The sequence below is a fragment of the Paenibacillus phytohabitans genome (assembly GCF_013141775.1).
Lineage (GTDB): Bacteria > Bacillota > Bacilli > Paenibacillales > Paenibacillaceae > Paenibacillus_AQ > Paenibacillus_AQ phytohabitans.
Window position 1 is genome coordinate 1 of record NZ_WHOB01000040.1, and the last position, 48,960, is coordinate 48,960.

General features: G+C 52.7%; 38 protein-coding genes. 9 read left to right on the forward strand and 29 right to left on the reverse strand.

The window, feature by feature from the left end; all coding sequences use genetic code 11:
* The first annotated feature begins 148 nt into the window (after nt 1-148).
* Nucleotides 149-274: a DUF4023 family protein gene (locus tag GC101_RS14835; protein ID WP_076161612.1), complete on the forward strand. Its 126-nt coding sequence runs from the start codon at nt 149-151 to the stop codon at nt 272-274.
* Between the two features lie 156 nt (nt 275-430).
* Here GC101_RS14835 and GC101_RS14840 read toward each other — a convergent pair whose 3' ends face one another.
* The 3 genes from GC101_RS14840 to GC101_RS14850 all read right to left on the reverse strand — a co-directional run bounded on the left by GC101_RS14840 (nt 431) and on the right by GC101_RS14850 (nt 2,828).
* Nucleotides 431-1,147 carry a stalk domain-containing protein gene (locus GC101_RS14840; RefSeq protein ID WP_171717868.1) on the reverse strand — a complete coding sequence of 239 codons (717 nt, stop codon included), beginning with the start codon at nt 1,145-1,147 and terminating at the stop codon, nt 431-433.
* A 125-nt stretch (nt 1,148-1,272) separates the two neighbouring features.
* A complete protein-coding gene (locus GC101_RS14845) occupies nt 1,273-1,812 on the reverse strand; it encodes a GNAT family N-acetyltransferase (protein WP_171717869.1) in 540 nt (179 codons plus the stop codon).
* 188 nt (nt 1,813-2,000) lie between these two features.
* A complete protein-coding gene (locus GC101_RS14850) occupies nt 2,001-2,828 on the reverse strand; it encodes a methyl-accepting chemotaxis protein (RefSeq protein ID WP_171717870.1) in 828 nt (275 codons plus the stop codon).
* A 295-nt stretch (nt 2,829-3,123) separates the two neighbouring features.
* On the opposite strand from GC101_RS14850, the gene GC101_RS14855 reads away from it, so the two are divergent.
* Complete coding sequence (locus GC101_RS14855) at nt 3,124-4,659, forward strand: acetate--CoA ligase (protein ID WP_171717892.1); 1,536 nt, start codon at nt 3,124-3,126, stop codon at nt 4,657-4,659.
* Between the two features lie 158 nt (nt 4,660-4,817).
* Here GC101_RS14855 and GC101_RS14860 read toward each other — a convergent pair whose 3' ends face one another.
* The 5 genes from GC101_RS14860 to GC101_RS14880 all read right to left on the reverse strand — a co-directional run bounded on the left by GC101_RS14860 (nt 4,818) and on the right by GC101_RS14880 (nt 9,275).
* Nucleotides 4,818-5,708, reverse strand: a complete 891-nt coding sequence (locus GC101_RS14860; RefSeq protein WP_171717871.1) for a CPBP family intramembrane glutamic endopeptidase — start codon at nt 5,706-5,708, stop codon at nt 4,818-4,820.
* A 108-nt stretch (nt 5,709-5,816) separates the two neighbouring features.
* On the reverse strand, nt 5,817-6,389 hold the full coding sequence (locus tag GC101_RS14865; RefSeq protein WP_076247999.1) for a hypothetical protein: 573 nt from the start codon (nt 6,387-6,389) through the stop codon (nt 5,817-5,819).
* A 20-nt stretch (nt 6,390-6,409) separates the two neighbouring features.
* Nucleotides 6,410-7,369, reverse strand: a complete 960-nt coding sequence (locus GC101_RS14870) for a DUF561 domain-containing protein (protein ID WP_171717872.1) — start codon at nt 7,367-7,369, stop codon at nt 6,410-6,412.
* A gap of 76 nt (nt 7,370-7,445) precedes the next feature.
* Entirely contained in the window at nt 7,446-7,886 is a 441-nt protein-coding gene (locus GC101_RS14875; protein ID WP_042133669.1) for a HEAT repeat domain-containing protein, read from the reverse strand.
* Between the two features lie 135 nt (nt 7,887-8,021).
* Nucleotides 8,022-9,275 (reverse strand): MFS transporter, encoded by a 1,254-nt coding sequence (locus tag GC101_RS14880; protein ID WP_171717873.1) that lies wholly within the window; start codon nt 9,273-9,275, stop codon nt 8,022-8,024.
* A 245-nt stretch (nt 9,276-9,520) separates the two neighbouring features.
* On the opposite strand from GC101_RS14880, the gene GC101_RS14885 reads away from it, so the two are divergent.
* A complete protein-coding gene (locus tag GC101_RS14885) occupies nt 9,521-10,462 on the forward strand; it encodes an NADP-dependent oxidoreductase (protein ID WP_171717874.1) in 942 nt (313 codons plus the stop codon).
* Between the two features lie 156 nt (nt 10,463-10,618).
* Here the strand turns inward: GC101_RS14885 and GC101_RS14890 are convergent, their stop codons facing one another.
* On the reverse strand, nt 10,619-11,329 hold the full coding sequence (locus tag GC101_RS14890) for a DUF554 domain-containing protein (RefSeq protein ID WP_171717875.1): 711 nt from the start codon (nt 11,327-11,329) through the stop codon (nt 10,619-10,621).
* Nucleotides 11,330-11,659: 330 nt separating this feature from the next.
* Between GC101_RS14890 and GC101_RS14895 the strand changes: the two genes are divergently transcribed.
* Nucleotides 11,660-12,850: a nucleotidyltransferase domain-containing protein gene (locus GC101_RS14895; protein ID WP_171717876.1), complete on the forward strand. Its 1,191-nt coding sequence runs from the start codon at nt 11,660-11,662 to the stop codon at nt 12,848-12,850.
* Nucleotides 12,851-13,414: 564 nt separating this feature from the next.
* Here GC101_RS14895 and GC101_RS14900 read toward each other — a convergent pair.
* The 10 genes from GC101_RS14900 to GC101_RS14945 all read right to left on the reverse strand — a co-directional run bounded on the left by GC101_RS14900 (nt 13,415) and on the right by GC101_RS14945 (nt 29,350).
* On the reverse strand, nt 13,415-15,214 hold the full coding sequence (locus GC101_RS14900) for an ABC transporter ATP-binding protein (protein ID WP_171717877.1): 1,800 nt from the start codon (nt 15,212-15,214) through the stop codon (nt 13,415-13,417).
* Nucleotides 15,215-15,227: 13 nt separating this feature from the next.
* Nucleotides 15,228-15,686, reverse strand: a complete 459-nt coding sequence (locus GC101_RS14905) for a lasso peptide biosynthesis B2 protein (protein WP_171717878.1) — start codon at nt 15,684-15,686, stop codon at nt 15,228-15,230.
* Entirely contained in the window at nt 15,683-15,982 is a 300-nt protein-coding gene (locus GC101_RS14910; protein WP_042140743.1) for a lasso peptide biosynthesis PqqD family chaperone, read from the reverse strand. Before GC101_RS14910 ends, GC101_RS14905 begins: the two co-directional genes overlap by 4 nt.
* 2 nt (nt 15,983-15,984) lie before the next feature.
* Nucleotides 15,985-16,920 carry a phosphoenolpyruvate carboxykinase (ATP) gene (locus GC101_RS14915; protein WP_042140742.1) on the reverse strand — a complete coding sequence of 312 codons (936 nt, stop codon included), beginning with the start codon at nt 16,918-16,920 and terminating at the stop codon, nt 15,985-15,987.
* A 117-nt stretch (nt 16,921-17,037) separates the two neighbouring features.
* Nucleotides 17,038-17,163, reverse strand: a complete 126-nt coding sequence (locus GC101_RS14920; protein WP_039306512.1) for a paeninodin family lasso peptide — start codon at nt 17,161-17,163, stop codon at nt 17,038-17,040.
* A gap of 29 nt (nt 17,164-17,192) precedes the next feature.
* Entirely contained in the window at nt 17,193-19,118 is a 1,926-nt protein-coding gene (locus GC101_RS14925; protein ID WP_171717879.1) for an asparagine synthase-related protein, read from the reverse strand.
* Between the two features lie 267 nt (nt 19,119-19,385).
* Complete coding sequence (locus tag GC101_RS14930) at nt 19,386-25,562, reverse strand: hemoblobin-interacting domain-containing protein (RefSeq protein WP_171717880.1); 6,177 nt, start codon at nt 25,560-25,562, stop codon at nt 19,386-19,388.
* Between the two features lie 128 nt (nt 25,563-25,690).
* Entirely contained in the window at nt 25,691-27,463 is a 1,773-nt protein-coding gene (locus GC101_RS14935) for an extracellular solute-binding protein (RefSeq protein ID WP_216626619.1), read from the reverse strand.
* A gap of 136 nt (nt 27,464-27,599) precedes the next feature.
* Nucleotides 27,600-28,478: a carbohydrate ABC transporter permease gene (locus GC101_RS14940; RefSeq protein ID WP_042210613.1), complete on the reverse strand. Its 879-nt coding sequence runs from the start codon at nt 28,476-28,478 to the stop codon at nt 27,600-27,602.
* A 14-nt stretch (nt 28,479-28,492) separates the two neighbouring features.
* Entirely contained in the window at nt 28,493-29,350 is an 858-nt protein-coding gene (locus GC101_RS14945; RefSeq protein WP_246354344.1) for an ABC transporter permease, read from the reverse strand.
* Nucleotides 29,351-29,607: 257 nt separating this feature from the next.
* Here GC101_RS14945 and GC101_RS14950 point away from each other — a divergent pair, with 257 nt between their 5' ends.
* Genes GC101_RS14950 through GC101_RS14965 form a run of 4 tightly spaced genes read left to right on the forward strand, consistent with a single transcriptional unit; the run spans nt 29,608 to nt 34,546 of the window.
* Nucleotides 29,608-31,344: a sensor histidine kinase gene (locus tag GC101_RS14950; protein WP_171717882.1), complete on the forward strand. Its 1,737-nt coding sequence runs from the start codon at nt 29,608-29,610 to the stop codon at nt 31,342-31,344.
* 25 nt (nt 31,345-31,369) lie between these two features.
* Complete coding sequence (locus tag GC101_RS14955; RefSeq protein ID WP_171717883.1) at nt 31,370-33,016, forward strand: response regulator transcription factor; 1,647 nt, start codon at nt 31,370-31,372, stop codon at nt 33,014-33,016.
* Between the two features lie 53 nt (nt 33,017-33,069).
* Entirely contained in the window at nt 33,070-33,657 is a 588-nt protein-coding gene (locus tag GC101_RS14960) for a GNAT family N-acetyltransferase (RefSeq protein WP_171717884.1), read from the forward strand.
* A 13-nt stretch (nt 33,658-33,670) separates the two neighbouring features.
* Nucleotides 33,671-34,546 carry a GNAT family N-acetyltransferase gene (locus tag GC101_RS14965; protein WP_171717885.1) on the forward strand — a complete coding sequence of 292 codons (876 nt, stop codon included), beginning with the start codon at nt 33,671-33,673 and terminating at the stop codon, nt 34,544-34,546.
* A gap of 23 nt (nt 34,547-34,569) precedes the next feature.
* Here GC101_RS14965 and GC101_RS14970 read toward each other — a convergent pair whose 3' ends face one another.
* The 3 genes from GC101_RS14970 to GC101_RS14980 form a co-directional block, all read right to left on the reverse strand.
* Nucleotides 34,570-35,223 carry a M48 family metallopeptidase gene (locus GC101_RS14970; protein ID WP_171717894.1) on the reverse strand — a complete coding sequence of 218 codons (654 nt, stop codon included), beginning with the start codon at nt 35,221-35,223 and terminating at the stop codon, nt 34,570-34,572.
* 23 nt (nt 35,224-35,246) lie between these two features.
* A complete protein-coding gene (locus GC101_RS14975) occupies nt 35,247-36,698 on the reverse strand; it encodes a hypothetical protein (protein ID WP_171717886.1) in 1,452 nt (483 codons plus the stop codon).
* 139 nt (nt 36,699-36,837) lie between these two features.
* Nucleotides 36,838-37,590: an SDR family NAD(P)-dependent oxidoreductase gene (locus GC101_RS14980; RefSeq protein WP_171717887.1), complete on the reverse strand. Its 753-nt coding sequence runs from the start codon at nt 37,588-37,590 to the stop codon at nt 36,838-36,840.
* 173 nt (nt 37,591-37,763) lie between these two features.
* On the opposite strand from GC101_RS14980, the gene GC101_RS14985 reads away from it, so the two are divergent.
* Complete coding sequence (locus GC101_RS14985; RefSeq protein WP_171717888.1) at nt 37,764-38,411, forward strand: TetR/AcrR family transcriptional regulator; 648 nt, start codon at nt 37,764-37,766, stop codon at nt 38,409-38,411.
* A gap of 98 nt (nt 38,412-38,509) precedes the next feature.
* Here GC101_RS14985 and GC101_RS14990 read toward each other — a convergent pair whose 3' ends face one another.
* From GC101_RS14990 to GC101_RS15020, 7 genes are all read right to left on the reverse strand, one after another.
* Nucleotides 38,510-39,535 (reverse strand): ABC transporter ATP-binding protein, encoded by a 1,026-nt coding sequence (locus tag GC101_RS14990; protein WP_281365885.1) that lies wholly within the window; start codon nt 39,533-39,535, stop codon nt 38,510-38,512.
* Nucleotides 39,532-40,548, reverse strand: a complete 1,017-nt coding sequence (locus GC101_RS14995; RefSeq protein ID WP_171717889.1) for an ABC transporter ATP-binding protein — start codon at nt 40,546-40,548, stop codon at nt 39,532-39,534. Before GC101_RS14995 ends, GC101_RS14990 begins: the two co-directional genes overlap by 4 nt.
* Nucleotides 40,515-41,474 carry an ABC transporter permease gene (locus GC101_RS15000; protein ID WP_171717896.1) on the reverse strand — a complete coding sequence of 320 codons (960 nt, stop codon included), beginning with the start codon at nt 41,472-41,474 and terminating at the stop codon, nt 40,515-40,517. Before GC101_RS15000 ends, GC101_RS14995 begins: the two co-directional genes overlap by 34 nt.
* A 59-nt stretch (nt 41,475-41,533) precedes the next feature.
* Nucleotides 41,534-42,505, reverse strand: coding sequence for an ABC transporter permease (locus GC101_RS15005; protein ID WP_039306525.1), 972 nt, complete (start codon nt 42,503-42,505; stop codon nt 41,534-41,536).
* Nucleotides 42,506-42,628: 123 nt separating this feature from the next.
* On the reverse strand, nt 42,629-44,371 hold the full coding sequence (locus GC101_RS15010) for a peptide-binding protein (RefSeq protein ID WP_171717890.1): 1,743 nt from the start codon (nt 44,369-44,371) through the stop codon (nt 42,629-42,631).
* A 629-nt stretch (nt 44,372-45,000) separates the two neighbouring features.
* Nucleotides 45,001-47,553, reverse strand: coding sequence for an ABC transporter permease (locus GC101_RS15015; protein WP_171717891.1), 2,553 nt, complete (start codon nt 47,551-47,553; stop codon nt 45,001-45,003).
* Between the two features lie 13 nt (nt 47,554-47,566).
* On the reverse strand, nt 47,567-48,268 hold the full coding sequence (locus GC101_RS15020; protein ID WP_042133636.1) for an ABC transporter ATP-binding protein: 702 nt from the start codon (nt 48,266-48,268) through the stop codon (nt 47,567-47,569).
* Nucleotides 48,269-48,960: the final 692 nt, after the last annotated feature.

Below are 48,960 nucleotides of genomic sequence, written 5' to 3' on the forward strand. Positions count from 1 at the left end.
CTGATTGCAAGCATTATTTCTGAACTCATTCTTAGGCACTTCTCCATCCAATCAGCAAGCGCAATATGTGCGTGCATGAGAATGGGCGGAGATGGATAAAGTAAGTTCAGAGAACACACATGCTATCCAAACTTGTAGGAGGATCTCAATGGACACTCATGAATTCGTGGAGAAATTCCAGGAGAATCAGCGGAAAGCGCTGAAGAACAGAAACCGGGGCAAAGGAACACCTGGAGCCCGCCTGGCGAACAAGCAGCACAGCTCCAATAAATAGGCTACAGCATTCAACAAGAGCTGTATACCAAAAAAGGATGTCTGCAAGAACCAGTTCAGCTGGCTCTGCGGACATCCCTTTTTACTATAAGAACATTCTATAAATATGCTTCTGAAGATTTCTCTGTGTGTTCTATCTCTATAGAAGCAGTAGTGATTATTTATTCAACTTCGCAACGCTTACGGCTACTTTCTCCATTTGTGCTTTGCTGAGCGATTTATCCGGCGAACTGATAGTCACAAAACGGTCTGCCAGCGCAAAGGTCAGCATAGCCGTATCTGAAGGTGTGTACCATTTCGCTTCAGTTCCGTTGGATAGCTTCACGGTAGTTCCGTCATAATCGTAGGAATAATCACGCGGTGATACATTCACCCGCATTTTATTGAACAGGAAGCTTACGCCGTCATCTCCGCCCACAACCTTCTGGAATGCATCCCCGCTGATCATTTGGGCCGGAGCATAAGCTGTTTCAAAGCCCTGGTAGGCGGCGAACGCCTTGGTAATCTCTTCTTTTTGTGCTGCACTGTATTGTACTGCCGCCAAAGTGATAGCTGAACCGTTATCCGGTGTTGGAGTTGTCGTTCCGCTGCCCAGAATGACCTGGTTAGTAGAAGCATTGAATGTTACCGGAACCTTCAGTGCATCCGCCAGCGCCCGGACAGGAAGGTAGGTTGTATCATTATAAGTAATTGGTGACAATGTCTTACCATTGCCGTCTACCGGCGTATAAGCCGCTCCGTTTACTTTGAAGCCGATGCTGTGGTTCAGGTACGCGCTGATCTTCTGCATATTCGTTCCTGCGTATACACCTGCTGAACCTGTAATAGCCATTCCGAATACCATCGTTGCTATGATCATTTTTTTGCTTTTCATTAATATCGTCTCCCTTGTGTGTGTGGTTTGTTTGTGTGTCCCTTGCTATAGATTCATTAAACCATTAACTTGTTTCTAACTTGTATCCGGATTGTAAAGAAGTAATTCCGAATCTGCACCAGGCGTTAACGGCTGTTCGGGACCGTAATCTGGTACACCTCGGTGTAGAGGATATCCCTAAACCGCTGGAATTCCTTCAGGGTAGCTGGCCGGGGATAGGTCATGATGCGCAATGGGAGGTCGGCTTGACCCGCGCGCAGCGGCGGCTGCACATAAGGGTACGGATTCAGATAAAAGCCCAGCCGTTCATAGAATCCGATTCTCCGCTGTTCCATTTCCCCCTCAGGCGGCTCCACCTCCAGCACCACCGGCTTGTCCGATCGGCTAATATAGCGGTTCATCAGCTTCTTGCCGATTCCCCCGCCCCGGATATCCGGGTTAACGGCAATATGCTCAACAAACCGCAATTCAGGAAATTCCCAGACGGCCATGAAAGCGAGCGTCCGGTCCTCTGCATCCTTTTCGGTATACAGGTGATAATTCGGATTCGCCAGCAAGGCCCGCTGCCCGCTATAGGTTCTGATCTCACTTACCGGAAAAGAAGCTTCCATAATTGCGAATATCTCATCAAAGGTTGTTCCGCTGATTGGCGATTGATTGCTCATTTTCTGCTGCCCGCTTTCTGCTGTTTCTGTTGTGTGAAGCGTCTTGTCTTTATTTTACCCGTAATTCCTGTATGAATAACTTCATGGGAAGCAACATTAGACATGTCTGGACCTGCTTATATAAAAAAGATGCCCGGAGGCATCATCTGAGGGTTGTTGCGGCTGCAGTTTATAATATACGTCCGGGCTTAGTCCATATTGGATAAATCATTCGCAGTCCCGGCCACATGCTCAAACGCCCGGCTTAACTCCTGCATCGATTGTCCCTGATGCTGTGAGAATGACATGATGTGCTGGATAGACTGGTCCATCTGCAGAATAGACTGCTTCATCCCTGCCAGCTGGCTGTGGATGTTCTTCACCAGTGCGTGGCTGTCATTAGCCAGCTTGCGGATTTCCGTCGCCACCACGCCGAATCCCCGTCCCTGTTCACCGGCTCTCGCTGCTTCAATTGCTGCATTAAGCCCAAGCATATGTGACTGGTCAGCGATCCGTTTGACGGTGGACAGAATCTCAAAGCTGCTCTCGATATCTTGAACCATAGAATTCGAGCTGCTCACTAACTCGTCCAGTCTTTGGGTAATTCCCATGGAGGAACGGGTCACTTCTTCGGAGGTCGCCGTCATTTCTTCCACCAGGGAGGACAATTCCTGTGCACCCTCCTGAAGCCTTGCCGCCTTGTGATTGGATACCATTGCTGCAATAACACCAATGACTTCACCCTCACGCATGACCGGGACTGCCGTTGAGAGATAGGATATGCCAAAAGCTTCCGGGCCGCGTTCCTCGCGCTGCACTATGCCAGTCTCTAGGGCTGCATACGACACAGTACCTCTGAACTTCTCAATAGGTGCGCCTACCGGAACCTTAAGATCAATCTTCTCACCGGGAAGATAAGCAAGCACCTTGTCCGTATCCGCGAGCACCAGGGCAGCATCCTCGGGATACGTTTTCTGAATCATACTGAGCACATTCTGCAGCTGCCCAAGCTTATCCTCCTGTTTATCCTCCAGCATAACTATCGACCGCCTGTTCCGTAATTTTCAAATATTCAGGTCTGATTATATCACTTAATGAAAAGGGGAATTGAATTTTTCTGAAAATCATGTCGTTCTCCCCTTAAAGAGGAGAACGTTCAAAATAAAAGCTGTCACAGAACATTCTTCTGTACCGTTACGGTGATTTAGCATCTGGTACTAGGAGAACGTGCTATACTATATTTATCAGATTCATCATCATGTTTGCATAGGAGAGGTTCAATTGGATAATCAACGCTGGATCGCACCTGAATTCTACAATCTCACTTCGGAAATGGAGCAGCATCCTGAAGATAAGATTGCCCTTAAATGGTTACAAGAGAACGGGGATTTCGAAGAAATCACCTATGGACGGCTTATGGCTCAGGCTAACCGTCTGGCCGGGGGGCTGTCTGGCCTCGGTCTGAAGCAAGGGGACCGTGTCCTGGTTATGGTACCACGCCGCATTATCGCCTACGTCATCTATCTGGCCTGCCTGAAGCTGGGACTTGCCGTTATTCCATCTTCTGAAATGCTGCGGGCCAAGGATCTGTCCTACCGGCTGCGCCACTCCGAAGCCCGCGCGGTCATTGTCTGGTCGGAGGTTACCGGTGAAGTGAACAAGATCGCCGAAGATCTACCTTCACTGAACTATCGCCTGTCTGTCGGCGAAGCTGAGCTTGGCAACGGCTGGGTAGACCTGGAAGGCCTCATGGACGGACAATCCGACTCCTTCCCTGCGGTTGCCAGCCGCCGGGACGATATCGCCATCCTGGCCTATACTTCTGGTACAACCGGCAACCCGAAGGCCGTAGTCCATACCCACGGCTGGGGATATGCGCATCTGCGGATCACCTCCTCCCTCTGGCTGGATATCCGTGAATCGGATACCGTCTGGGCAACGGCCGCACCGGGCTGGCAGAAGTGGATCTGGAGTCCATTCCTCACTGTACTCGGCAACGGGGCTACCGGCTTCGTCTATAATGGCCCTTTCCATCCGGACCGTTATCTTCAGCTGCTGCAGGATGAGAAGATCGGGGTATTGTGCTGCACACCTACAGAGTACCGTCTGATGGCCAAGACTGAAGGCCTCGCCCAGTACGATCTGTCGAATCTGCGTTGTGCGGTATCCGCCGGTGAGCCGTTGAATCAGGAAGTCATTCACACCTTCCAGCAGCACTTCGATATTACGATCCGCGACGGCTATGGACAAACAGAGAGCACCCTGATCATCGCTGCGCTGAAGGATGAGCCGATCCGTGTCGGCTCCATGGGCAAATCGATTGCTCCCGGTATTGTTGAAGTAATCGACGAGGAAGGACATCCGCTGCCTGCCGGGGTCGTAGGTGATATCGCCGTGCACCTGAGCATGCCTGCCCTGTTCCAGAATTACTACAAAGATCCGGAGCGCAAGGCAAACTGCTCGCACGGGGAGTATTTCGTAACCGGCGACCGGGCGCGCAAGGATGAGGACGGCTACTTCTGGTTCGAAGGCCGCGGGGATGATATCATCATCAGCTCTGGTTATACCATCGGACCGTTTGAAGTAGAAGAAGCATTAATGAAGCATAATCTGGTCAAGGAATGCGCAGTGGTAGCCAGTCCTGACGAGATCCGCGGCTCGGTCGTCAAAGCTTTTGTCGTGCTCAAGGACGGCCATGCCGGCACACCGGAGCTGGCCAAAGAGCTGCAGTCCCATGTCAAGGAACAGACTGCACCTTACAAGTACCCGCGCAAAATCGAATTCATTACGGATCTGCCGAAGACGACCTCCGGCAAAATCCGCAGAATCGAGCTGCGTGAGCAGGAGAAGAAGGCTGCGCAAGAGTAGGCAGCAGCTTGGCCGGCAGCAGCAGGCTGGCGCCTGTTGATTGGAAACGCGCCGATAAGGCCAGTTCCTAATGAACTGGAGAAACAATAAAATCCCCGTTCCTACAGTGACGTAGGAACGGGGATTTTTGTGCTTTTACCTCAAGACAGCCTTAAGCTCTAACGAATACGAATCGAACCTTCCCGTCCCTGTATCCTTGTACCGCGTTTGCCGCTGGACAGAAGCAGTAACGCTGTATACAGAATGACAAGAATAAGTGTGGTGACCAGACTCCCTTCCAGGCCGAACTTGCCCCCGGTCAGCAGCTCATTTCCTTGTAAGGATACCGAATAGATCCCTTTGGGCGTATTCCCGCTCACCGCAACGCCGTATATGTAGCCCTGGAACAGATTCCAGGAAATATGCAGCGCCATCGCAGCGTACAAATTACCTGTCCGGAGAGTCACCCAAGAGAAGATTAAAGCGATAATCACGATATTCAGTCCACTGATCCAGCTATATCCTGGATTCGCCATGTGGGCAAGCGAGAATAAGATGGAGGTCAGGCCCACTGCGGCCGGAATACCGAGCCTTGAGGACAGCAGATGCTGAAGGTATCCTCTGAAGATCACCTCTTCGCAAATTCCGGCCAGCAGTGCCGTAATCACAATATCCGCCGCATCGAGCTGTCCGAACCGGGGCTGTGACCACTCTCCCTGAACCACAGCATTCCCCAGACCCCATAGCACCAGCAGAACGGAGGATAGCAGCAGTGCTCCGCCTGCGAAGCCGGCAGCGAACCGCTTACCGTCAGGCCTGGACAGTCCAATGCTGGACAGCGGACGCTTATGTATTATTCGTACCGTATAACACACGACAATAAACGAATAGATGGCTGTAGATTTGAAGACACGCACCCAGCCGTCCGGATCGAATAGTCCTGTGGAACCCACACGCAGCGATAGACCAAAGGAGACAATTACCGTCAGAAGCGCAATAGCCCCGCCTACCCATAAAATCTCCCAGCCTGCTCTGAGCTGCCCGTTCCGGTTCCTGAATAGAAATTGCATGTGCAGTCACCCTTCCCTTCCTCATCCTCTCATCCGTTAGACGGACCGAAAGGGAAGGGCCCTGCAAAACACTTGAATATATGCAAAATAATCCAGAGCCGCAGCTGCTTACTCCGACCAGTACTTCGCATCCGGATTCAGTGCCGCGCCTACCTCGCCTTCCGTTACCAGATCACAGTCCAGGTAGCCCTCTTCATCCAGGAAATATACCTCCTGCTTATAGAATTCGCACAGGGTCTCCAGGAATTTCTCCGGTGAATCATACATGGTCACCAAATCGCCGTAGTCATGCAGCAGGTCGCATACCCGCTCGACCCCATCCTCAGACCGGTAGTAGCAGATAAAATCACTGCCGTAGTTCGTCAGCAGCGGCAGCACGACCCCGCCGCCGGCATAGCCCTTCTCCTGCAGGATGCCTGACAGTAGCGCCACTTCCTGGCCGTATTCCCCGATATGAATCAGCCGGTAGCCCGGAATGAATTCAACCAGGCTGGGGTCCTCTTCGCTGCTGCCCGTTCCCAGAACCGTGTCATAGATTGCCTGTAAAAGCGGAGGAACCTCGGGGGCATACTCTGAAATAGCGGCACTGCCTCCTGCCGGGGCCTTGCCCAGACTGGCGGTGTAGCCGGGCCGCAATTGCGCGGACAGCTCCAGGAATTCCTGAAATTTATGGGTAAGCATGAAATCATCCTTTTCTTGGATTAATATAGTGCGCCTGTATGAACATCATCGGTCATTTTATATACTTTGCGGCCAACGGTCTTGGCCTCTGCGAACATGGAGGTGATGACCTCCTGCACGGTGGTAATCTCACGTACCAGCCCTGCAATCTGGCCGGCCATTACCGAGCCGTTCTCTGTATCCCCGTCACGGACCGCAAGGCCCAGAGAACCCATTGCCAGTGCCTCCAGCTCCTCTTTACCCGCCCCGCCAGTCTCCAGCCTCATGTACTCCAGCGTCATACGGTTCTTAATGCTGCGCACAGGAATACCAAGCGAACGGCCGGTTACCAGCGTATCGCCGTCTTGAGCGGCAATAACCGCCTGCTTAAACTGCTCATGGGCCGGACATTCGATTGTCGCCAGGAAGCGCGTGCCCACCTGCACTCCTTGCGCTCCCAGTGCAAAAGCCGCCGCCGCTCCCCGGCCATCGGCGATTCCGCCGGCAGCAATGACGGGAATGGCTACAGCATCGGCAACCTGTGGAACAAGCACCATGGTTGTAGTCTCGCCCACATGACCGCCCGCCTCTGTGCCTTCGGCCACAATCGCGTCGACTCCCAGCGCCTCCATTTTCCGCGCAATCTGCACAGAAGGAACTACAGGAATGACTACTATGCCCGCTGTCTTCCACATAGCCACATAATTCTTGGGCGAACCCGCTCCTGTGGTCACGACCTTCACGCCTTCGTCTATCACCAGTTGCGCCAGTTCATCCCGGTTGAGAGCCATCAGCATCAGGTTGACGCCGAAGGGCTTAGCCGTCAGGCTTTTACACTTATGAATTTCTTCCCGCAGCCGGTCCGCACTCATCCCGCCGGAGGCAATGACCCCCAGTCCCCCCGCATTCGACACCGCTGCTGCCAGTTCGGCGTAGGCAATCTGCGCCATGGCCCCCTGGATTATCGGATAGGTGATCCCCAGCATTCTTGCAATACTCATGATCCTTCCCCCTTATCACATCAAAAAGCGGATCGATAAGGAAGGCTCCCCCATCTCTCCGCTTGCTGCGCTCTACCTATTTGGTGGCCGAAACCCACATTTTCTCCAGCCATTCATCGAAATTCTCGCCCTTCTCGCCTTCATAGGCATCGTAGACGTCAACCCGCATCTTCTTCAGCTTCTCTTTGAACTCTTCGTAAGAATGGTCTTTCGGAAGACTCTTCTTAATCCGCAGAATAATCTTCGATACCCCTCTGAACAGCTCGGCCTTGTTCTTAGACGGAACCTTGACCTCTTCGCCGAAGGCTCTCAGCTTGTTGTACGCGGCTTCTTGAACGGTATATACAGGATCGCTGATCATCAGACGATTAAGGATATCAATAATTTGTTTGTGGTTGTAGCGGCCCAGCTCTTCCACTGCTTCAAGACGCGCTCTCCAATCCGCGGAGCGGCCGGCGGCTTTCTTCAGTTCCTCATAATTCTCTGGCAGCTCTTGGATTACTTCTTCATTATTCAAACGATACAATCCCCTTCTTGGTTAAATCTGATATATAGAACGTTTATCTTACATAGTGCAATTCTACAGTACTGTACTCCTTGATTTCAATCTTTTGTACAAACATTCATGCGATTCCGGAGCAACCGGCAGATCTTACTCATTCCCTCCGGCATTCTCCGCTTCAGCACCAGGCACAGCAGCAGGCTTGCCTGCTTCGATCAGCACCTTATTACCCAGCAGGAAAAAGCCTTGGATAAACAGCAGCACCCCCGTAATGATCAGCAGCCATTCAATCTGTATGAGATCGGCCAACGGTCCAAAGACCAGCATGCCCAGCGGCATCATCGAACTCGAAATCATGCCCAGCACCCCGAAGACCCGGCCCAGGTAATCCGGCTCCACCTTCTCCTGCAGCAGAACTGTGGAGGGGGTATTGAAGAACGGCAGCGCCAGTCCCACCAGCCCCATTACCGCAAGATAAATCCAGAAGACCGGAATTACACCCAGCGCAAACGTGCATATCCCGACGGCAAGGGCCGATAAGGTCATCGTATGAACCCGGTTCCGGAAACCCGGCCAGACGGCCATCAGCAGCCCGCCAAGCATCATCCCGATCGAGAACGTAATCTCAATGGCGGTCAGCCGCCAGATATCCCCGCCAAAGGTTCGCGTAACCTGCAGCGGAGTCAGAAACGACACCGGGGCCGCCAGCACAAAGAAAAAAGCACAGAAAATAAAAAAGCTTCTAATATAAGCATGCTGCCGGATATAGCTGAAGCCCTGGCGCAGATCACTCAAATAGCTGAGCGTCTGCTCTGCAGCAGCTTTGGCGTGAAGCGGCACCTGCACGAAGAAAAACATCGTCATAACCGCCACTGCAGCAGTAATCACATCGATGAAAAATATAATTTCAATACTCGCCATGCTCAGCAGGGCTCCGCTCAGCATCGGGGACAGCAGCATCACCATTGCCTGAATGCTGCCGTTGATTCCGCTGATCCGGGTCAGTTTGTCTTCCGGCACCAGCTGCGGCAGCATGGCTGCTACAGCCGGTGTCTGCACTCCGCCTCCAAGCGCCCGCAGGGCAGACACCACAAAAAGCAGCCACATCTGGTCGTACCCCAGCAGAAACAATATCGCCAGAACCAGCGTCGAAGCCGCAATAATGGAATCCGAGAGGACAATCAGCCATTTGCGGCTGTAACGGTCTGCCCAGACCCCCGCAAAGGGCGACAAGAGAAACATCGGCACAAATCCGCAGATAATCGCTAACGTCATCATTACTCCGGACTGTGTATTCAGGGTAATATACCAGAGAATCGCATACTGGACCAGTGAAGATCCGAACAGCGAGACGGTCTGGCTGGTAAGGAAAAAGGCAATATTTTTCTTCCAGTCAGTGTTCATTGTCAGGGGATTCCTCCTCTTTCTCAGCACTTTAGAGTCATATTCTAGCATAGTTTCCACAGCGCTACCTAATGGATTTCAACCAAGCAGGAATGGTTTGCCGTCCTTTTTCAGGACGCTACCGTTTCAGCGAGAAAGATAAGATAATTTATGCGCAGAGCATATAAATTCTTAGCTTTTAAATACATCTGCAAAAGTATAGTATGTACAAACGAATCCGCAAGCAGTATAGGAGGTTACCATCAATGAAAGCCATCGCTATTCATGCGTTCGGCCCCGCCGGAAATTTAACAGAGATTGATATCCCCGTTCCCATTCCGGGTGAGCATGAAATTCTGATTGAAATGTATGCGACTTCTGTTAATCCGGCGGACTTGAAGGTCAGGGAGGGCTCATTGCCTGCTGGCAGCGGACACACACCTGCCTTCCCGCTGATCCCCGGAATAGACGTTGCCGGAGTGGTCGTGAGCACAGGCAGCGGAGTAAGCCGGTTCAAGCCGGGTGATGCGGTGTTTGGGCTGATGCAGGTTAAGAAGGGCGGGGCCTACGCGGAATATACATTGGCAAACGGCCAGGAGCTGGCGCCGATTCCCCCGGGGTTATCCTTTGAAGCAGCTGGCGCTCTGCCTGCTGCCGGACTTGCCGCCTGGCAGGCGCTTGCCAGTGCCAGGGTCTCCAGCCGGGACCGCGTGCTGGTTCACGACGGCGCGGGAGGTATCGGCAGCTTGGCTATCCAGCTTGCCAAGCTCCGGGGAGCTACCGTGATTACGACGGTAAGCGGTGATGAGCTTGATCTGGCCTGGGGCATCGGAGCCGACCAGGCGATAGACCGGCAAGAGCAGGATTTCGCCGCTATTCTCGGGCAGAGCATAGATGTTGTGATCGACACCGCCGGAGGTCTGATCCTGAACCGGAGCTTCGCGGTTCTTGCACCGGGCGGGAGGCTGATCTCCACTGCGGAGCGGCCTGACCCGGTACAAGCGGCGGCTGGGGACATCACTGCAGCGTACCTCACTCCCGCCGCCGACCCGTTCCAGTTAGCCGAGCTGGCCCGGCTGACGGCCGAGCGCCGGCTGAAGCTGCTTATCAGCCAGTCTTTCCCGCTCACTGCAGAAGGACTGCGCAGCGCACATCTGCTCAGCGAAGGCCGGCAGGCTCAGGGCAAAATCGCTATCACAATCAAATAACGGTCCGGCAATGCGCATGCCCGTTCATCTGATATAAGGCAAGGATACCTCCACTTCAAGACCCTTTATGGGCTAAGTGGGGGTAGTTGATTATAGAAATATTAGCCGTCTCACCACAAGTTCAAGCGGAGGAAATCCCGTATGGCCCAGATTTTCTCAATTCAGTTGAAATCCATGCACCAGCACGACCAGCAGTACAGCCACAAGAATGCCGGGCAGAAGGTTGGCTACCTTGATCTTGGTAATTCCCAGCAGATTCAGGCCGATCGCCATGATCATAATACCTCCCGCTGCGGTCATCTCAGCAATACAGTCGTTCAGCAGCGCTTCAGGTACAAACCGGGTAATCTGTGTAGCAAGCAGAGCAATAATCCCTTCATATAGAACAACAGGGACCGCCGAGAACAGAACACCGACTCCCAGCGTCGAGGTCAGAATAATGGAAATGAATCCGTCCATAATCGCTTTGGTGTATAGAATCTGATGATCACCTTTGATGCCGCTGTCCAGGGCTCCGAGAATGGCCATCGCACCCACCACAAACACCAGGCTTGCCGTGACGAATCCCAGCGAGATACTCCCCTGTCCGCCTGCCCCCACTCTACGCTCCAGCCAATTCCCTGCGCGGGTGAACCTGTCTTCAATGTTGATCCATTCACCGGCTACCGCCCCGATCACAAGGCTTAGAATGACGATCAGGAAATTCCCGCTTTTGAGGCCCATCTGCACCCCCAGCACAACAATCGCCAGCCCAATCCCGTTCATCACCGTGTTCTTCATACTCTCCGGTATCCGTTCCAGCAGCTTGCCCAGCATTGTTCCGATAATAATAGCTACTCCATTCACCAAAGCTCCCAACAGCACCATCGCTCAGCAGTTCCCCTAACTATAATTTCTCTCTTATCCTAGCATTATAGGGGTAACAGGCACTGTAGCGTCAAGAGTGTTGCCGCTTGACTAGATGCACATGGCCCATCAGGATTACATCGCCAGATTAAATTGACAGATTTCTGTTAACGATGGTACGCTCACTAATATCATTCTCTAAACACAAGTAGAAACGGCCAGCCTTCCTAAGAAGGACGGTATCCGTTTCAGCGGGAAAGATAAGGACATTCTAATGCGTCAGGCATATATATTCTTATCTTTGAACAAATCCGGTGCGGATCTGTTCAAAGCCAAGTAAGGAGAGTCTCTATGAATGAACGGCCTACCCTCGATAAGGGGAGCTTATCTAAGGAAACATTACTTCTTCTTGCGCTTTTAACTTCTGAGAATATCAATGAAACGGCACACCAGAATCCGCAGCTGTTCACGGGCCTGGACTGGGATGTATTCTTGCGGCTTACCTTGCATCACCGGGTATATCCATATTTGTACCCCAAGCTCAGCCGGATGGATGGGGATGTGATTCCTGCCAGCGTCCTGGAGCGGATAAAAATGGAGTATCGCCGCAATACCGTCCAGATGCTTCAGCTCAGCGGTGAAATGAGTAACCTCGGCACTCAGCTGGCCGAATTGAATATCCGCTGTCTATTCCTCAAGGGTCCGGTGCTTGCGCAGGCGTTGTACGGAGATATCTCGCTGCGGACCTCACGGGATCTTGATTTCCTGGTGCCGATGGCGCAGCTGCAGGATACGGAAGCCCTGCTGATCCGTCTGGGGTATGTGAAGGAAGAAACGTTCGAGAGCATACTCGGAGACTGGAAATGGCGGGAGCATCATACTACATTCAATCATCCGGTCAGTAAAATCAAGGCGGAGGTACACTGGAGATTAAGCCCGGGGCCGTCCAAAGAACCCGATTTCGATACCCTGTGGAAGCATGCGCGGACAAGCAGCCCATTCGGCCGCAATGTCCACTACCTGGGCCAGGAGGATCTGTTCCTGTTCCTGGCTGCCCATGGAGCCAGACATGGATGGTCCCGGCTGAGATGGCTGCTGGACATCAAAATGCTGCTGTTGCAGCAGCCCGACTCCGCTGTATTGACCCGGCTGCTGCGGCGCTACAATTACAGTGCTGTAGGCGGACAGGCACTTATTCTGGCAGCCGGTCTGCTGGACGCGGAGATAGAGCCCGGATTGTCCGCTCTGACGGACCAACCCAAAGCCCGCAGATTAGCGCAGCGCGCCCTGTTCTATGTGGCGCGGATGGTCAATCTGCACAACCCTCCGCTGGAGCCGGAGGTCGAGCGTCATTATAAATATTACCAGCCGGCAATTCTATCCCCCTGGCATAAGGTGCTCTATGTAACCGGCTTTATGTATCCTTATGCAGCGGATGCGAAGACACTGCCGCTGCCGGAGGCGCTGCATTTCTTGTATTTCCCCCTCCGTCCTTTCCTGTGGAGCTGGCGGAAGGTAACGGGTTCAGAGAAACGGATATAGCGGGCGGGATGCGGGAACCGCACTTTACTCAACAACCACACGAGTTGCCGGTCAATCGCGGGCGGGACTGGTCGGACTGGTCGGACTTGCGGGACTAACGGAATAAACACTTAAACACTTAAATCCTCACTTCTGATTGATTGCCGGCAGAATTGAGTCTCTTAAGTAAGCAATGCGGGCATAAATGTAACCTTAAATAAGCAATATAGGCATAAATGTTGTACGTTTTGCAACTTTGACTTCTGGATCGCAGGGTTTTGGGGAGGATTGTTGTACAAAATACAAGAATAATCCTGCAAAGCCGCTTGAGAACGGCGAAATGCTGCATTTTGTACAACAATATTGGATTTGAGCCGTTAACATGAGGAAAATGTTGTATTCTGTGCAGGATTTTATAAAGTTACCGGTTCATTACCGCGAACAGGGGATCGTTAGCGGAGGATTAGTGGATGAATCAAGAAATTCATGCTACAGTTCATCAGCCATCCGGAAGTCCAAGATCACCGCAGTGACATCCAGCGTAGGCTAAAGACAATATAGGGGAGGGGCTAATTAGCCCCTCCCCTATATTGCTTCTTCCTGCCCGCTAAGCAGACGGCTGAACATGCCGCCCTTCTCTGAAGCCAGGCCGCTGTATATCCCTTGCTGGATCACCCGTCCCTGGTCGATGACCAGAATCTGATCGGCTCCCCGGATGGTGGACAGGCGGTGGGCAATGACGATGACCGTCACCGATGCCTTCAGCCGCTCCAGCGCCTCCTGAATCCGCTTCTCATTCTCGGTATCGAGCGCACTTGTCGCTTCATCAAGCACAAGGATGGACGGCTTGCGGATAATCGCGCGCGCCAGTACCAGACGCTGTCGTTCCCCGCCGGACAGGCGTACGCCGCGGTCGCCGAGCAGCGTATCCAGTCCGTCCGGCAGCTTGCGCACAAAGTCAGCCGATGACGCAAACTCCAGCGCCTCCCACAATTCCGCTTCCTCCGCATCCGGCTTGATCATCGTCAGATTGTCACGGATGGTCGCATTGTACAGAAAAGGGTCCTGCGCAACATACCCGATGGATCTCCGGTAGGACAGCAGCCGATCACCTGTAATAGGTGCACCGTCAGCCAGGATCTCGCCGGTCTCCGGCTGCATCAGTCCCATGAGCAGATCAACGAGCGTGCTCTTCCCGGCGCCCGAACGTCCGACTATGGCGGTCATCTTCCGGGCCGGAATCGAGACATTTACGTTCTGAAGCGAATATTCCGGTTCATGCGGATGATAGCGGAAGTCAACATTTCTGGCTTCAAGACTATGCTTCAAGATCATAGGGGCTACAGCTTCCTTGCCTTCTACACGGTCATGCTCCACAGCGGCAAGACATTCGTCCTGCAGCAACTGCAGCTGCTTGAAGGAGGGCAGTACGGAGGCGAGCTGCTCCATCAGCGACTGCAGGGTAGAGAATGTCGGCCACAGCCGGGTAAATACCAGAATAACCAGCAGCAGATTAGGACCCTCTGCTTGCATAAACCGGAAGGAGACGAAGATAAACACGGCAATCAGCAGTGTAGAGGACAACTTGTACAGCAGCTGCGAGTTCGAACGCAGGCGGGTATAGTCCAGCTGCTCCTGCTTCACCTCTCCGGTGAAGGCATGCAGCCACTCCAGCCGGGAATGCTCCAGATTATTGCTTTTGATATCCTTGATTCCGTTCAGCTGATCCGTTATTCCGCCCAAATAGGTCTTGCCGAGCTCCGTGCTGCGGCTGCCCAGCTTCTTAGCCTTACGGATGAAGCGGCGGGAGAACAGGGACAACAGGACAGCGCAGACAAGTACGGAGAGCGTCATCTTGGGGGACAGCCAGAAGGCGAAGCCGATCTGCACCAGCGTGAACAGCAGCGAGGTAAGAAACTGCAGGAAGCAGCTGATGCCGGCAAGCACTCTGGCCAGTTCCGTGGTCATCACGTTGATCAAATCGGAGGTGCGCTTTTTCAGAAAAAAAGACCATTCGGCCCGCAGCAACGCGCTGTATACCTCATAACGCAGCTGTCTGCCGTAGGTCTGCTGAATCTCCACATTGCGGATGGCCACGGACCGTGAGATCAGATTCTGGCAGAGCACAATGAGCACATAACCGCCAAGCACCAGCAGGAGCGCCGTGGTCTGCGGCAGTTCGGAGATGAAGCCAAGCATCGGAAGATGAAGACCGGCGGCGGCTGTGCCGCCTAACTGAATACCAGCCATACCCAGCATAGGTACAAGCAGCAATATGGCAGAGCTCTCCAGCAGACCACTGATCACCATACCGGACAAATTGAGATATAGTTTAGCTCCCGACAAGCGCTGAAGCTGCCGGAAATAATAGATTATCGCTTGCATGGACCCACCTCGATCACTCAGCTTGTAACACTTTGGCGAATTTCTCCACAACCACGAATCCCTGCATGGCATCATCACCGGAGACATAACACGCCCCGCTTCGCAGCCAGGCATGGGCGATCATCTGCCCCTGCTTATCCCGCGCCACCCCCATGTAGAGGGTGCTCTCAATCCCCCGCTTCTCCAGCATCTTCAGACCGGCTACGGCTCTGACCATACAAGTGCTTTTCCAGGGCGTATAGCGGCTGATCACCCGAATGGCCTTCGTGATCTGCTGAATGCGGGGAATATCCGTGTCTTTGGATACCGCCGGAGTCTCCAGGGATTTCACCCCGAGCTGCGGAGCCGTCTTGGCAAAAGGAAACAGCAGCTGGATTCTAACCAGGAAAAGCCGCCATAACGCCTCAGGAATCAGCGCCAGCGCGGCTTTGTCATACTTCAGCAGTAAACCGATGCGCCGGAGGGTAATCATGGCCCGTTGACGATGGCGACGAGATCCTCATTCAGCAGATTCTGCACAAAATCAAATACGTCCTGCTGTGCCAGCTCCGCCGGAACCTCAAAGATCTCCTGCATGATCTCGGCAATCCGGCGGATGGACACCGGTGAAGCCAGGGCTTCCCAGATCTCGCCCCCGACCTCGCCAAGGTTGTAATACTTACCGTTCTTCACATTCAGCATCACCTTCTCGCCATCCATGTCACTGGCGATATTGCCTTCCCGCTGAACCAGAACCGAATCAAGGGACAGGACTGCTGCTGTATCCATATTCATATTTTCATCTCCTTCACCTTTTGGGTAATCGTCTCAAAGATCAGCTCCGTCTGCTGCGGTGCACTGAAGCCCTGCTCCGGACGGGTCAGCCGGTACATCGGCAGCCGGTTAACGAATGAGGCCAGCATACCGAAATGCCATTCCCTGACCCCCATGGGGTCCACCAGCGCTTTTTGATAGGTATGATTATATAAGGTATGAAGCCGCTCCAAGCCGCTGATAGCCTCTACTGACACCGGCCCGTCCTGTACAGACAGTTCAAATATTCCTGCAAGCGGCAGCGGTTCAGCCTGGAACCGGTCATGAACGGGGATGGCAAACTTGGTCTCCCGCTTAAACAGCGGGCGGTACGCAGACGAATTCATTCCCAAATAGTCCAAGCTCTGCTGCCACAGCTTCTGCTGCGGATAACCTGGAACAGCTAATGGAGTTCCATTATGCACCAACACGGGAATAACGTCGTCACTGACCAGGAGATGTCCCTGATCCATTAAATAGGAGGCAAGCGTAGACTTACCCGCTCCCGAACGCCCGACCAGCGCGTATGCCTTATTCTCAAGAACAAGTGAGCTTCCGTGAAGAGCCAATACGCCTTTTTGCATCAGAAGAACACCCATGCAGCTGCCCAGAATGAACAGGCGGATGCTATCCGGATCGGCATGGACTGCGGGAGATACGGTAATGGTGCTGCCATTCTGTATAGAAAATACGGCTGTGCCTTTAACCATGAACATCACTTCTTGCTCTGCCATACCCAGATTCGGTGAAATCTTCGGTATCGCCTCCCAGCGCTCGGACAAATCAGCCTCCACAACAGATACGCTGCCCAACCTTCCGGGCTGCTCCGTACGGGGAAGTTCCGGCAAGGGGAATTCACTGAGAATTTGCAGACCAAAAGCCTTATACCCCAGGCATTGCACTGTGCTCGCCATACGGTTCACTCCACCTTTATCAATTTCACCCGGCGGCCTTGCCGGTGATGTGAGGATAGCCCTTATCCCCCTCCAGCAAGCTAAGAGGGATGAGGGCTGGGATGTTGCCAAGCAAAACTAGGAGTGACTAACGATTTCTTCCGGATCCGATTGGAAGGAGTCGGCAATAGCGATCCCAGGTCCAGCCATAGTCATTTTAACATCCAGAACTTCCAATGCAGGCTTGCTGTATTCCTTTTTCATATTTGTCACCCCCTTTCAAGAAACATCCATCAGGTCACACGCTTCAGAAAGCGGTAGAACACCAGTCCTCTCGTAAGAAGGCGGAAATCCGTGTTGAATATTAATAATGGTGCGGGCTCACTACCCAGCCGGTCTAAACACCCGGCGAGCCCGGCATGATTCAAGTAAGAGGAAGTCCGGGGGTCCTGAAGCATCTCCCTTAGCTCCTGCAGGAACATCTGCCATTGGGGCAGCATACGTGTAATCCCATCTGCTCCCTGTATACCGCGCCGCGTCTGGTTTAGTCTGACCTTGTCCGGCAGCCGTCCTTCCATGGCCCGGCGGATTAACGACCGGTCCACTCCGTTCTGGACGTACTGCCCTTCAGGGACAGACAGACAGAAGTTGATGACACGCAGATCATTCGTAGGGTCACGATCCCATACCCTGTACTTCAGCGACAGCTTGGTAGCTGCCGTTCCATTCACATTCCAGATATGCGGCTGCTGGAAATGCTGTCTGCGGATATCGTATACCGTCTGGGAGGAAGCATCTCCTTCAAGCTCTCTCAGCTTCTCTTGCACCCCTGTCCGCCGTGCGAATTCAGGATGAATCAGCTCTAGAGGGGCCTCCTGCTTCCCGGAGATCAGCTGGCCAAGGCCGGGGAACACCTTGCGGCCGACAATCTTCAGCATTTTCTTGCGGCTTGCCCCCATCGAACGACTATAAAGCTTGTTCTCGCGGTAGAAGGAAATCCAGTGAAATTCGCGTAGCAGCTTCGCCTGGTAATCCAGTGCAGGCCCCCAGGAGATACTCCAGTTGCCCCGTTGTCCGCTGAGCAGAACACCGGCGCCCTTCATTTGTGCTTGTTCATATATGCCTTTGAGCCAATAGGAATTCTCTATGAATTTGTAGGGCATCTCCATAATATCCAGCCATTCGTCAATTTCACCATAAGGGCTCCGGTCAGGAAAGTTCAAGAAGCTGGGCTGGATGTTCCCCACATGGTCGATGGTCTCTTGAATATATGGACGCTCATCGGTGACCCGCTGGCCCAGTTTAAAACCTGTAAAATTGTCCAGCGGATAAGAGCTGAATGTAAATAATGGCTTGCCGCGGCGGCGGAGCTCCTCTGCAGCAAAGCTGACCACTGAGCCGGAATCCAGTCCGCCGCTCAGATTGGCGCCTACGGCGAGATGGGTCCGCAGCCGGTCTCTGACTGCCTGCCCGAATACCTCACGGAACGCTTCCTCGTATTCGCCGTTGCCGCGAAGCCTTAATGGAGGCGGAGTCCGGAAGGTGTAATACTGGGAGAAGGAAACCCCCTTCGCGCTGACTGTAACCGAGTGGGAAGGCGGCAGCTGTTCCACCCCTTGATAAACCGTGGAGAACATATCTGCCACATCGTTCCGGGCCTGGCTCGCCAGATACTCTGAAATCCAGCCTTCGTTCAGACCCTGCTGACCATCAGGCAAGGCCAGCAAGGGATGAATTACGGTACAGAAGGAGAACTCTCTGCCGGAACGGCGAAAGTAAAGCGTCCGGTTACCCGAGAAATCCCTCGCCCCAAACAGCGTCCGCTTGCGCGCGTCCCAGATCATGAATGCAAAGTCACCGACCAGATGAACCGGAGCCTCCCCCCCCCATTTCTCATAGGCCAAGAGAATTAGCAGACTGTCTGGAATGGAATCACGATCTTCCCGGACAACCTGAAGTTGTCCGAACAGTTCGCTGCGGTTATCAATGATTGCATCGGCCACAATCGCCAGCCCGCGTTCCGGATCATAATAGGGGAGAATCTCATTCCTTGACTGTGGGGTGATCCACTGCGAGCGGCAGCCGAGGAAGAGTCCCTCCGCCTTCCAGGCCCTAGCATCATCAGCCGGATAACGCTGCAGCTGCTGCATAAGGCGCGGACCCAGCTCCGGGTCCAGCGGCCCATGCTGCATAGAATAGATCCCGGCGATTGCGCTCATTGTATGACCTCCAGCTGTCTAAGAATTCGATATTCGTTCTTAATAATGAACACTTCTTACTATATAAGATAACGTTCTTTCCATTGATTGTGAATAGTACCAGAGAGTACTTTTAGGTAGCCTTTAGCGTATTGACTTATCACTATATGTATGATATTAGGCAGAGAATAAAGCCCTATAATTCACAAGGGGAAGTATCCCACATGCAAAAAGCGGAAGGTTCAGGGGGATCCCCCTGAACCTTCCGCTGTAAAAATCCCTTATCTTTTAGAAAATAGAGAATTCAAAGATAGACGGTCCGTAAATATCAAAATCCCTTTCGGTCATATACAAGCGGATATAACGTCCCTGAATTCCTTTGCCGCTTAAATCCACCGTCTCTGTCCAGCTTGTATCCCCCGGGTCACGATCCAACGTTTCCACTGTTGTCCAGTCCCCCGGATCATCGGTAAGCGTGTCTGCTGTCTGAACCAGAACATGTCTCGCGAATGCCCGCTCCCACTTGATCACAAGACGCTGAATGTCATGGACACTGTTCAGATCCACATAGACCCACTCTGCCTCATTTCTTTGGCCCCAATCGGCTTCCCAGCGGTTCTCCGGATTGCCGTCGGTAATCACATTCGGATCGAAATTAGTATTGGAGCTGGACGCTGTAACTGTCCGGTGCAGCGCCAGATTGACCTCCACATCAGCCGCGAGCACAGTCTGAGTGATCTGGACGTCTGTGTAGCCTTCCGCCTGAATCCGTACCGGATAACTGCCCGCCTCATTAATACTGGATGAATTCAACGTAATGACACCGTCCGCAACGGAAAAATCTGTTCCGGGCACCAGTTCCTTAGTACCCAATGTGATAACAGAAATTGCACCTGCCCAGGCAATGTCGGATGCGAAGGTCAGTGTGAAGCTGCTGCCTGCGGTATTGCCGCTGGTATCCGGTGTTACAGCCGGAGGGGTCAGCTGCGCCGGGTCTTCAGGACCGGTTCCCCCGCTATCCCCGCCTCCATCTGCCCTCACGCCGTGCACTTCAAATTCCCAGAGCGAGTACCCGTAAGCCGTTGCTCTCACTGAGCCCAGCATGCGGACATGACGGGCTGCGATATTACCCAGTACAATCGTATCTATTCCTCCGTTACCGGCGCCTTCAGTGTAAGCATCACTCCAGTCACTTTCTGCAGGAACCGCCGCGGTTGCCACCTGAATCTTGTAAGCCCTGCCATAAGCAGCTTCCCAGTTCAGCACAATGGTGTCTATAGTGTAGAGCGCCCCGAGATCAACGGCAATCCACTGGGGGTCCACTGCTGCTGCAGACTCCCAGCGCGTTGCTCCCGTCCCCTTACCGTCAAAGGCATTAGCTGCGGGCTGCGGTTCTGTGGAGGCTGTTCCCGCCTTACCGGCAGCCACGTTCGGTGATGCTGTGGTAATCTCCTGTACAACTTCGTTTGCACCGTATCCTTCTGCCAGTACGGAGACCGTATAGCTGCTGATCGCCGGGAATAGTGAGGCATCCAGCGTAATCAGACCAGTGGCAAGGGTCACTTTATCCATTGGGACCGTCACTCCGTTAATCTTGACGGCATGAATGGCGCTCTGCCAGTCCTCCTGGCCTGCGAAGGTCAGCTCAATATTGCTGCCGAGCTTATTGTCCGTATGATCCGCATTCAGCTGCGGACCGCTGCGTACTTCCTTCAGTATGATTTCATCCAGATAGACATGATGCTCTTCATCCGGTGTGGCTGAAGTAGCGGTAATCACATTACCCAGCAGGTACTTCAGCGACAGCGAAACTGCTGCCGCCGGCTTCAGCATAGCCGTATGAACCGCAGTAGGATCATTTGTGATGTCGAAATTGACTTTGGCATCACCGTTATAGCCGGTCAGCTCGATCTGAACCGGACGGTCCACCGTTGACCATCCGCGGAAGGCCAGCTCATAAGTCTTGCCGCCCTCCAGTTTAATCCCGGTCTGGGTAAGCTGCGTATACCAGCTTACAGGCACTCCCGGAGGACCCCATTCCAGTGTAATTCCTCCATTATAATGAATATCGAGATCGGCAACCCCGTCTGTCACCTCGAAGGTGGAATCCCCCTTCGTGCCTACCCAATGCTCCCAGCTCTCCGTTCCTTTGGAGAAGCTGCCGTTGGCCAGCAGATTGCCGTCACTTTCTATCAGAGACTGGCTTACTGCCGCATCCGCATATCCAGTTGCTTTTACAATAACCGAATGAGAGCCGGCCGAAGTAAATGCCTCCGGACCAAGCACAATCAATCCCGGCTGCAGGGTGTATTTCTGATGATCCAGCAGCTGCCCGTCAATCAGTACCGCACTTATTGCTGTGCGCCATGCGGCATTATCGGTATAGGCCAGTTCGATCGGCTGGCCGACACGCAGATCGGTAGTATCCGCAGCCAGAGTCTGCGGCCGTTTCAGCGGTGCATCCTTCACTTCCAGAACAACATTCCGGAAGGAGACCTCATGTGCGCCGGCTGGAGCCTGCGGCGTCTTGCCGAGCAGGAATTTGAGCGCCACATTATCATCGGCTGCCGGCTTGAACGTATACTCGAACTGCTTCCAGTCCGTGCCGAGCGTAATGGCCCCTGAATCAAAACGTCGGGTATAGGCTGCATTCTCCAGCGTTGCCTGAGAATCACGGGCTACCGAAGATTTCGCTTCAAACGACAGGATATAAGTGAAGCCCTTGCTGAGCAGCAGGTTGGATTGATTCAGCATGACATTCCATGCCTCAGTTCCGACACTGGATACTGCAACCTTGGCTGCTCCACCTGCTGCCGAGAAGGCGGCGGAAGCACCTTGTGTGAACGGCTCCCAGCCGGACAGGCCGGAGGAGAAATCCCCGTTCTTCAGCGGATACAGGCTTACAGTGCTGTAGTCCACATTGTTATTCGTCGTGCGGATCAGCCGGATGTTATCCAGCGTTACAGACGCGCTACTGCCTCCAAGCTCAAGGATCAGCTGCCCTTCTGTATCGCTAATCTGTGCAGGCATCGTGAATGTCACTGTACTCTCATTGTCAGTTCTACCTACCGCAATCTGGTTATCCTGAGCGTAGACGGCAGTTCCGTCCTTGCTCACAAGCTTAACGCCAACAGTCCTGTCAGCTTCCGCTCTGGCGTTAAAGCTCAATTGATACGTATCACTCTGCAGCAGGTTTATTCCTTTTTGCACCAATTGGATATTCCCCGGCGTGCTTCCGCCATCCTGGATATGGACCGCCAGCTTCTCCACCTCAGGGTCAACACTGGCCGTAGCGGCTGCACCCACCGCAGTGAAATTCCAATACTTCATCCGGTCCATGGTGCCCAGATCGAAACCGCCGTTATAGATATGATTGCCGTCTTCCAGCGGCGCTTTCGCTCCGTCCGGATCGTTGACCTGCTCGACTTCTTCCAGACGCACATTACCGATCCAGACTGTATTCGTATTGAGGCCCAGATTGAATTCCAGCCGGGCCGCTATGTCTGTCACAGCAGCCATCGGGAAGCTGTATTCATAGTGCTTCAATCCGGTTTTGAGTGCAGCCTCGAAATTATCCGAGTAAGCAGACCAGCCGTTGTCGGCGTCGCCGCCCATTTTAATGGAGATCGAACGGTCTGCCGAGGCTTTGGCATCAAAGCTCAGCTTATAATTATGTCCTCTCACAAGTGGAGCGTATTGAATCATCTGCAGTGCGTATGACTGATTCCCTCCGTTTGTGGGTACGATTCTGGCATAATTGCGGCCGTCTATCGCTTCAACCGTTGCGCTTCCCGCACCGCTATAGTCCGGGGTATGCAGGAAATTCCACTTGTCTGCGGCAAGCTTCTGGCTGCTGCTGGCAATGTCTGTTAAGCCCTGCTCAAAATTCGGGTCTGCGATATAGCTGCCGTCTACCGGCTGCCGCGCTTCCGCAGGAACAGGCTCTATTTCCACCACCGGCTCAACCGGCTCACGAAGCGGCTTGCCGGACAGCTCGTAAGCACGTACATAGTCCACTTCCATGGCAGCTGGCAGCTTCGCATCCGGCGGAAGCAGATTGCCGTCAAAAGTACCGCCGATCGCCAAATTCAATATCAGATAAAATGGCTTGTTGAACGGTGCAGGGAATGCGTACTTATCGGGCTGGCCGATACCTTCACTGCTCCATTCATTAACTGTCTTAAACACTTTGCCGTCTACGTACCAGCGGATTTCACCGGGCTCCCATTCGACCCCATACGTATGGAACTGGGTGATCGACTCTCCTGCCGGGAAGTCGTAATCGCCGCCCGCAGATTTATTGTTCGGCCATTGCTTGCCGAAATGAATCGTTCCGGCCACTTCCTGCGGCAGCCGTCCGCGCGCTTCCATAATATCCAGCTCACCGGAGGATGCCCAGGTTCCATAAGCGCTGTCTTTGGGCATCATCCAGAACGCCGGCCATATTCCCTGGCCTTCCGGCATCTTAATGCGTGCCTCAAATTTGCCGTACTGCTGGGTATAGGTTGGTGAAGTCCAGAGCCGGCCTGAAGTATACGGTTTCCCGGCTAAGGTCTGTTTCCGGGCCGTAATTGTAAGCTTACCGTCCTGAACCTTCAGATTATCCTTCGAATAGTACTGCTGTTCATTATTGCCCCAGCCGTCCAGCCCGAAATCCGAGCCGGTGCCGTTCTGATAAGCCCATTTATCCAGGTTAACTCCGTTCGTGTCCACGTTGCTGCCGCTTCCGTCGAACTCATCGCCCCAGATCAGCTTCCACTCTCCAATGGTCTGCTGCAGCTCGGCGTCCGTATAGCCGGCGGCTTTGATTGTAACTGCTGCTTCGCCAACCCCGGTGAATACAGCTGACTTGATCGTGATGACTCCGGCAGAAATGATATAATCCACATTCTGCTCAAGCTTGCTGCCATCCAGCAATACTTCGGTAATCGCTTCCCGCCAGGCCGGACTGTCCGTGAATGTAATCTTCACATCCTTGCCCAGCACATTGTCCGTAGTTTCCGGCACAAGCACTGGCGCTGCCGAATCCTGAACCGGCGTACTTGTCGGCGTGCTTGTTGGCGTGCTCGTCGGCGTGCTTGTTGGTGTGCTTGTTGGCGTACTTGTTGGCGTGCTTGTTGGCGTGCTCGTTGGTGTACTTGTCGGCGTGCTCGTCGGCGTACTTGTCGGTGTGCTCGTTGGTGTACTTGTCGGTGTGCTCGTCGGCGTGCTCGTCGGCGTACTTGGAGGATCGTTTACGGTTACGCTCGCCGGAGTGCTTGCAGGACGCAGCGTGGGGGTAGCAGTACTGGCTGTTTGTCTGTTTACAAGACCGCTGCTGACAGCATAAGCGCTTCCCTCTGTTACCGGCTTGTCATTCAGAGTGGTTCCAGTTGAAGCCGTACTGAGCTCGGTAATACTTCCCTTCACACTAAGAGCTGTACCCGTGGCCTCTTCCCTGACGTTCAGCTTGCCGACAGTGGACTTCTCACCTACATCAACTGCAGCGCTGCTCTGTACATCCAGCTCCCCGATAGTGGAGCTTCCTTCCAGAACCACCCGTACCGGCCCATCCGGTTTATTCACCACAACAGAGCCCACTTGAGAATTGCTGATATGCACCGAGTGTGCGCCGCCCCCGTTCACATACAGCGTGCCCTTAACGTCTACATGCTCAAGGATGACATCACCTTCTCCCACACCGGCCGTAACGAGAATATCTCCTGCTGCCTTCGTATCTTTGACCGTGCTTCCGCCGCTGGCAATCAGCAGGTTTCCGGTTGCCGGCAGATTTCCGTATACTCCCGGAGCATGGACAATCTCTCCGGCCAGCCGGTCCAGCAGCGCGATAGCCTCAGCCCTTGTAATGGACTGCTGTGGACGCAGTGTCCCATCCTCGAATCCCTTCACATAACCGCCAGCCACAAGACTGGCGAGCGGTGCTTCGGCATATGCGGCAACCCTGCTGCGGTCGGTGAATCCGGACAATACATTTGTATCCGCTTTCAACAACGGGAATAATGCCTCAGCCATCTTCGCCGCTTCCTGCCGGGTGACTGCGGCTTCCGGCAGGAACCTGCCATCAGGATATCCGTCAATATAGCCGGCTTGTCTTGCGATAGCCACTTGATCCGCATACCATTTGCCCGCACTCACATCGCTAAATGCCGACACCGACTTGGTGCTGAAGCCGAACAATGCATTGACCAGCTTGGAGAATTCTGCGCGGCTGATCTCTGCACCCGGCCGGAACTTGCCTCCGCTGCCGTTGGTCAGTCCAAGAGCCGCCCATTTCTCAATTGGTGCACGGGCCCAGTTCCCCTGGATATCTGCAAAGAACCCAGTGCCTGTCTGAACTGAAGATACCGGTGCCGCAGGGCCGTCTGCCAATGCCGCCCAGCCCGTTCCTGCCGGGCCGGCTACCAGAACCGCACTAAGCAGAATGGACGCGAATTTACGTTGTAATACGAAGCTGCTTCTTTTCATTATTTTCACTGTCCCTTCCGGATAATAAATTGCTTCATTATATATCAAAACCTATATAGCAAAAGGAACGCTACATTCAAACTTGCAGCGTTCCTGTTCACTAGCCCGTGCCTCTTACTGCTTCCCGCTTATTTGCTGCTGGCGGAATTGTACCAGTCATTAACTTCCTTCGTGATTTGATCACCGCCTGATTTCTTCCAGTTATCCACCATCGTGTCAAACTCATCGATTGGGGATTGGCCGTAGATGATTTTGGAATACGTCTGATTGATCAGCTTGTTCAGCAGCTCATTCTTCTGCTTCATCGTTTCAGTCAGCGGTCCCTGGAAGTAATTCTTCATGCGGATATCCTTCTGTTCCAGGACGATCTTCATCGCTTCAATATTCTCCGGCTTGCGGATCGCAGCCGATTGGATTTCATATGGTGTCACAGGAGCTTCGCCGTTAGCCAGCTTACTCATAGTGTCCGCATACAGCGACGGCTGGCGTGCGCCTTCAAAGGTCAGCGTGTAGTAGATCGGTTCAACCAGGTGTGTACGGTCCGCATAGTCCGGGAAGAGATCCGGATATTTCTGCGGGTCCTTGGTGATGGTGCCATCAGGCAGCTTAGCCCAGTCGTAGCCTTCAGCGAAGCCGTTCTCGAACTCGCTGCCCTTTTCAGGGTTAGCCCAGTTGTCGAAGAAGAAGTTATAGTAGCGGAGCAGGGCTTCTGGGTTCTTGGCATCCTTGTTAATCAGCATCCAGCCGTTAACGGAAGGGTTGCCGCTCTGCGCGCCGATCTTACCGTCAGGTCCAGCCGGAAGCGGATAACCTTTGTATTTCGCCCCTGGAACGTTGTTCAGCAGATCGCCGAACGGCCAGTCCGGCATCCAGTTACGGCCTACCAGTGCTCCTGCCTGGCCCTTGGTGAACAGCTCGGCTGCCCCGTTCTCATCCTTCAGTCCGGAATCCTTCGAAATATAGCCCTTATCCATCCAGGTCTTCAGTGTGGCGAGCGCCTGTTTGGCACCCGGATCGATCGAACCGTAGGTCAGGGTACCATCAGCCGATTTGTTCCATTGGCCCGGCAGTGTACCATAGTCCCCGAACAGCCAGCTGATATCACCCATCCAGCCGAGGAACGTATTCTTGAAGCCGGTTGCGATTCCGAGGGTATCCTTCTTGCCGTTGCCGTCAGGATCTTTGTTCACGAAGGCATCCATAATCGCTTCGAAATCTGCCAGCGTCTTCGGCGGCTGCAGGCCCAGCTTATCCATCCAGTCCTGACGCAGCCAGAGGAGCATATCATCATTGTAGGCATAATCCAGAACCGGAAGGGCCATCCGCTGGCCGTCACGGGTTACCGGGAGCCAGGTGTAGGCATTAAGCTCAACGCCCTTCTTGTAATTGTCTCCGGCATACTTATCGAACAGGTCACCGATATCCATGAATTGACCGGAATCAATCAGCATGTTGACGGTTTCCATGTCACCGCGGTAGGTGATCACATCCGGCATTTTTTCACCCGAGGAGAGCATCAGACGCAGCTTCGTTTTGTAGGCATCATTGGTATCGGTTACGATCCAGTCATATTTAACATCGATGCCCAGGTTATCTTTCATGTAACTTTGCATTACATTGTTCTCCATGGTCTCACCATTCTTGAAGAAATAGTTCGTTCCGATCCCCTTAACGGTCGTAAGCGTAATCGGCTCTACATATTTGCTTCCATCCCAGCCCGTTTCATCCACATTGCCCGCTGCATTCGTTGCACTGGCATTGCCGCCTGCATTGGTGCTCTCTGCAGCCGCTTTGGTCGCAGCCGGCTCATTCTGGGCATTATTCCCGTTACCCGAACAGGCCGTTACACTGAACGCCAGAGCCGAAACCAGCAATACGCTGGACACTCGTTTGAGTTGCATATTGATCTTGTCCCCCTACATGTATAATTGATTGAGAGCGCTTACCGTCCCCTCACACACTCACTATAAAACCGGTTTCGATTTAAGGAAATGCCCTAAATTTGGTCCCGATGCCAATATATTATCCTCTTGCCTGTTACTCTTTAATGGCCCCCAATACGATACCCTTCACAAAAAAGCGCTGCAGGAACGGGTAGACAATCAGCACCGGCAGAATTCCGATAAAAATCTGGGCGGCCTTCACCGTCCGCTGCGAGATATTCTTCAGCTCATTGACATCCGGATTCAGCTTGCTGAAATCCTGCTGGACAATGATGGTCTGCAGGAACGTGGCCAGCGGATAGTTGCGGTAATTGTTGATATACAGCAGCCCGTCGAACCAGGCATTCCAGTTGCCCACAATGGAGAACAGTGACAGTGTAGCGATGGATGGCATCGCAAGCGGCAGATATACACGGAACAATACGGTGAAATGCCCTGCTCCATCAATCAGTGCGGCCTCTTCCATCTCCTTCGGTGTTGCCTTGAAAAAGTTCATCAGCAGAATCATATTGAACACCTGGACGGCTCCCGGCAGCACCAGCGCCCAGATGGTGTCCATCAGATGCAGGTTGCGCACAACGATATATGATGGAATCATACCTCCGGTAAAAAGCATTGTGAAGACAAAATACCAGGCGTAGATATTGCGGCTTTTGAATACGGACGCATCCTTAGACAGAGCGTAGCCTGCGAGGATAATGACACTCATGGTCATGAACGTCCCCAGCACCGTCCGCCCCAGTGAAATGACGAACGCCCGCGAGAAGTTCGGATTGTTCAGCGTCTTGGTATATGATTCGATATTGAAATCAACCGGCCACAGGCCGACCAGATGTGAATTGGCAGGGGCGCTTGCGCTGAAGCTGATGGCAAGAATATGAATAATCGGCAGAATACAGAGAATTCCGGCCAACAGCAGAATGCAATAATTTAGAACCGTAAATAGCCTGTACCCCGTTGTTTTGTAATACATGAGTCCGCACCTCCCTAGAATATTTTATAATCTGCCAGCTTGTACGCCACCCGGTAACCAATGACAATCAGCACGAAGCCTACAATTGATTTGAAAATGCCGACTGCTGTCCCAAAGCTGTACTGGCCGTTTAGAATACCCGTGCGGTACACGAATGTATCAATAATGTCGCCCTTGTCGTAAACCAGCGGATTGTACAGATTGAAAATCTGGTCAAACCCGGCGTTCATAATATTCCCGATCGCCAGCGTCCCGACCACGATAACGATAGGTGCAAGCGATGGAATTGTAATGCTCAGTGTTTGTCTCCAGCGGTTCGCACCGTCCACTTCTGCAGCTTCGTAGAGTGACGGATTCACGCCGGCGAGTGCAGCCAGATAGACGATTGTTCCGAAGCCGAACTGCTGCCATACATCGGTTAGAACGACAATGAACCGGAACCAGTTGCCGCTACCCAGGAACAGGATCGGATCGAGACCGAACCAGTTATGCAGCAGCATATTGATAATTCCATCGGTTGAGAGCATATCGTTCAGGATACCGCCCAGGAATACCCATGAGATAAAATAAGGCAGGTACACCAGCGTCTGCACTGTCCGTTTAACCGAATTTCTCCGCACCTCATTAAGCAGCAGCGCAAAGCAGAATGGCACCACGATATTAAAGATGATCTTAAGTCCGGCGATCAGCGTGGTGTTCAGAATGACCTGTTTGCTGTCCGGATACTCGAACATAAATTTGAAATGGTCCAGTCCGACCCACTTGGAGCCCCATATGCCATCGTAAGGTTTATAATCCTTGAATGCGATTACCAGACCGCCCAGCGGCAAGTATCCGAAGATAAATTGCAGCACTACAGCCGGCAGCAGCATCACATGCAGCGGCCATGTCCGTCTCAGAAAACCTTTGATCCCCTTACGCCTAACCGGTGTGCCGATCCCGGTTACTTTCCCAACTGTTCCCATGCCCCAAAATCCTCTCCACCACTTTTTTAAGGATTGACATCTGCGCCGTCATCCTGCAATAGTAGTATAACAATGTCCCATTTTCCCCGTCTGCGCCTATAATTTTGGAACGATACCTCATTTTTTGTTTCTTGCATTCCGCGAAACGGAGGAGCTGCAGGGTTATGAACATACGCATGAATACGTTTACAAAAATTGTCGGACTCATCCTTCTGCTGCTGATTCCTATTCTCGTACTCTACTGGTTCTCCAACCAGACGAGTCTCCGCGTAGTGTCGGACGAGGTGGAGAAATCCATGTATAAGGATCTTTCCTTTTTCGCTACCCAGACCGATAATACGGCAGCCCAGCTGTCCAAGAGCGGACTGACCATCAGCGAAGATATCAATGTCCGCAATCTCGAGTTCATTGAAATCGCAACCCTGTACGAGCAGACTAATGAGAAGCTGCGGATTGATGAGAAGCTGAGGCTGATGATCGCTTCCTCCACCTGGGATACCACACTCAGTATTATCACACCGGATACCCGGACCTTCGTGTCATCCAATGCCTCTATCCAGTACGATGTGGATTTGATCAACCGGAATTTCACACGGGTCTGGCGGTATACAGAGGATGTACCCGCCTACTTCCGTAAACAGCCGCGCTTCGTCCGCTATATTACAGAGCCCTATTCCTCACCGCTGGACAAGGCGTCACTAATCGTGGAGATAAGCTTTCCCGTCACGGATCTAACCAAGGCGCTTGACCGGTTCAAGCAAGGCGGCAAGGGCGACCCGTTCTTTATTAATTCTGCCGGAGATATTATCCGTTCGATGGATGCCGACGAAACGCTGCAGGGTGAGCTGATTCGCCGGATGGATCTGCCTGCTCTGGTCAAAACGCCTTTTACCCGCTTCTCTCTTTCCGGAAGCGAATATGCTGTCGGCTCTGTGTGGATGCCGGAGCTTGGGCTGTATCTGGTGGATTATTTACCGATCCAGGATGTCGTCCGGCCGATCACAGCGAACCGCAACCTGTTCTATGTTTCGATCTTCTTCCTGCTCATCGGCAGCACAATTGCGGCCTATTTCCTGTACAACAACGTGCAGGTACCCATCCGCGAGCTTATCCGCGGGGTCCGCAGAGTCAAACGGGGGGATTATACTACGATGAATATCCTGCACCCCAACAATGAGTTCCACTTCCTGCTGGTCAGCTTTAACGATATGGCGAAGCAGATTGAACAGCTGATTCAGAATGTCTATCTGGAGCAGATTGCTTCGAGAGACGCTAAGCTGAAGCAGCTGCAGTCGCAGATTAACCCGCATTTCCTCTATAATTGCTTCACACTTATCCGTAGCCTGACGCGGCTAGGAGAGAAGGATACGGTGATGCAGCTGTCGATGCATCTCAGCAAATACTACCGCTACACCACCTACTCCGACCGCCAGACAGCAGGGCTGCGGGAGGAGATCGAGCTGGTCAACAGCTACCTGGCCATCCAGGCAATCAAGGTTCAGGATTTGAAATATGAGATCGATATTCCTGCGGCATTTGCCGAGCAGGAGCTGCCCCGCCTTATTCTCCAGCCGCTGGTGGAGAATGCCGTACTGCACGGCATTGAGCCGGTAGGCTGCGGAAGCATCCGGGTCAGCGCCTGCGTAACGGAGGGCTTCAACATCATCACCGTGCAGGATGACGGCATCGGGCTTACGGAAGAGCAGCTTGCGGATCTGCAGCGGCAGATCGTGATCCCGCCGATGGAAGACAAAGGCTGCGCGCTGTGGAATACACGCCAGCGGATGCAGCTGCAGTTCGGGCCTGAAGCCGGACTGCGCATCATCCGCCGCGTGGAGGGCGGCATTGAAGCCCAGTTGTACTGGCCCAAGCAGGCGGACTATAACACCGCTGCTTCATAGCCAATTTATCGAGGGGGAACATGAAATGCACCAGCTGCTAATTATTGACGATCAAACTGCCCTTGCGGATGATCTGGCCGACATGCTCCCCTGGAGTGAGATCGGAATCGGCGTTGTCCATAAAGCATACTCCGGGCGGGAAGCGCTGGAGCTGCTCTATGAGCATTCCATCGATATTGTAGTGACGGATATCCGGATGCCGGGAATGTCCGGGCTTGATCTGATTGCTGAGATCAAACGGAACTGGAAGCACATCAAGTGCATTCTTCTGACCGGTTATGCAGATTTCGAGTATACCAAGCAGGCACTGAAGCTGCGATCCAGCGACTACCTGCTCAAGCCGGTCGAGGATGCTGAACTGATGGAGGCTGTACGCCGGGCACTGGACGAGCTCGAACGGGAATGGCAGGAAATCACCTCTACTCAGAAAGCTGTTTATGCACTTCGGGAGCAGCTGCCCAAGCTTAGGGAATATCTGCTGCTGGATTTGATTAACGGCAAGCAGCCTCCCTCCGCAGGTCCGCTTGCCAGGAAGCTTGAAATGTACGAAGTCCAGATTCCCCGGGGAGCAGACTGCAGCATGATGCTGCTCCGGATTGACGATACAGAGGGCATGTACGATCCGGGCGGTGAGACGCTTATTGAATACGCGCTGACCAATATTGCCTCCGAGCTGTTCAGCGACCGGATGTGGCTATGGAATTGTACAGATATACATGGTTATATCGTATGTGTACTGTCACCCAAACCTTACTTTGACGGGCCGGCGGCGTCCTCCAAAGCCGCAAAAGAGGATCTGGATGCCTGGATTGAAACCCAGGCCTTCCAGCTTCAGCGTGCAGCCAAATCCTATTTGAAGATCGGTATATCGGTTCTGACGAGCAAACGCGGGCAATTCCCTGAAGAGCTGGGAACCTTGTACCAATCCTCTCTGGCCAGCTTCAGGCACTTCATCGGCAGGGATACCGAGCTGTTCGTTTCGCTGGCCCAGGAACCGGAACGCGGTGAAATGCAGCAGCTCGGTGAGCTCTACCGCTCACCAACGCTCGGCACACTGCTGGAAATGGGGCAATGGGAGGCAGCCGGCGAGAAGCTGGATGCCATACTTAATGAGCTTGAAGAGGAATGGAGGGACTCGCAAGAGCATATCCTTGAGACCTATTTTGCCATCGCCTCTTCCATTGCCTCGCTCATCCACCGCACGAAGAAGTGGCTGGCCGATACGATTGGTGATGATTTCTACACGGTAGCAGGCGGACCGCCCATGCAGACAGTCAGCGAGCTGCGCAGCTGGAGTGAACGCGTAATTTCCAGCTACCGGCTCTCGGTCAGCAGTGTGGAGAAGGATTCCCGCTCCTCCATTATCCGTAAAGTGCAGGACTATATAGCGCATAATCCCGGCACAGCTTCGCTGCAGACCATATCCTCCAGCGTATATTTGAACCCCTCCTACCTCTCCAAGATATACAAGCTGGAGACCGGAGAAGGAATCAGCGAATATATACTCCGGGTCCGTATGGAGAAAGCCATTCTGCTGCTGGCTCAGTCACCGGACAAAATCTATGAGATCTCTGTCCTGCTCGGCTACCAGAAGCCAAGCTACTTCATCCAGCTCTTCAAGAAGCATTACGGCATGACACCGCAGGAATACCGCAACAAACTGGGATTGTGAGGCATTTAAGCATATATACTCATTGCCCGGTACTCTCTCTAGGAGCTGAACTTATGCCTATTTATCCGATTGACCCGATCCTCCTCTCCATGCCGGAGAGCTTTGAAAGCAGCCGCCTGCTGATCCGTGCCGCTCTATGGGGAGACGGAGCCGCTGTAAATGAAGCCGTTCAGGAGAGCACAGCCGAATTAAGCCCTTGGATGCCCTGGGCACAGCATATCCCGTCTGTGGAGGAATCCGAAGCCTCCATCCGGAAGTCACGGCTGCAATTTCTGGAACGCAAGGATATCCGGCTGCTGCTCGTGAATAAGAAGACCGGTCAGCTGGTCGGCAGCAGCGGCCTGCACCGGATCGACTGGCAGGTGCGGAAATTTGAAATCGGTTATTGGGTGCGCACCTCCTGCGCCGGACAAGGTTATATCACGGAAGCGGTGAGGGCCATTGCCGATTTCGCCGTACAGGAGCTGCAGGCGGCCCGGCTGGAGATCCGCTGTGATTCCCGCAATACACAGAGTGCGCGGGTGGCTGAACGTGCAGGCTTCACTTTGGAAGGCATTCTGCGGAATGACAAATTAGATGTACAAGGCGCCTTAAGAGACACTATGATTTATTCGAAGGTTCGCGGGGTTGAATATTACTGAAGGAGCAGCTACCATGGATAATCTTCAATTTGTCTGCAATTATAAAGATCAGGAGCCGCTTAGAAACAGCTTTTTTGCGCTGGCTGCTGATACGTTTGAACTTGAGCTGGAGCGCTGGTATGAGCAGGGCTTCTGGGGGGAACGGTACATTCCTTATTCTTACGCGGAGGGTAATCGGGTAATTGCTAATGTCTCGGTGAACCTGCTTGAGCTGATTATTAATGGCGTGAGGTCCCGCGCCGTGCAGCTTGGGACGGTGATGACGCATCCTGACTACCGGGGACTGGGCCTGTCCGCCCGGCTGATGAACAAAGTGCTGGAGGATTACGGACAGCAGTGTGAATTCATGTATCTTTTTTCCAACGATACGGTATTGGACTTCTATCCCAAGTTCGGATTCCAGCCTGTGGAGGAGCAGCTCTTCTCTATGAACTGCCCTCCCGGTTCAGCCGGATCTGCGGGAATCCGCAAGCTGGATCTGTCCATAAGTCGTGATCTGAGCCTGGTCACCACCTTCGCAGCGCAGCGGCAGCCAGTATCCGAACGCCTTGGCGTCAGCGGCACCGATGGACTGCTGATGTTCTACTGCCTGAACGTCTTCAGCGGCAATCTATATTACCTGGAGGACGAGGAGGTCATCGCCATCTGCCGGCAGGAGAGCGGCCGGTTAGAGATTTACGATCTGATCAGCACGAAGCCCGTCGCCGTCCGCGAAATCGCAATGAAGCTTACGGACAGCGTCACGGAGACTATAGTCTTCCACTTCACGCCAAGTGACGATGACCTTGAACTGGCGGGCAGCAGCTGCCCTAGCGGTTTGTTCGTGCGGAATCAGAGCAGTCTGCAGTACCCTGCGAACGTCAAGCTTCCGGCAACATCCATCGCTTAAGCTAAGCCGTCATCACATAGGATTCAGAGTGTCATGAATTGCCCCTGCCGGGCCAGATAAGCTTCCTTCTCTTTGTAGTCCGGCATTACACTTCCCAGGCGGCGCCAGAAGGAACGGTCATGATTCATATGCAGCAGATGACAGAGCTCATGAATGATGACATAGTCGATCACCTCCGGCGGCGCCATGGCAAGGCGGTAGTTAAAGGTCAGTTTTTTATCAAAGCTGCAGCTCCCCCATTTGGTCCGCGATTCCACAATCTCGATACTCTTCGGCTTCACCTTCAGCTGGGCCTGATAACGGGTAATGCGCTCTGCAACGATTTTTTTCAGACTGGCCATATAGAACTTCTTCAGCGCAAGCTTCAGCTCCTCCGCATTCATACCGCCGGTCGCAATCAGCTCTTGCAGCGCGTGCTCCTTCCCCAGATACAGGTATGTTTCTTCCCCCTGATACTCCTTGATCTTCGGCACCTGCCGGGCCGCCGCATTACTGCGCAGCTTCTCCAGAATCTTCTTGCCGAGGCCTTCCACCGCACTGCGGATACTCTCTTCACTTGTTCCTGTAGGCACCTTAACGGTAATGAGATCTGATCCGTCAATCTGAACGGACATTTTCTTGCGCTTGGCATATTGAACATGGAGCGTAATCATCTGATCTTCGAGCTGAATCTGCATAGCCACCATCATTTCTGTAATTTCTAATACACCGGATACCCGGCTACAAACACTGCCAGATACAGCAGACTCCCCGCAATGAATAAGGAGGTAAGCGCGATATCCTTCCATTTCTTATCTTGTGTCAACACTACTGCCGCGAAGGCCAGCGGAAAAGCCACGGCGAAATAACGCGGAGCGGACAGCAGCCAGGTCGGACCTACAACGTAGACGAAATAGACGATTAAATACGCCATATAAGCAGGATGAAGTCTCTTCGCGCTTTTGAACATCATCAAGAGCACCAGGAAGATACTAATCAGATTGGGCAGCCACAGCCCCAGGAAAGAACGGAAGTCTGCATCCTTGAAGGTTTTCACGGCATACTCCATCTGATATCTCACCGTATCGAAAAAGAAGTAGAACTGCTGCGACCAATGCTCCCGCTGATAAATACTGAACTGGAATGCGTTGCCCGTAACATTGTAATTGATATAGAGATAAGCCAGCAGACCGAAGGACACTGTAGCCAGAGAGACCACTGCTTTGACCAGTCTGTTAATAAAAGCCTTCCGCTCCAGCTGTCTGTAGCCTGCTGCCAAATCCCGGGCAAATTCCACGGCAACCGGTATAGCCAGCAGTATCCCCGGAGAACGGGTGAAGCCGGCCAGCGCCGCACAGAGACAGCCGAGCAGCCAGCGCTTCTGGCGCACATAATACAATGCCATCAGGGAGAGCAGCAGGAACAGCGCCTCCGTCATGGGGATGAAGAAAAAGAACGCCGAAGGAAAGATGAAAATATATTTCACGACCCGCAGCGCATTGCTGCGTCCCATGTCCAGCCTGGCAAGCTCATAAGCGAACAACGCTGCAGCAAGGGTGCAAAGGTTAGCGGCTACAAAGCCGGCGACCATATAATTGCCTGTGAAAAACTGCGCCAGCTTAATAATGACTGGAAATAAAGGCAGGAACACAATGTGGAACCGGGAGTCTCCTTCCGTGACATACCCGTGCTCAGCGATCCCCAGATAAGACATGGCGTCTATTCCGCGAATATGCCAGGTATCGATAAAACGGGAGAATAAGCTTCCGGAAACCCCGTCTTTAAGCATCCAGAAGACATAGGCTATCAGAATGAGCAGCACACGGCTGGCCACCACCCAGAGCACAATCTTCCACCATGTCCGTTGCCGCTCCTCAGGCAGACTGTTGATACGTACCGGCTCCTGCATATTCCATGAACTTATGTATCCGGTCAAAGCGGGAATGGCCCGCAGTCCCGTCCAGATAAACAGCCCCAGACAGACTAGCGAGGCAAGGGTGCCCATCAGGCTCCACGCATGCACGGACACCGCCCATATCCATACGGCCACTATCATTATAAGAATAAAGAGAGCTGAAACTGCTTTGTCGACCTTTTTCACCATAGCCTCCGGTTCCGCATCCATTGCGTCATTGATTAGGATTAGAATTACAATAATCAGTCTTTTTCTCATTTTCTTATAGAAGTGGCTTTTACACAATAATTAGTTTACGGCGGTATCAAAAGCAAAGAGGAGCGCTGCCCATAAACCGGCAGCACTCCTCTTCATCTATTTCAAGTTTGTCCCTCCCGGGAGCCGGGGCTTCGGGCTCTTATTTCGCTGTAACGCCGCCGTCTACCGGCAGTTCTACACCAGTGATATAAGCCGACTCATCGGAAGCGAGGAACAGCACGGCTTCCGCCACTTCGGAGGCACGGCCGACACGCGGCAGCGCCGTCTGGGACAGGAACCATTTCAGCCTTTGTTCGTCATTCACGAACTCAGCGCTCATTGGCGTTTCGACAAAGCCGGGATGCACAGAGTTGACCCGGATATGATCTTTACCGAAATCAACAGCCGCCGCTTTGCTCAGCATGCGGACCCCGCCTTTGGAGGCTGTATAAGCACCTGCGCCGCTGCTTCCGGTTAGTCCGGCAATCGATGAAATATTGACGATTGAGCCTCCATTATTCTCCTGCATATGCGGAACCACATATTTCATCCCAAGGAAGGTGCTGGTCAGGTTAATGCTGATGACCTTGTTCCACTGCTCCATAGTTGTATCCAGAAGTCCGGTTGCAAGCGAAATTCCCGCATTGTTAACCAGCACGTCGATTTTGCCGTAAGTCTTCATCACTTCTTCGATCACATGGACCCATTGCTCTTCAGAGACCACATTATGCACATAAGCCGTAGCCTGACCGCCATCAGCTTCAATCTCCTTCACTACAGCCTGCAGCGCAGCTTCATTAATATCAGTAACGGCAACCTTGGCACCCTCCCGCGCAAAAAGCAGTGCTTCTTCACGTCCCATGCCGCTGCCGGCTCCGGTAATAATGGCAACCTTATCCTTCAGTCGATTCATAGCTGTATCCCCTTCGTTGTGTGAATTAAAATGTATTGTGATAGTTACACTATCACTGTGATATTTATCATATCACTTTGTGCAGATAAACTCAAACCCTCCTTGCTTAAAGAATAACCACTAGCTATACTACTGGTAGTTCAAATACCGATAGTGAAAGGGTATAAGCTCTTATGGATCCCAAAACAAGATACGAGAAGGAACGCCTTGACGGCAAACAACAGCGCTTATCGCTGATTCTGGAAGCAGCAGAACGCGTATTTAATCAGAAGGGGATTGAGAAAACCACGATGCAGGATATTGCAACTGACGCGAATATCGGCATTGCTACCCTGTTCAGATATTTCCCGAAGAAAGAAAAGCTGATTGTCGCCGTTGCTACCCGGCTGCTGGAGCCGATGCTGGAGCGGTTTGAATATGTGGCCGGATTGCCTGTGCCATGCCTGGACAAGCTTGAAGCATTATTCGATTTTTTCATCGAGGATCACTATAAATTAAGCACAACCTTCATGGTTGACTTCGAAAGCTACGCCGCCCATTTCCCGGAACCGCTGGAGGATATTCATCATTTCAATGCTCTGACCCGCCGAATTTCGCAGGTCTATTCCCGGATCATTCAGAATGGCATTGAGGACGGCTCGGTCCGCTCTGATCTCGAGGTGAGGGATACTTTAACTACATTAATTAATACGTTCGGCATTTTCTCGAAGAAGCTCTCGCTGCAGAAGAACATCCCTATGCTTGAAGCGGATCTAACGACAGAGCTCCAGCTGGATATTCTCAAGCGGGTGTTTCTCGACTATCTGAAGCCTGTATTCTAACCGAGGCACCAAAATAAGGGGTGACCCCGCAGCCGTTGGTACATGGCTGCGGAGTCACCCCCTTCATATGGGGATATCCTTATCGGACTCCCTGACAATTATGCATTAGGCAGCAACGGGAAATGACAGGCCACCGGACGGCCTGGAACAACCTCTTCAAGCAGCGGCTCCACCTGGCGGCATTTGTCCTGGACAAACGGGCAGCGGGTATGGAACCGGCAGCCGGACGGCGGGTTAGCCGGGGATGGCACATCGCCCTCCAGCACAATGCGGTCCTGCTTGCGTCTTGGTGTCGGCTTCGGAATCGCCGAGAGCAGGGCGGCTGTGTAAGGATGCAGCGGAGCTGCAAACAGCTCCTCCGTCTCAGACACCTCCACCAGCTTGCCCAGATACATTACCCCGACGCGGTCCGAAATATGCCGGACCACATTCAGGCCGTGCGCAATGAACAGGAAGGTTAATCCGAGTTCCTTCTGCAGCTTCATGAGCAGGTTGATCACCTGGGATTGTACCGATACATCCAGTGCCGATACAGCCTCATCGGCAACGATAAACTGCGGATTCAGGGCAATCGCCCGGGCAATCCCGATCCGCTGGCGTTGTCCGCCGGAGAATTCATGCGGGTAACGGTTCCGGCGGCTGGCATCCAGCCCCACCAGCTCCATCAGCTCCACTACCCGGGCATCAATCTCTTTAGCCGACATACTCCGGTGAATGCGCAGCGGCTCTCCGATAATATCCTTGACGAGGAACCGCGGATTCAGCGAGCCGAACGGATCCTGGAAGATAATCTGCATTTCTTCCCGCAGCTTCCGCATGTCACCGGAGCTCAGGGAATGGATATCCTTCCCCTTGAATAACACTTCTCCCCCGGTTGCACTCTGCAGCCGGAGCAGCACCCGGCCGAACGTGGATTTGCCGCAGCCGGATTCACCGACCAGCCCGAAGGTCTCGCCTTTGCGGATGGATAGATTAACACCATCCACAGCCTTGACCTGTCCGACGGTGCGGTTAAGCAGACCCTTGGTGATCGGGAAATATTTCTTCACGTCCTTAACTTCCAGCAATATTTCTGAAGAAGGCATATGTTCTCTTACCGGTTGGGTTGCCGTTTCATTCATCATGCGCGTTTCACCTCATTGCTGTAATCTGCCTGCACCGGCTTATCCTTGAACAGCCAGCAGGCTGCACGATGATCGTCCGAGATCATGAAATCGGGCGGCTCCTGATTCCTGCAGATATCCATGGCATGAGGACAACGCGGATTAAAGCGGCAGCCGGAGGGCAGCTGGCCAATCGGAGGAATCGTCCCGAGAATGGTATACAGCTCGCCTCCCCGTCCGCCTTCAAACCCCGGAATCGACCGGAGCAGCCCGACCGTATATGGATGGCTCGGGTGGTCGAAAATCTCTTCGACCGTCCCCTCCTCCACGATGGCTCCGGCATACATAACAGCAATGCGGTCAGCCATCTCTGCCGCTACACCCATATCATGGGTGATCAGCAGAATAGACATTCCGAGTTCGGACTGAAGCTTGCGCAGCAGATCCAGAATCTGAGCCTGCACCGTAACATCCAGTGCGGTTGTCGGCTCATCGGCGATGAGCAGTTCAGGATTACAAGCCAGCGCAATAGCAATGACGACGCGCTGGCACATCCCGCCGGACAGCTCATGCGGATACTGCTTGGCACGGATCTCCGGAGCCGGGATACCGACTAATTTGATCAGATCAACCGCCATTCTCATGGCTTCGGCATCACTCTTGTTCTGATGAAGCCGCAGGCTCTCCGCAATCTGTTCGCCTACCGTAAATACCGGATTCAGCGACGACATCGGGTCCTGAAAGATCATGGCAATCTGATTCCCGCGGATTTCCCGCATCTCTTCCTGGCTCTTCGCCGCCAAATCCTGGCCGTGAAAATTAATACTGCCGTCAAGAATCATCCCTCCGGCATAATCAATCAACCGCATAATCGCGAGTGAGGTTACACTTTTACCGCTGCCGGATTCACCGACAATACAGACAGTCTGGCCTTTGTTCACAGAAATGGAGATGCCGTCGGTTGCTTTGAGAAGGCCCTTCTCGGTTGCAAAGCCGGCGGTCAGCTTCCGGATTTCGAGTAGTTTTTCCGCCATTGTTCCAGCCTCCTCCGGGATTTGGTCACTTGTTGTCTGGGATCTAGAGCATCCCGGATACCGTCGCCGATAAAGTTAACTGCCAGCACTACGAGCAGGATGCAGAAGCCCGGGTACACTGCCTGCATCGGGTCAACCAGCATGAATTCCTGAGCGTTGCTGAGCATTAGCCCCCAGCTTGTAGCCGGTGCCTGAATGCCGAGGCCCAGATACGACAACGCAGATTCACTCAGAATCGCACCGCCGACCATCAGGGTCGCATTTACGATAATCGGGAAGCTTGCATTACGGAGCAGATGCCGGAAAATGATGCCCCAGCTGGATACTCCAATCGCCCTGGCCGCCTCCACATATTGCATTTCACGCAGCTGCAGGAAGGTCCCCCGGACGAGCCGGGCAATACTCATCCAGCTCGTAAATGCCAGAATAAGAATCATGTATTTAATCTGTGTGCCGAACAGCGCCATAATCAGGATGTTCAGGAACAGGGTCGGCACAGAGTTCATCACGTCTACAATACGCATGAATACCGTATCCACAAACCCGCCGAAATACCCTGAAATCGCACCGATAACCGATCCGACAACTACGGAAACAAACGCAACAGAGAATCCGATAGCCAGGGAAACACGCGCACTGTACAGCAGTCTGCTGAGAATATCGCGGCCCAGCTCGTCTGTGCCCATAGGATGCCCTTCAGCCCCCGGCTTCAGATTGGCGAACATCAGATCAATCGTTTCCGGTTTATATTTGGTCAGCCACGGAGCGCAGAGTGCAATGAGCACAAATATAATCAGGACTACCAAACCGCCCATTGCGAACGGATTGCGCGAGAATTTCTTCCATAAAACACTCCAGGGACCCGGCGGCCGCTTGGAATCCACTACCGCAATCTCAGGGTCTGTCCCTCCGGGCATCGGATTCATGTCCGGGGTTCCAAACGGCTTAGATACAGCCCCTTTGGTAAGCTCAGTATTCTCTGTATTCATGCCGTCTTGCCCCCTTGCTTACCGAGCTTCACCCGGGGATCAACTACGGCATACAGTATATCTGCCAGGAGATTGCCAATAACGACTATAACAGCCGTCACTATAGTAACAGCCATCAGTGCCGAATATTCGCGCGCACCTGCCATCTCAACAAACCAACGGCCCATTCCCGGCCAGTTGAATACATTCTCAGTTAAAGCGGCCCCTCCCACCAGTATGGGAAGATCAAGGCCGAGTATCGTAATAATCGGAATCAGTGCATTGCGCAGCGCATGGCGGAAGACCACCTTACGCTCTTTGACGCCCTTGGCACGTGCCGTACGGATATAATCCTGATCGAGCACTTCCAGCATACTTGCCCGCGCATATTTCATATAAGAGGCCAGGAAACCAAGTGCCAACACCGTAATCGGCAGCACCAGATGCATGAACAAATCGCCTATATTGCCTTCCTTGCCTCTGGTGTACATGTCCGACAACGGAAACCAGTCCAGCTTCAGTGACAACCATTGCTGGAGGAGTATTCCGAACCAGAAGGTCGGCATTGCGAAGCCTAAGTAAGAAATGAATGAAGCCGTCTGGTCAGATAGACCATACACTTTGGTACTGTTATAGATCCCCCAAGGAATTGCGATCAGCAGTGATACCAGCCAAGCCGCACCCATCAGAATCACGGTGTTGCCAATACGCGGCCAGAGAAGATCGGATACCGCAATATGGTTCTTGAAGGTGTAACCCAAGTCTCCTTGCAGCAGGTCGCCGATCCAGCGCACATACTGTACCGGAACAGGCTGATCCAGCCCAAGGTTCTTGGCTTGCTGTTCAAATATTTCCGGGGATAAGCCCGGAGATAGCATGACTTGCGTCGGTCCGCCCGGAGCAGCATGGATGAGAAGAAAGGTCAGTATGGTAATCAGAAAGATGACCAATACCGATTGAAGCACGCGTCGTATCAGATATTCTGTCATGGGCTATCCTCCTAGAGATGGTAAGGCGATAGATTACGGAAGGCTCCCCCATTCATACAAAAGGGGGAGGTGAAAGAGAATTCTCTTTCACCTCCCGTAATTCTATTCAGTTAGTTCGGTTCGTTAGTCGGTTACCCACCATTTGATAGCGTGGAAGAATTGTCCGTAGCCCAGTGACGGCTCAGGAGCATCTTCTTCTGCCCAGTGAACTCTAGGACCTGTTCCGATAGCCTGACCATATTGATACAGGAATACATATGGAAGATCCGTGGAAATTTCTTTACCTACTTCTTTGTAGATCTCTTTACGTTCAGCCTGGTCAACAGTGGAATAACCGTCTACCCACAGCTGATCCAGCTTCTCATTCTTATACCAGCCGCTGTTCTGGCCGGCAGGCGGGAAGTATTTGGAGGAGAAAATGCTCTCTGCATCCGGATCCGGTGTATTCAGGGACCAAGCCAGCAGCAAGGCCTGGAATTTACCCGGTGTTACGTTCTGGTCAATCCAAGCTGCAAAGTCGATCGCCTTAGGTGTTACTTCAATCCCAACATCCTTCAGGTTCTGCTGGATAACAGCGGCTACTTGCTCGCGGCGGCTGTTGCCGGCATTGTATTGCAGTTCGAAGGAGAAGCGGTGTCCGTCTTTAGTGAGAATACCGTCTTTGGCATCAGCAACCCATCCGTCTTCTGCCAGGAGCTTCTTGGCAGTTTCGGCGTTGTAGTCATAGTTCACAGCGGCATCACCCGGGTCAGCCCAAGTGTCCGGAAGGAATGGGGCATTCATCAGGGCGCCTACGCCTTTTAGAATATTGTCTACCATACCTTGACGGTTCAGTGCATGTGCAATTGCCTGTCTGGTCTTCTGTCCGGCGAACAGGCCATAGCTATCAGGGAAGTTCTTGCCGTCGAAGTTAAACATTACATATTCATACTGTGCGCCCGGCTTCTGAATAATGTCGATATCGCCGTCAGCTTTAACGGCTTCAACCTGCGTTACCGGAATCGCACTGATATGGTCCGTGTCGCCCTTCATGATAGCCTGAACCTCAGTGTTCTGATCGGCGTAGATTTTGTAAACCACTTGAGCGATATGAGGCTTAACAGTACCCCAGTAGTTCGGATCGGCATCAAGGGTGTGGCTTTCGCCTTGTTTCCAGGCTGTCCATTTCCAAGGTCCGCTGGTTACGGTCTTGGCCGGGTCTGTACCGAAGGCATTGGTTTGGATTTCAGTCGGCTTTACATCCTTCAGAATGTGCGCTGGCACGATAGCCTGGCACAGGGCGTACAGGAACGGCGCATAGATTTGGGACAATGTGAATTTCACAGTCTGGTCATCGACCTTCTCTACGGTCTTCACCTTGTCAAATGCACTGGTCAGCGGTGAACCTGTCTCCGGATTTTTGCCGGTTTCAATTGTATACACTACATCATCCGCAGTAATCGGCTGGCCGTCACTCCATTTGATTGTATCTTTCAATTTCACGGTATAAGTCAGACCATCTTCAGAGATAACCGGAAGCTCTGCAGCCAGTGACCAAGGCTCCGGAGTTACGTTCCCTCCACGGTCCAGATCATACAAGGAGGCGAATACGAATTGGGCAATATCGCCTGAAGAGGTGTCATTGATTAAGAGAGGATTAATATTAACAATATCGGAGAATGTGCTGAGTACAATTGTTCCGCCGTCAACCGGTGCATCTGCGGCCGGTTCAGCTGTAGCATCAGGTGCTGCGCTCTCAGCGGCTGTTGTTGCTGCAGGAGCATTAGTTGGAGAACTTGCAGTGTTATTGGTGCTGCAACCCGTAAATAGAACCCCTACCAACGATACAACAAGTAAACCAGACCACCATTTTCTCTTTTTCGCCATTCCTTTTACTCCTCCTTAGTTAAGTGCGTGTAGTGAGCGTTACCCGGAACCACAGGTCCGGTTCGCCACCTTCTCTTCAAAGCTTCCGGGAGACTGGGTATTCTGGATGATTCTACCCCTGCCGCTATAATTCAGCTGACATCTGCAATCCATGTAATATAACATCACATACGATACCTATGACATTCAAGGATCAAATAGACCGCAGGTCAATTAGAGGCAGGGGCAACTTTCCCGGCTGGGAGTCTTAACAATTCCCTATAAATTATGGTTTATATTACATGTGAATATATCTTACGTCAATATATTTATTTATCACTTTCATATCTTATTTATGCGCGCAAAAAATAATTCCTTCCAATATAGTAAAAGAAACTCACCAAGAACCTCTTTTCAAACTATTCAACTGTGTTTAATACGGTTAGTTTTTATGACTTAATGTTATCATTTTCGTGTTAATTCGACATCTTTCAGCATGATTATCTTTTTTGCGAGCTTGGTCGCATAGTGATTTCTATATTTCAATACACAAAAAGGAAGAAAACCAGGCCAGGAGAACTCTTCCGGCAGCCTGTTTTTCTTCCTCATTTTCTTGCTCTTTTTATGTTTTTGACAAAATAGTGACTACGTTACTCCACCGATTTCAGCGCTTCAATCATATGAATCCGCTTCAGCTTAAGGTGCATGAACGCCATTACAATCCCCGAGAACAGCACGGTCAGCAGGGCCGCATACAGGTAACTCTGCCACTTGATCAGCGGCGCGAACATCGTGGCATCCAGCTCAGCCGTTGACAGGACAAAGCCATGCAGCAGAATCCCCAGTGCACCGCCGAAGATGATCCCGAGCAGTGTTAAGAGGATATTCTCCCGGTATATATACATGGTGACTTCTTTATCGTAGAAGCCCAGAACCTTGATTGTGGACAGCTCCCGGACCCGTTCAGACACATTGATATTGGTCAGATTATAGAGTACCACGAAGGCAAGCGCAGCAGCGGACACGATCAGTACTACTATAACAACGTCCATGCTCTTCATGGTCCCGTCAAAAGCTTCGCCCACCCCGCTGGAAAAGCTGACCAGCGCCACCTGGCCGTTCGCGGTTAATTTTTCCCCGAAGTTGTCTTCCCACTGCTTATCCTGCGCGCTGTAGTTCAGCAGCTGAGTGTTATAGACCGGCCCGCCGCCAAATACCTTGGTATAGTAAGCCGGCGTCATATACACATAATGCAGCACATAGTTCTCGGTAACCGCCGACACCTTGACCTGAAATTCCTCATTGTTGCTATCCAGAACAGTCAGGCTGTCTCCCGGAACCAGATCATACAGCTTGGCGAGCTTCTCGGTAATGATTGCGCCATCGTCTGTCAGCACCCGCGGTTCATCTGATGTACGGTCCTTCAGTGTAACGAACGGAGCCAGTTTATCAGCATCTGCAGGGACGAAAATCCGCACCTCCTGATCGTTAACCCCTTTGGCCCGGGCAGTCATTGCTTCCTGAAGCACATCCAGCGTTCCCGTAACTGCGGACTCCTGTTTAATCAGTTCTGCGTAGGACGCCTTATCTTCGGCTGTTGCATTGTCATGCAGCGCCACCAGGGCGCTATATTTCATAATCCCGCCGAACTGCCGGTCGGCAATGCTGCCAATGGAATCCTTCAGCCCAAAGCCGGTCAGTATAAGCGCGGTACAGCCCGCCACCCCGATTACAGTCATGAACATCCGCTGCTTGTAGCGGAACAGATTGCGGGCCGTCACCTTCTGCACGAAGCTGAGCCGTTTCCACAAAAAGCCGAACCGCTCCAGCATAATACGCTGTCCGCTCTTGGGGGCCTTGGGCCGCATCAGCACCGACGCATTGCTGCGCAGCTCCACCCGGGAAGCAATCATCGCCGTCATGGCTGTACATACCAGCGCTACTATTATGGAAATAATGGCGTAGGCGGGATAGAAGCTTTTGATCACCCCCGGCAGGTTATAGAGCTGGCTGTAGGCATTATAGATAATGCCCGGAAATAAGGTGAAGCCGATCGCAAGCCCCGCAATGGACGCGGCAAGACTGGCGAGTGTGCCATAGACCAGAAATTTGGTCATAATGTCCATGGAACCATACCCAAGTGCCTTCAAGGTACCGATCTGCAGACGCTGCTCCTCAACCATACGGGTCATCGTCGTTAAGCTGACGAGTGCCGCAATCAGGAAAAAGAACACCGGAAACGCCGTGGCAATCGCCGACAGCCGGTCTGCATTATCCTTGTATTCGGCGTAACCCGGGTTGATCGTCCGGTCTGTCACATACACCTTCGGCAGCTCCAGCGGGTTCTGCGCTGCAGAGGCCTCCGCCTGCTGTTGCTGCGCCTCGTCCATAGGCTGCTGGCCCGCAGCCAGCAGCTTTGCGGCTTCCGCCCTCAGCTCTTCCAGACGCTGCTGCGGGTAATCCTTCAGCGCTTCCTCGGTCTCCGGCAGATGCCGCTCGATGAGAGCATCATAAGCCGGAGTATAAGCTGTTTCTGCAGCCGTATCCGTGAAGCTGAGATAGGCCTCTGTGTACACCGGGAGGCTGAAGTCATCCACCCGGATGACAGCAAACGCATCGGCTGTCCCTTTGCCGATGCGGCTCGTTCCACGGGTCGACGTTTCAATATATTGCGGACTCTGCGCGAAGCCGACCACGGTATAGCTCAATGTCTGGAAATTCCCCGCCAGATCATCCCCTGCCTCGCCGCTGAAGGTAATTGAATCTCCCAGCGAGAACTTTTCCTCCTGCAGCAGATAGGCGTCAAGTACGATCTCCCCGGATGCCTCAGGCAGATGCCCGGAGGTAATCTTGTACCCGTTCAGTTCATTATCGTCAGCATAGGAATACACCTTAGCAATCAGTCCGCTCTCACCAAGAAACACATCCGAGCTGTACACAGGCTGAACAGTCTGCACTCCGGGAATGTCCCGAAGATTATCAATACTCTTCTCTGTCAGCCCATAAGTGGACTGAACACGTAAATCCATCAGCCTATGATCCTTATAATAAGTCGCTGCGGTATCCAGCATATCCGGCCCCGCTGATTTGATCCCGGCAAAAAAACTTACCCCCAGCATAATAATCGCAAAAATCGAGAGAAACCTTGCTTTCGTATGACGGATTTCCCGAAAAACATCCTTCCATAATGCCCGTTTCTTCATGTCCTCCGGCTCCTTACCATTCAATATCTTCCACGGATACCGGTGTTGCGTTCCTCACCATTTTCCGTACCTTCGCGTTATTGATTTCAATAACCCGGTCCGCCATCGGTGCAATAGCCAAGTTATGCGTAATGACAATAACCGTGGTTCCGGTATTGCGGCAGGTATCCTGCAGCAGCTTCAGTACCTGTTTGCCGGTATTGTAATCGAGCGCACCTGTCGGCTCATCGCAGAGCAGCAGCTTCGGCTGTTTGGCCAGCGCTCTGGCAATGGCGACACGCTGCTGCTCCCCGCCGGACAGCTGGGCCGGAAAGTTATTCAGCCGCTCTCCAAGTCCTACATCCTCCAGCACCTTACGGGCATCCAGCGCACGCGGAGAGATCTGGGATGCCAGCTCAACATTCTCCAGCGTCGTCAGATTGGGTACAAGATTATAGAACTGGAATACAAAACCCACGTCATTACGGCGGTAGCCGGTCAATTCTTTGGCGCTGAAACGAGCGATGTCGGTACCGTCCACAATGACCTGGCCTTCGTCGGCGGAATCCATCCCGCCCAGTATGTTAAGCACCGTCGATTTCCCCGCTCCGCTGGGACCTACAATCACAGCGAACTCGCCCTGTTCAATTTCAAAATCAATTCCGTCATTGGCTACAATCAGGGTCTCCCCCATTTTGTACCGCTTATATTCGCCTTTCACAGTAACAAACGCCATGCCATCTCCTCCTGTCTTCTCCACAAACCGCCTTTGCTTGGGCATACATGCCGGCAAATGCAGTCCTGCTCTCAAGTTTAGCACAACAGCCCCCTATAAATACAAAAGCGGGATTATGCGGCAACCCCCTGCCCCGCTCCTCGCGGAATAACGGAATCAGAACAAAATCACCCTAACGGCTGAATCAAGCTGGAGCTTATGCGGTTATGCGGGCTGTGCAGCTTATGTAGAGATTACGGTCACTTCACAATGCTCCTCATTTCCTCCTTTTGCCTGCATTCGATGAAATCAGGGGCACTTTTGCTCCTCACTTTCTCCTTTTGCCTGCATTCGATGAAATCAGGGGCACTTTTGCTCTTCATTTCCGCCTCCCGCCCACTTTCGGCGGGATTAGAGGGATCTATCCCTTTGATTTCCCAATACCGCCCACTTATGGCGGATTTAGAGGGATTTATCCCTTTGATTTCCCCGTACCGCCCACTTTCGGCGGAATTAGAGGGATTTATCCCTTTGATTTCCCCATATCGCCCGCTTTCGGCGGATTTAGAGGGATTTATCCCTTTGATTTTCCCATGCCGCCCACTTACGGCGATCCCACTGGGAATCCTGCTATAAGAACACATTCGTCCGTCAGACGAATCTGCTCCTAATCCGACTAACTCTATCCACTACAGACAAATATCATAATTCCC

Coding starts and splice junctions, on each gene's coding strand:
- GC101_RS14835 (WP_076161612.1), top strand. CDS start 149: ATGGACACTCATGAATTCGTGGAGAAATTCCAGGAGAATCAGCGGAAA.
- GC101_RS14840 (WP_171717868.1), bottom strand. CDS start 1,147: ATGAAAAGCAAAAAAATGATCATAGCAACGATGGTATTCGGAATGGCT.
- GC101_RS14845 (WP_171717869.1), bottom strand. CDS start 1,812: ATGAGCAATCAATCGCCAATCAGCGGAACAACCTTTGATGAGATATTC.
- GC101_RS14850 (WP_171717870.1), bottom strand. CDS start 2,828: ATGCTGGAGGATAAACAGGAGGATAAGCTTGGGCAGCTGCAGAATGTG.
- GC101_RS14855 (WP_171717892.1), top strand. CDS start 3,124: ATGGAGCAGCATCCTGAAGATAAGATTGCCCTTAAATGGTTACAAGAG.
- GC101_RS14860 (WP_171717871.1), bottom strand. CDS start 5,708: ATGCAATTTCTATTCAGGAACCGGAACGGGCAGCTCAGAGCAGGCTGG.
- GC101_RS14865 (WP_076247999.1), bottom strand. CDS start 6,389: ATGCTTACCCATAAATTTCAGGAATTCCTGGAGCTGTCCGCGCAATTG.
- GC101_RS14870 (WP_171717872.1), bottom strand. CDS start 7,369: ATGAGTATTGCAAGAATGCTGGGGATCACCTATCCGATAATCCAGGGG.
- GC101_RS14880 (WP_171717873.1), bottom strand. CDS start 9,275: ATGAACACTGACTGGAAGAAAAATATTGCCTTTTTCCTTACCAGCCAG.
- GC101_RS14885 (WP_171717874.1), top strand. CDS start 9,521: ATGAAAGCCATCGCTATTCATGCGTTCGGCCCCGCCGGAAATTTAACA.
- GC101_RS14890 (WP_171717875.1), bottom strand. CDS start 11,329: ATGGTGCTGTTGGGAGCTTTGGTGAATGGAGTAGCTATTATTATCGGA.
- GC101_RS14895 (WP_171717876.1), top strand. CDS start 11,660: ATGAATGAACGGCCTACCCTCGATAAGGGGAGCTTATCTAAGGAAACA.
- GC101_RS14900 (WP_171717877.1), bottom strand. CDS start 15,214: ATGCAAGCGATAATCTATTATTTCCGGCAGCTTCAGCGCTTGTCGGGA.
- GC101_RS14905 (WP_171717878.1), bottom strand. CDS start 15,686: ATGATTACCCTCCGGCGCATCGGTTTACTGCTGAAGTATGACAAAGCC.
- GC101_RS14910 (WP_042140743.1), bottom strand. CDS start 15,982: ATGGATACAGCAGCAGTCCTGTCCCTTGATTCGGTTCTGGTTCAGCGG.
- GC101_RS14915 (WP_042140742.1), bottom strand. CDS start 16,920: ATGGCGAGCACAGTGCAATGCCTGGGGTATAAGGCTTTTGGTCTGCAA.
- GC101_RS14920 (WP_039306512.1), bottom strand. CDS start 17,163: ATGAAAAAGGAATACAGCAAGCCTGCATTGGAAGTTCTGGATGTTAAA.
- GC101_RS14925 (WP_171717879.1), bottom strand. CDS start 19,118: ATGAGCGCAATCGCCGGGATCTATTCTATGCAGCATGGGCCGCTGGAC.
- GC101_RS14930 (WP_171717880.1), bottom strand. CDS start 25,562: ATGAAAAGAAGCAGCTTCGTATTACAACGTAAATTCGCGTCCATTCTG.
- GC101_RS14935 (WP_216626619.1), bottom strand. CDS start 27,463: ATGCAACTCAAACGAGTGTCCAGCGTATTGCTGGTTTCGGCTCTGGCG.
- GC101_RS14940 (WP_042210613.1), bottom strand. CDS start 28,478: ATGTATTACAAAACAACGGGGTACAGGCTATTTACGGTTCTAAATTAT.
- GC101_RS14945 (WP_246354344.1), bottom strand. CDS start 29,350: ATGCTGCTGCCGGCTGTAGTGCTGCAATTTATCTTCGGATACTTGCCG.
- GC101_RS14950 (WP_171717882.1), top strand. CDS start 29,608: ATGAACATACGCATGAATACGTTTACAAAAATTGTCGGACTCATCCTT.
- GC101_RS14955 (WP_171717883.1), top strand. CDS start 31,370: ATGCACCAGCTGCTAATTATTGACGATCAAACTGCCCTTGCGGATGAT.
- GC101_RS14960 (WP_171717884.1), top strand. CDS start 33,070: ATGCCTATTTATCCGATTGACCCGATCCTCCTCTCCATGCCGGAGAGC.
- GC101_RS14965 (WP_171717885.1), top strand. CDS start 33,671: ATGGATAATCTTCAATTTGTCTGCAATTATAAAGATCAGGAGCCGCTT.
- GC101_RS14970 (WP_171717894.1), bottom strand. CDS start 35,223: ATGCAGATTCAGCTCGAAGATCAGATGATTACGCTCCATGTTCAATAT.
- GC101_RS14975 (WP_171717886.1), bottom strand. CDS start 36,698: ATGAGAAAAAGACTGATTATTGTAATTCTAATCCTAATCAATGACGCA.
- GC101_RS14980 (WP_171717887.1), bottom strand. CDS start 37,590: ATGAATCGACTGAAGGATAAGGTTGCCATTATTACCGGAGCCGGCAGC.
- GC101_RS14985 (WP_171717888.1), top strand. CDS start 37,764: ATGGATCCCAAAACAAGATACGAGAAGGAACGCCTTGACGGCAAACAA.
- GC101_RS14990 (WP_281365885.1), bottom strand. CDS start 39,535: ATGATGAATGAAACGGCAACCCAACCGGTAAGAGAACATATGCCTTCT.
- GC101_RS14995 (WP_171717889.1), bottom strand. CDS start 40,548: ATGGCGGAAAAACTACTCGAAATCCGGAAGCTGACCGCCGGCTTTGCA.
- GC101_RS15000 (WP_171717896.1), bottom strand. CDS start 41,474: ATGAATCCGATGCCCGGAGGGACAGACCCTGAGATTGCGGTAGTGGAT.
- GC101_RS15005 (WP_039306525.1), bottom strand. CDS start 42,505: ATGACAGAATATCTGATACGACGCGTGCTTCAATCGGTATTGGTCATC.
- GC101_RS15010 (WP_171717890.1), bottom strand. CDS start 44,371: ATGGCGAAAAAGAGAAAATGGTGGTCTGGTTTACTTGTTGTATCGTTG.
- GC101_RS15015 (WP_171717891.1), bottom strand. CDS start 47,553: ATGAAGAAACGGGCATTATGGAAGGATGTTTTTCGGGAAATCCGTCAT.
- GC101_RS15020 (WP_042133636.1), bottom strand. CDS start 48,268: ATGGCGTTTGTTACTGTGAAAGGCGAATATAAGCGGTACAAAATGGGG.